Genomic DNA, 57671 nt, shown 5'->3' with positions numbered 1-57671 from the left:
AAGGGGTCGGGGATTCGAATTCCTCACCGCCCACCAGAATTTAGTAGTAGGCAGTTTTCAAGAGTTTTAAGCTGGCGCAAGCCGCAAGCGGTCATTTGAAATACAATGATCAAAAAAGTTTTACGGGCGGTTAGTTCAGCTGGTTAGAATACTTGGTCGACATCCAAGGGGTCGGGGATTCGAATTCCTCACCGCCCACCAGAATGCAGTTAGAGAGAAAGGTAAAGCCGGTTATGACACCGCGAACTACTACCAAGCTTTGGGAGTGACGCTAGTCGAACGGGTTTCCTTTGTCTCAAGAAAGTGAAAAACGCGGCTAGTCCGCGTTTTTTTGCGTCTGCGTTTTCCTTTCAGTTATTTACCCATCACATTGCAGTTTTACCTGGCGCCAGCGCCGATATGGAGATCAATATGCTTACAATCCGACTTCCCGATGGTTCCGCCCGTCAATTTGACGGTCCGGTCACCGTGGCCCAGGTTGCGGCCAATATTGGTACCGGCCTGGCCAAGGCTGCCCTGGCCGGCAAGGTCGATGGCAAGCTGGTCGATACCTCCTATCTGATCGAGCAAGACGCGGAACTGGCGATCGTCACGGACAAGGACGCCGACGGCCTGGAAGTGATCCGCCACTCGACGGCCCACTTGCTGGCGTATGCCGTCAAGGAATTGTTCCCGGAAGCGCAAGTGACCATCGGTCCCGTGATCGACAACGGCTTTTATTATGACTTCGCCTACAAGCGTCCGTTCACGCCGGAAGACCTGGTCTCGATCGAAAAGAAAATGGCGGAACTGGCCAAGAAGGATGAGCAAGTCACGCGCAAGGTTGTCGCGCGCGACGAAGCCATCGAATACTTCAAGGGCATCGGCGAAGCCTACAAGGCTGAATTGATCGGTTCGATCCCGGCCGACCAGGAAGTGTCGCTGTATTCCGAAGGCAAGTTCACGGACTTGTGCCGCGGCCCCCACGTGCCGTCGACGGGCAAGCTGAAAGTGTTCAAGCTGATGAAGCTGGCCGGCGCCTACTGGCGCGGCGACTCGAAAAACGAGATGCTGCAGCGTATCTATGGCACGGCCTGGGCCAAGAAGGAAGACCAGGAACTGTATCTGCACAATCTGGAAGAGGCGGAAAAGCGCGACCACCGCAAGCTGGGCAAGCAGCTCGATTTCTTCCATTTCCAGGAGGAAGCGCCGGGCCTGATCTTCTGGCACCCGAAAGGCTGGTCGATCTGGCAACAGGTTGAGCAATACATGCGCAATGTGTACCAGGTCAACGGTTACCAGGAAGTCAAGGCGCCGCAAATCCTTGACCGTGGCCTGTGGGAAAAAACCGGCCACTGGGATAATTATCGTGAAAACATGTTCATCACGGAATCGGAAAACCGCGCCTATGCGCTCAAGCCGATGAATTGCCCTGGCCATATCCAGATTTTCAACAATGGCATGCGCAGCTACCGCGACTTGCCATTGCGCTACGGCGAATTCGGTCAATGCCACCGCAACGAACCGTCGGGCGCCTTGCACGGCATGATGCGCGTGCGCGGCTTTACGCAGGACGATGGCCACATTTTCTGTCTGGAAGAGCAGATCGCCGGCGAAGTGACGGCGTTCCACCAGCAGGCCATGGATGTGTACACGGCGTTCGGCTTCACGAATATCGACGTGAAACTGGCCTTGCGCCCCGATAACCGCATCGGCACGGAAGAGTCGTGGGATTTCGCCGAGGAATCCCTGCGTTCGGCCCTGCGCGCCTGCGGCGTGGAGTGGACGGAATTGCCGGGCGAGGGCGCATTCTATGGTCCGAAGATCGAATACCACCTGAAAGACAGCCTGGGCCGCGCATGGCAAGTGGGCACCGTGCAGATCGATCCGTCGATGCCGGGCCGCCTGGGCGCCGAATATGTGGCCGTGGACAACACGCGCCAGGTGCCGATCATGCTGCACCGCGCGATCGTCGGTTCGCTGGAACGTTTCATCGGCATCCTGATCGAACACTATGCGGGCGCCATGCCGCTGTGGTTGTCGCCAGTGCAAGTGTCGGTGTTGAATATTTCCGACGCTCAAGCCGACTATGTACAGGAAGTTACAACAAAACTGCGCAAAGCGGGGCTGCGTGTACAGGCTGATTTGCGTAACGAGAAGATTACCTATAAAATACGTGAACATTCCGTACAAAAATTGCCTTACATCTTAGTAATTGGCGACAAAGAGCGGGATGCGAATACAGTGGCCGTGCGGGCGCGGGGCAATGTCGATCTGGGCGTCATGTCCGTCGATGCCCTGATTGAGCGACTCAAACATGAAGTCGACACCAAGGCCTGACGAGGAAACTCGCTGCACGACCGTCTTACAAGATTTTTAAAGGAAATTACAATAGCTACTGACAAGTCACATCGCATCAATGGCGAAATCACTGCCCCTGAAATGCGTTTAAGCGGGGTCGATAACGAGCCACTCGGTATCGTAAGTTTGGCTGAAGCCTTCCGCCTGGCGGAAGAGGCAAACGTCGACCTGGTGGAAATTGCGCCTACCGCGCAGCCACCGGTGTGCCGTTTGATGGACTACGGCAAATTTAAGTATTCGGAGCAAAAGAAAGCTCACGAAGCCAAATTGAAGCAAAAGATCATCCTCGTGAAGGAAGTTAAATTCCGTCCGGGGACTGATGATGGTGACTACAATATCAAGTTGCGTAATCTCATCAAGTTCCTCGAAGATGGCGATAAAACCAAGATCACCTTGCGTTTCCGCGGTCGTGAGATGGCGCATCAGGATATTGGCTTCCGCATGCTGGAACGTCTGAAAGCCGATCTGGAGCCGTACGGCCAGGTCGAGCAGTTCCCGAAGATGGAAGGCCGCCAAATGATCATGGTTCTTTCGCCTAAGAAGAAGAAGTAAGATACAATAGCGTTTTACTGTGGGTGGAAACTGCTCGCGCCGGCATTGGCGCGGTGTCAAACCCCAGGCAGAATTTGCGCGGCCCGGTCAGCAATGTCCGGGCCGCGTGAACTGTAGTGGACTCGCATCCGCTGCACAACATGTGAAAGCAGGCATCTAAGCGCAGCGTCGTGTTGCCACCTGCAATCCTGTTATAAATGGAGCTGTCCGTAAGAGGACAGATTGCTATGCCTAAAATGAAGACCAAAAGCTCCGCGAAAAAACGTTTTCGCGTGCGTCCAGGTGGAACAGTCAAGTCGGGTCACGCGTTCAAACGCCACATCCTGACCAAGAAAACCACCAAAAACAAACGTCAGTTGCGCGGTACCCGTAACATCAACGCATCGGATGTCACATCCGTCATGCGCATGATGCCGACTGCTTAATCTCACACTCAATTTAAGGAGTTACTATGCCTAGAGTAAAACGTGGGGTTACAGCTCGTGCCCGTCATAAGAAGATTCTTGTTCAAGCTAAAGGCTACCGTGGTCGCCGCAGCCGTGTATACCGTGTTGCCAAGCAAGCAGTTATGCGCGCTGGCCAATACGCTTACCGCGATCGCCGCAACAAGAAGCGCGTTTTCCGCCGCCTGTGGATCGCCCGTATCAACGCCGCTTCCCGTGAGCATGGCGTAACGTACAGCGTATTCATGAACGGCTTGAAAAAAGCAAATATCGAACTGGACCGTAAAGTCCTGGCCGATATGGCTGTGATGGACAAGCCAGCATTCGCTGCGATTGTCAACGCAGTTAAAGCAAAAATCGCTGCGTAAGCATCGGTCATTGCACAACGTCATCCGTAGGGTGACGTCATAAAGAGCGGGGCAGGGGTTTTAACACCTTATGCCCCGTTTCCGTTTTTGATTGTTGGATTTTAGATAACTGAGTCCAGAATTGATGTCCAAAACAGGAAATGCCGCATGAACTCCCTAGAAGAACTCGTCGTCTCGGCCCAGGCTGACTTTATCGCCGCCGCAGACGCTGCCGCACTTGAAAACGCCAAAGCCCGCTACCTGGGCAAGACCGGCCAGATTACCGAAATGATGAAGGGCCTGGGCAAACTGGACCCGGACGCGCGCAAGGCGCAAGGCGCCCTGATCAACGCAGTCAAAGTGCAGATCGAGGACGCGCTGACGGCGCGCCGTGATGCGCTGGCCGATGCCCAGATGCAAGGCCGTCTGAACGCCGAAGCGATCGACGTGACCCTGCCAGGCCGTGGCCGCATGCCCGGCGGCATCCATCCCGTGATGCGCACGTGGGAACGTGTCGAGGAAATCTTCCGCTCCATCGGTTTCGACGTGGCCGACGGCCCCGAAATCGAGAATGACTGGACCAACTTCACGGCGCTCAACAGCCCGGAAAACCATCCAGCCCGTTCCATGCAGGATACCTTCTACATCGACGGCAACGATACCGATGGCAAGCCCTTGCTGCTGCGCACGCACACGAGCCCGATGCAGGTGCGCTATGCGCGCACGCACACGCCGCCGATCAAGGTCATCGCGCCGGGCCGCACCTACCGCGTCGACAGCGACGCCACCCATTCGCCGATGTTCCACCAGGTCGAAGGCCTGTGGATCGCCGAAGACATCAGCTTTGCCGACCTGAAGGGCGTGTACCTGAATTTCGTCAAGGCCTTCTTCGAGACGGATGACTTGCAAGTGCGCTTCCGTCCGTCGTACTTCCCGTTTACGGAACCGTCGGCCGAGATCGACATCGCCTTCGGTTCGGGCCCGCTGAAAGGCCGCTGGCTGGAAGTGTCGGGCGCCGGCCAGGTGCATCCGGCCGTGGTGAAGAACTTCGGCCTCGATCCCGAGAAATTCATCGGTTTTGCTTTCGGCTCCGGCCTGGAACGCTTGACGATGCTGCGCTACGGCATCAACGACCTGCGTCTGTTTTACGAGGGAGATTTGCGCTTCCTCAAGCAGTTTAACTAAGGCGTTTCATTATTCCATGTCACCCGATGCGCTGGAGCGTGCCCTTGCATGCTCGCGTATCGAACATTTGAAAGCTTGATTATGCAATTTTCCGAAAACTGGCTCCGTACCATGGTCGATCCGAAGATGACTTCGGACGAACTGGCCCATCTGCTGACCATGTCCGGTCTCGAAGTCGAGGACGTCGATCCTGTCGCCCCGCCGTTCTCGAACGTGGTGGTGGGCCTGGTCCTGGAGATGGAAAAACATCCGAACGCGGACCGCCTGAACGTGTGCCAGGTCGATGTCGGCACGGGCACCATGCTCAACATCGTCTGCGGCGCGCCGAACGTGCGCCCTGGCTTGAAAGTCGTGTGCGCCATGGCCGGCGCCGTATTGCCGCCTGGCGCCGATGGCAAGCCGTTTGAAATCAAGGTAGGCCAGCTGCGCGGCGTCGAGTCGCAAGGCATGCTGTGCTCCGCGCGCGAACTGAAATTGTCGGAAGAAAACGCCGGCTTGATGGAATTGCCGGACGACGCGCCGATCGGCCAGAATTTCCGCGATTACTTTGCGCTCAACGACTTGAAATTCACCATCAAGTTGACGCCGAACAAGGCGGACTGCCTGTCCGTGCTGGGCGTGGCGCGCGAAGTGTCGGCCCTGACGGGCGTACCGCTGAATGCGCCGCAGTTCCGCACCGTGCCGGTTTCCAGCGATGAAATCCTGCCCGTGAAAGTCAGCGCGCCGGACCTGTGCGGCCGTTTCACGGGCCGCGTCATCCGCGGCTTGAACGCCCGTGCCGCCACGCCGGACTGGATGAAGCAGCGCCTCGAGCGCAGCGGCCAGCGTCCGCTGTCGGCCCTGGTCGACATTTCCAACTATGTCATGCTGGAACTGGGCCGTCCCAGCCACGTGTTTGACCTGGCAAAGATCCACGGCAGCCTCGACGTGCGTTGGGGCAAGGCGGGCGAATCCGTCAAGCTGTTGAATGGCAACACTATCGCCGTCGACGAGTGGCTCGGCGTTATTGCCGATGAGCAGGAAATTGAATCCTTGGCCGGCATCATGGGCGGCGACGCCAGCTCGGTGTCGGACGATACGGACAGCATCTACCTGGAAGCGGCCTTCTGGTGGCCGAACGCGATTCAAGGCCGCGCGCGTCGCCTGAATTTCTCGACCGATGCGGCGCACCGCTTCGAGCGCGGCGTCGATTTCGCCACCACCGTCGAGCACATCGAGCGCATCACGGCCCTGATCGTGGAAATCTGCGGCACGCCGGCCACGACTGTCGGCCCCGTCGACGACCACGTGGTGAACTTGCCGCAACGCCAGCCTGTGTCGATGCGCACGGCGCGCGCGCAAAAAGTCATCGGCGTGCCGCTCACCGATGAGCTGATCGCCGACATCTTCACGCGCCTGGCCCTGCCATTCACCCTGGCGGACGGCGTGTTTTCCGTGACCTCGCCCAGCTACCGTTTCGACATCGAGATCGAGGAAGACTTGATCGAGGAAGTGGCGCGCGTGTACGGCTTTGAAAACATCCCGACCTTGCCGCCCGTGGCCGCGAACGTGATGCAGATTGCACCAGAAAATACCCGCTCCTTGTTTGCGGTACGTCATGAGCTGGCCGACCTGGGCTTCCAGGAAGTGGTTAACATGAGCTTTGTCGATACAGCTTGGGAGCGCGACTTCTCGGGCAACACCAATCCGATCAAATTGCAGAACCCGATCGCCAGCCAGATGAGCGTGATGCGCTCCTCACTGATTGGCAGCCTGATCGCCAATGTGCGCTATAACCTGAACCGCAAGACGAACCGCGTGCGCATCTTCGAAGTGGGCGCCATCTACCAGCGCGACGACAGCGTGGAAAACGGCCCGTTGTCGGTGGCCGGCTACGCCCAGCCGAAGCGCGTGGCGGCCATGGCCTACGGCGCGGTGGCCGACGAGCAGTGGGGCCAGGCTGCGCGCACGGTCGATTTCTTCGACGTGAAGGCGGACCTGGAAGCGCTGTTCGCGCCGCTGGTCTTGCGTTTCAGCAAGGCGGAACATCCGGCCCTGCATCCGGGCCGTTCCGCCAACGTGGAGCTCGATGGCAAGGTCATCGGTTTCATCGGCGAACTGCACCCGCGCTGGATGCAAAAGTACGACTTGCCGCTGGCGCCCGTGCTGTTCGAAGTCGACGCCGCTGCCCTGACGCAAAGAGTCGTGCCCGTGTACCAGGAAATCTCGAAATTCCCTGGCGCCAGCCGCGACCTGGCCGTGGTCGTCAAGCAATCGGTGGCCGTGCAGGATCTGCTCGACAGCTTCCACGCCGCCGCCAAGTCGAGCGCGGCAGCGCGTATCGTGCAAGCCATTGTTTTATTTGATGAATATCGTGGAAAAGGGCTGGAAGCGGATGAAAAAAGCCTTGCTTTCCGGATTAGCTTGCAAGATACTCAAAACACCCTGCAAGACGATGTCGTCGATGGCCTGATGGCTGTCCTGGTCGATGCGGCCAAGCAGGGCCACGACGCGAAACTGCGTTCGTAATTACCGGACTGGCCGTCGCCTTGCGTGACGGCCTTTCCGTCGTCAACCGTAGACGAGCTTGCCATGTGGCGAGCTCGGGCGCACAGAAAAGGCAGGGCAGGAAAATTAATAACAGCGACGTTGATTCCGCCGTACTGCAGTCCGCACTGGCCGCAGATCTGCATCGGGCCATGCTGGTTGCCAAAGTGCGCCAGGAAGCGGAAAAAGATTTACCCACCTTGACCAAGGCGGAGCTGGCCGAACTGTTGTTCGAGCAAGTGGGCCTGAACAAGCGCGAAGCGAAGGATATGGTCGAGACCTTTTTCGACGAGATCCGCAATGCGCTCGAACGGGGCGAGGCTGTCAAGCTGTCCGGTTTCGGCAATTTCCAGTTGCGCGACAAGCCGCAACGGCCGGGCCGCAATCCGAAGACGGGCGAAGAGATCCCCATCACGGCGCGCCGTGTCGTGACCTTTCATGCCAGCCAGAAGTTGAAAAGCATGGTCGAAGAGACCAGTCCGCTGGCACGTGCTGCCTGAGTGAGTGGCGATGAACGAGCGCATCAGTAAAACCGAGTTGATCGCCTTGCCGCCGATTCCGGCGAAACGCTATTTCACGATCGGCGAGGTGAGCGAGTTGTGCGGCGTCAAACCGCATGTATTGCGCTACTGGGAGCAGGAGTTTTCCCAGCTCAAGCCGGTCAAACGACGTGGTAACCGCCGTTATTATCAGCACCATGAGGTGCTGTTGATACGCCGCATCCGCGAATTGCTGTACGAACAGGGCTTCACCATCAGCGGCGCGCGCAATAAGCTCGACAGTCGTGGCGCATCGCATGCCATCGCCGATGAGCTGCCAGTGCTGCCGGCCATGCCCGTCGCGCCGCAGGAAGCACCGCTGGACCGCGTGTGGATACGCAATGAATTAATTGCGATTTTAAACTTGCTAAAATAAGATTTGTACCAATATAGGTGGGGTTGTCCGGTAGCAGTTGACTAAGTTGACTATACTGCATGGGCGCTCGGCCTTGGCGCTGACGCTGCCGTACGGCGCGCCATATTTTGAATATAATGTTAATGTTGCGTTTTTGTTAGTGACGCTAAGCCGGAGCAGCGTTCAGGTTCCGGTAGTCTTTCCCAGGCCAGGAAAATTTAAGGGGAAACAATGATACGCGTTGCCATTTGTGATGATCACCAAATAGTACGAGCTGGATTCAAACAGATTTTTTCGTCGTCGAGCGATTTCAGTGTGGTGGCGGAAGCCGGTACCGGGCGCGAAGCGCTCGATATCGCCCGCCGCGAAATTTGCGATGTATTGCTGCTCGATATAGCCATGCCCGATCAGAGCGGCATCGATACCTTGCGCACGATCCGCCAGGGCCAGCCGGAATTGCCCGTGCTGATACTCAGCGGCTATCCTGCGCAGCAATACGCGTTGAACCTGTTCAAGATGGGCGCGAATGGCTATCTGAACAAGGAATGCGAAGCCGACGAGCTGATGACGGCCGTGCGCACCGTGTTCCAGGGCCGCCGCTACGTCAGTTCCACCGTCGGCGAATTGCTGGCGCAATCGTTCGACCGCGACACGAATGCCGCGCTGCACACGGAATTGTCGGACCGCGAGTTCCAGGTCTTCCTGCGCCTGGCGCGCGGCGCCACCGTGTCCGATATCGGTGTCGCCTTGTCGCTGAGCATCAAGACGGTGAGTACTTACCGTACGCGCATCATGGAAAAAATGGGCTTGCAATCCAACAGCGACTTGACCTATTACGCAATGAAAAACAATTTGCTTGACTAGCGCTGCGGTGCGATCATGGAAACATGATCGCTCAGCCAGCCAGCCGGCACGACTTGTGCAGTGCAGCAGTTTGTGGCGAGGACTATAATTGGCCGGCGCCGGCGCTTTTTCCCGCGCCGAACCTTGCTAAGGATGCACATCAGGATGTATTTCACCGCTGAACCGGCCCCGAATCACCGCCTGCCCCTCTACAAGACGATCCTGTGCGTGACTTGCGCCTTGCTGCTTGTACTCAATGGTTTCAGTCTCTATCATAATCTGCAGTCGCTGAAGGGCACGAACGCCTTGCTCAGCCAGAGCGCCCGCGTCGCGGACCGCCTGCAGTACTTGAACGTGCTCGTGCTCGATGCGGAAAGCAGCTTGCGCGGCTATTTCATTTCCGGCTCCGAAACCTATCTGGGGCCGTCGAAGACAGCGACCACCGAAATCGAAAACGAATTCAATGAGCTGCAAACCTTGCTTGCGGGCAGTCCTACCCAGTTGAAAAACCTGGGCCAGCTGAAAAGCTTAATCCGTCGCAAGATGTCGATGCTGCAACAGTCGATCGATGTCTACAAGCAGGGCGGGCTGGCCGAGATCGTCAATATTTCCCGCGTGACCGATGACCGCGCCACCATGGACGAGATCCGCCTGCAAGTGGTGATCATGACGCGCGAGCAGAATGAAGCGCTGTCGTCCGGCAGCGCCGCCTTTTACCATGAGTACCAGAAAGCCGTGCTGCTCGGCATCGGCATCAATGCCCTGGCCATCCTCGTGCTGATCATGTTTTACCAGCTGGTGCGGCGCAGCTTCCAGAACCGCGCGGCCGTCGAGTATGCACTGCAAAATGCCAACGACACCCTGGAATCGACGGTCAGCAAGCGTACGGAGCAGTTATCCGTGCTGTCGCGCCATTTGATCAGCGTCAATGAAGTGGAAAAGGCGCGCCTGGCGCGCGAATTGCACGATGAACTGGGCGCCAACCTGACCTCGATCAGCATGGACCTGGGCGCCGTCACGCAGCAACTGGCGCACACGCAGCCGGAACTGGCCGCGCAATTGCGCCGCGCCAAGGCCACCTTGCTGGAAACGGTGGAACTGAAGCGCCGCATCGTCGAAGACTTGCGCCCCAGTCTGCTGGACAACCTGGGCCTGTGCGCCGCCATCGAAAGCTATTGTGAGGATTTTGCGCGCATGAGTTCCGTGCGCTGCGAAACGGACGTGGCCATCAATATCGACAACCGCGAAGCCACCCTGACGATTGCCCTGTTCCGTATCGTGCAGGAATCGCTGACCAACATCCTCAAATATGCGCGCGCCGGCATGGTCAGCGTGACCTTGAAGCGCAATGAGCACGGCCTGGTGCTGCGCGTCATCGACGACGGCATCGGCATCACGGAAGATGCGTTGCAAAAACCCATGTCGCACGGTTTGCTGGGCATGCGCGAGCGGGCCTTGTTGCTGGGCGGTACACTCACTGTGCGCCAGGGGCCGGAAGGCAAGGGCACGTGCGTGGAAGCCGTGATTCCGCTGCCGCTGACGCCGGAGCCGGAAGACATCGATGCGGATGCCGAAGCGTAATTTTCCTTGAGACAAAAAAATGGCCGGGCATGCAGCCCGGCCATTTTTTATTTATCTTGCCTGATCAGCAGCGTGAAACGTCGCGCAGCAAACGGTCGTATTCCGTCTTGGCCACTTTATAGCACTCGCCCGCATAGCATTCCAGGCCGGCGCGGTCCAGCACCGTGATATTGCCGCGGCGGTAATGAATCAAGCCTTCTTCCTGCAGCTTGCCGGCGGCGGCCGTGATGCTTTCGCGGCGCACGCCCAGCATGATCGAGATCAACTCTTGCGTCACTTTCAATTCGTTCGATGGCGAACGGTCCAGGCGGTCCAGCAGCCAGCGGCACAGCTTTTGCTCGATCGAGCTGTGACGGCCGCCGACGGCGTTCTGCGCCATTTGCGCAAACAGGGCGTTGGTGTAGCGCATCAGCAACTGGGGCAAGGCGCCGCCTTGATTGAACGCGTCGCGCAGGCTTTGCGTCTTCAGGCGGTAGCCGTAGCCGGCGCTTTGCACGACCGCCGTGCACATGGCGCGCTCGCCTGCCAGCAGCGAAGCACCGGCCACGCCTTCATGGCCGACGACGGCGATTTCCGTCGTGGCGCCGTCTTCCATGACATACAGCAGCGAAATGATGGCGGTGGTGGGGAAGTAGCTGTATTCCAGGTTGTTACCGTAGGCATACAATTCCTTGCCGAAAGGCAGTTCCACCAGTTCCAGGTCTTCGAACAGCGATTCGAGCGCGGCGCGCGGCAGGGCGGCCAGCAATTCATTTTGTTGGGCACTGCTGAGGCTAACCCGCGACGCAAGCTTGATTTCCCGACCGGCCGCCGGCATGGCGCGCGGCAGCAACTGGTTCTTCTGGACCGGGGTGATAAGTTGAGTATGGCTCATAGTATTCCTCACAGGCTTTTTACATCGGAGTGCGACTGCCGCGTTGCTGGTCAAAAAAGTTGCCGCATCCCTTAGGGAACAGCGTTTTTTTCGACCGCGCGGTGCAGATCGCGATGTAGCTACTTTAAAAGCTTATGTAAGTGGCGAACATAAGATTAGCAGTCGCCACTTTGTAGTCTCTTTTGAGGCGAAATTGTAGTCCTTGTCCTACGTGCACACTTTTGACTAGCTAGCCTTGCGCCGTTCCGCGCGATTTTGTGATATGACGCGCGGCTTGTTGGCGCTCCACAGGCCGGCCGGACGCACGCTGGGCAAGCCGTCGCGCTTGGTCGCGGCGCTCGTCTGGCGCGTGGCAGGCGCCTCGTGTTCACCCAGGCGGAAGCGGCTGACGGCCTGCGTCAGCGCCTCGCCTTCCTGGTGCAGACGCTGGGAACCGGCGCGCGCCTCGTCGACCAGGCCCGCATTCTGGCGCGTCATGTCGTCGATTTGCGCCAGCGCACCGTTGATGCGGGCGATTTCGCCATTCTGCTCGGCGCCGGCGCTGCTGATGCGCCCGATGACGACGGACACTTGCTGCACCGCATCGACGACTTGCCGCATGGTGCTGCCGGCCGCGTTGACCAGGTCGCCGCCCGCATCCACGGTGGCCACGGAGTCGCCGATCAGGCGCTTGATTTGCTGCGCCGCCTCGCTGGAGCGCTGCGCCAGGCTGCGCACTTCGGACGCGACGACGGCAAAGCCGCGTCCCTGTTCGCCCGCGCGCGCCGCTTCGACGGCCGCGTTCAGGGCGAGGATATTCGTCTGGAAGGCGATGCCGTTGATGACGCCGATGATGTCGACGATCTTGTGCGAGCTGGCCTTGATCGAGGCCATGGTCTCGACCACGGCGCTGACGGTCTCGCCGCCGCGCAGGGCCACTTCGGCGGCTGACGCCACCAGGGTGCGTCCCTGTCCTACGTGGGCTTCGTTGCGGCCCACGGTGGCCGTCAGCTCGCGCATCGAGTCCACGGTGGCGCCCAGCGCGTCCGCTTGCGTGGCCGTGTGGCCGGACAGGGCGGCGTTGCCCTGGGCGATATCGGCGCCGGCGGCGGCGATGACGGCCGCGCCGCCGCGGATTTCCTGCACCAGCGTGGCCAGGCCCTGCGTCATGGCGCCGAAGTCGCGCACCAGGTCGCCGATTTCGTCGTGCGCCTGCGAGGTGATGCGCTGCGACAGGTCTCCTGCCGCCGCGGCGCCGACGGCCACGCGCAATTGCTGCACGTCGCGCGCGAAGGCGGCATAGAAGCCCGCGCACAGGTAGGCGGCGGCCAGCAGCACCAGCAGCATGGCCGCCAGGATCAGGGCGCGGCGCGCCTCGTCGCGCGCGATGCGCTGCGCCAGCAAGCCGTCCAGCGCGGTGGCGGAGGCGCCGGACAGCGCGTGCAGGGCGTCGATGGCTTGCATGCCGGCCGCGTGGAATTGCGCGCCCGACGTCTGGTCGTAGGAATTCGTCACTTCATTCTTCGTGCGTTCGAGGAAGGCCAGCGCGGCCGGCACGGCTTTCAGGGCCGGCTGCAGGCTGGCGCGCAATGCCGGCTTGGCCGCGATGATTTCGTCGAAGCGGGCCGGCAGGCGTTCCAGTTCGTGGCGCGCGATCAGGGCGTTGGCGTTGACGAGTTGATCTTCGTTCGCCTCGAACAGGCCCGTGTCGATGTAGGCGGCGCCGCGCCCGCCGATGTCGGACAGGCTCTCGGCCAGGTCGGGCAGGGTGGCGGTGAAGGCGGCGCTCAGGTGGTTGGCGCCCGCGTCCGGGTCCAGGCTCAGGTGCGAGCGGTCGGCCACCAGCTGGCCCAGCTTGGCCGCCTGGCGCAGCAGCGCCGTGTGCGCCGCGTAGCTGTCGCGCGCCGCGAGGCCCGCCTGGCGGCCCAGCAGGGCTTGCCACTGCTTCGTCAGCTCGGCCGCCTGGGGCAGGCCGGCGCCCGCCGGCAGGCGCGCCAGGGCGGCCAGCGCGGCCGTGATGCGCGCATTGACGGCCGTGTTGTCCATGCCCACTTTGCCGCTCAGGCGCAAGTGCTCGAGGCCGCGCCGCTGCTGCAGCAAGCGCGTGCCTTCCTGCAGCTGGCGCACATAGGCCACGCCCCGCTGCGCATCCTGCGCCTGGGCCAGCGACTTGCCCAGTTCCGAGATCAGCAGGGTGGTCGCCAGCGCCAGCGGCAGCAGGAAGACCAGGCAGACAAGCATGAATTTGGGCAGCAGGCGCAAGCGCTGCATGAGGCGGATGGCGGGGGTGAGGAGCATTTTCATCGGGTTTCCAGGGTAGGGTGACAACATTTCTGCAGTGCAATGTTGCCTGCGGATTGTGACCCCTTGATGAACTGCGCGGCTGCTTGGCCAATTCGCGCCGCCGATTTTGCCGTTCGCCAGAGTGAAGCAGTTCACACGGAAGGCCGATCCTTCTGTAAAATCGAGGGTTTTTTGCGAGGGCCATATTATGGTCACCAATATGGCCAACGAGAACGACATCAATACCCCCGATTCCAGCGACAGCGCGGACAACGCCGCAGCGCCAGTAAGCAGCAAGGCGCCGGCCGTGATCGCGCGCGAAGTGCAGCGCCGCCGCACCTTCGGCATCATTTCCCACCCGGATGCCGGTAAAACCACGCTGACGGAAAAACTGCTGCTGTTCTCGGGCGCGATCCAGATGGCCGGTACCGTCAAGGCGCGCAAATCGGGCCGCCACGCGACGTCGGACTGGATGGAGATCGAGAAGCAGCGCGGCATTTCCGTCGCTTCCTCGGTGATGCAGTTCGAATTCCGCGACCACGTCGTCAACCTGCTCGACACCCCGGGCCACCAGGACTTCTCGGAAGATACCTACCGCGTGCTGACGGCGGTCGACTCGGCGCTGATGGTGATCGATGCGGCCAAGGGCGTGGAAGCGCAGACGATCAAGCTGTTGGCCGTGTGCCGCATGCGCAATACGCCGATCGTCACCTTCATGAACAAGATGGACCGCGAGACGCGCGATCCGCTCGACCTGCTCGACGAGCTGGAATCGGTGCTGAAGATCCAGTGCGCGCCCGTCACCTGGCCTATCGGCATGGGCAAGAACTTCCGCGGCGTGTACCACCTGCTGAACGACGAAATCATGCTGTTCAAGGCCGGTGAAGAGAAGGCCGACGGCGCCTTCGAGATCATCAAGGGCATCGATAACCCGCGCCTGCAGGAGATGTTCCCGCTTGAAATGGATCAATTGCGCATGGAAGTCGAACTGGTGCACGGCGCGTCGAACCCGTTCAACCTGGAAGAATTCCTCTCCGGCGTGCAGACGCCCGTGTTCTTCGGTTCTGCCATCAACAACTTCGGCGTGCGCGAGATTCTCTCGGCGCTGGTCGACTGGGCGCCGGCGCCGCGCGAGCGCGACGCGACCGTGCGCTCGGTGGCGCCGTCCGAGCAGCCGTTTACCGGTTTCGTCTTCAAGATCCAGGCGAACATGGACCCGGCGCACCGCGACCGCATCGCCTTTTTGCGGGTGTGCTCGGGACGTTTCGAGCGCGGCATGAAGGTCAAGCACTTGCGCCTGGGGCGCGAGATCAAGGTGTCGAACGTGGTGACCTTCATGGCTTCCTCGCGCGAACAGGTGGAAGAGGCGTACGCGGGCGACATCATCGGCTTGCCGAACCATGGCAACATGCAGATCGGCGACAGCTTTTCCGAAGGCGAGATGCTGACCTTTACAGGCATCCCGTACTTCGCGCCGGACTTCTTCCGCTCGGTGCGCATCCGTAATCCCTTGAAAATCAAGCAGTTGCACAAGGGCTTGCAGCAGCTGGGCGAAGAGGGCGCGGTGCAGGTCTTCAAGCCGGTGCAGGGCGGCGAACTGGTACTGGGCGCCGTCGGCGTGCTGCAGTTCGAAGTGGTGGCCAGCCGTTTGCTCAACGAATATGGCGTGGACGCCGTGTTCGAAGGCACCAGCATCAGCAGCGCCCGCTGGGTCAGCTGCGACGACAAGCGCATCCTGCAGGATTTCGAAAACGCGCTGGGCCACAACGTGGCCTACGATGCGGCCGGCAACATGGCCTATTTGGCGACATCCGGCGTGAACCTGCGCCTGACGGAAGAGCGCTGGCCGAAGCTGACATTCCACGCCACGCGCGAGCATTCGGCCAAGCTGGCTTGATGAATATCAAGTAGGTGCCAGGGGCAGAACCAGCGGTTCTGCCCTTTTTTTACGCCGGCAGGATCGTGCGCGTACTCCAGTCGCGCCGCTCCAGCAGCAATGCCGTCAGCTGCGCCGCCGTCATCGGGCGGGCGAAGAAGAAGCCCTGCACATTGTCGCAGCCCGCTTTTCTCAGGAACTCCACCTGCTGCAGGGTTTCCACCCCTTCGGCCACCACTTTCAGGTGCAGGCTGTGCGCCATCGCGATGATGGCCGTGACGATGGCTTCGCCCTCGCCGGGCAGGTCGTGCACGAAGCTGCGGTCGATTTTCAGCTGGTCGATGGGCAGGCGTTTTAAGTACGACATCGAGGAATAGCCGGTGCCGAAATCGTCGATCGACAGGTGGATGCCCGTTTCCTGCAGGCGCCGCATCAATTCCACGTTGGCGTGGACATTGTCCATCAGGACGCCTTCCGTGATTTCCAGCTCCAGCAAGCCATGCGGCAGCTGCGTTTCGTCCAGGATGGCGCGGATATCGTCCATCAGGCCCGGATCGCGCGCCTGGCAGGCCGACAGGTTGACGGCCACGTGTTCCAGCGAATCGAGCAGGCCCGCCTTGCACCAGGCAGCCGCCTGGCGGCAGGCGCTTTGCAGCACCCAGCGTCCCAGGTCGACGATGATGCCGCTTTCCTCTGCCACGGGGATGAATTCGGCGGGGCTCAGCTGGCCCATGTCGCGGCAGTGCCAGCGTATCAGCGCTTCCACGCCGACGATGCGCCCGCTGCGCAGGTCGATCTGCGGCTGGTAGTGCAGATACAGTTCCTCGTTCTGCAGGGCGCGGCGCAGGTTCGCTTCCATGCGCAGGCGGCGCTGTGCGCGCAGCTCCATTTCAGCCTTGAACACGGCGTAGCGGTTCTTGCCCTGGTGCTTGGCGTGGTACATGGCCGTATCGGCATTGCGCGTCAGGGTGGCCACGTCTTGCGCGTCGAACGGATACAGGCTCACGCCGATGCTGGCGCTGACGTACAGCTGGTGGCCTTCGAGGGCGAACGGCGCGGCCAGCACGGCGAGGATCTTGCGCGCCACGCTGGCCATTTCCGAAGCGTCGTCGGCCGGTTCGACGATGACGACGAATTCGTCGCCGCCGATGCGGCAAATGATATCGGTGCCGCGCAGGATGGCCACCAGGCGCTCGGACACGAGCTTGAGCAGCTGGTCGCCGCAGTGGTGGCCCAGCGTATCGTTGACGATCTTGAAGTTGTCCAGGTCCAGCAGCAGCAGGCCCACGCTGCTGTCCTGGCGGTCGGCGCGCGCCAGCGCATAGGCCAGCGCATCGTTGAATTCATGGCGGTTCGGCAGCTGCGTGACGGGATCGACGTGGGCCAGGTAGTGCAAATGGTTTTCCGCATGCTGGGCGGCGGTGCGCGTGCGGCGCACCATCAGGAACGTCAGGCCGAACGCGCACAGGCAGACCAGCAGGGTGAAGGCGGCAAATTGCGCCAGGCTGGCGTACAGCGGCGCCAGGCTGGCGCGCAGGTACAGCGCGCCGCCGCCGGGCAAGGCCGTCAAAATGGCAGCGCTGCCGTCCAGGTAATCGATCTGCAGGCCTCTGCGCGGCGCCGTGGGCGCGGTATCGCTGCCGCTGCGCGCGTAGCGGGCAAACGGCGTGCCATAGGGGTTGTAGAGCAGTGCTTGCCGGATATGCGGGGCGGCGGCGAGGGAAGCGAGGAGTTGTTGCGCTGCAAGACGATTGTCCTGGCGCATGGCCTGCGTGGCGGCGGGCGCCAGCATGTCGGCCTGGATGCGCAGCGTGCGCTGGAAGGATGCCTGGAGGGAAAACAACTGGAAGAGGATCAACAGCAGGCTGGCCATGGCCAGCATGGCCGCGGCGGCCAGCAAGTTCAGCCTGGCTATGCGGTCGCCGCGCAATTGCGCCGACGGCAGCATCAATGGCGCCATCATGACGCTTTCTCCTGCCGGCCCCGCTTGCCGCCGCCCCGTGTGATCCCGCCTCGCCCTGCCATACTTTACGTTCCAGTCTGATGAAAACCGAAGTGAGCCGGAACTCTCGACGTGTTGTTAAGGCCGACATATTGTCATTTTGCAGCGTGAAAGTACAGGGCGCGCGGCAATTTTGTCTGCATGCCACAGGCCGGTGGCAGCGGGCAAGGCGACAAACCGGTCGGAAAAGGCGGGGCGTGTCTTTCTAATAATAATCCAAGCTGAATTTTAATCCTTTTTTTGCCGGCTGTTTTTTTCCTTTAAAAACATGCTGACAATAAACAAAATGCCATCAAGAATAACTTCAATGGCCCCGGCATCGCGGCGCGGATTAACTTTTTGTCTGCATAGGCCATTGCAAGTCATTGATTTTAATAAATTTTAATGAAGAATGCGAGAACGCTATGGCCTTGCTCCGCGAGTTCGTCCATAATCCGCTGATGATGGACGTCCTGATGCTGTTGGTTTTGTCTGCAGCGGCCAAGCAAGCTGCCGCCAGCAAAACCGGACGTCGCCCTAATGATCAATAGTGAGGATATCTTGGAAAAAAAACCAAAAATTATTTTGTCGTCACAAGACCTGGAACGACTGGAAGCGTTGTTGTATGCCTTGGGTAATAATCTGTCGCCGGACAAGGCTGCCTTGCTCGACGAGCTGGGCCGCGCCGAGGTGCTTGAACCGCAAGAGATTCCCCCGACCGTCGTGACGATGAATTCCACCGTGCGATTCACGGTGGAAAACAAGGAGGAATTCTGCCTGACGCTCGTGTATCCGAAGGATGTGGAAGGCCAGGCCGACCGCATTTCCGTGCTGGCGCCCGTTGGCAGCGCGCTGCTGGGCCTGTCCGTCGGCGACAGCATCGCCTGGCCCATGCCGGGCGGCGTGGTGAAGGTGAAGATCGAGGAAATCGTTTACCAGCCTGAACGGGCCGGCGAATACCACCGCTAGGCGCGGCACGCAGTGATGGCGGACGGCGCCTGCCGTTCGCCTGCCAGGCCGTGTTTCCAATAGTCAACTATTGCGTTGCACGCGCACCACCAGCCATCCCGCCACCACCGTGAACGTGACGATGATGGCGACGATGATCCAGAAGCCCTGCGGATGCTGGGCCAGCGGAATTCCCCCCACATTCATGCCCAGCATGCCGGCGATGATGTTGATCGGCAAGGCCAGCACGGTGACGATGGTCAGCACGAACAGGCTGCGGCTGTTTTCCTCGTTGACGCTGGCGGCAATCTCTTCCTGCAGCAGCTTGATGCGTTCCTGCAGCGAGGACATATCGCTGAGGACCACCGAAAATTCCTCCGTCGACTGGCGCAATTCCAGGCTGTCCAGCTCCGACACCCACGCAGGCGGGCGTTGCAGCAGGCGGAACAGGGCTGCCGGTTCCGGCGCCAGCAGGCGCTGCAGCCGCACCAGCACGCGCCGCATGGCACCCAGGTCTTCGCGTTTCGGCACCAGGCGCCCGGCCAGCAAGTGATCCTCGATATCGTCGACCCGCGCCACGGCGTCGCGCACGATATTGACCAGCACGTCCGCCTGGTCGCGCAGCAGGTGGATCAACAGTTCCACCGACGAGCGGATCGGCTCGTGGTTCTTGATGACGGCCTGGCGCAGGCGCTCGATCGACTGCAGCGGCGCGCGACGCGCCGTGATGACGAGGTTTTGCGCCACGCTGGCCCACATGGTGGAAATGTCGGACGCCTCGAACGAGAAATTGTGCACCACATCGTTGACCACGGCGATCAGGGTGTTTTCCGCCTGTTCGATGCGCGTCGAGCGCGAGCCCTGGTGCAGGGTTTCATAGAATTCGTCGGCCAGCTGCGTATGCGTCATCAGCCATTTTTCGCTGGCCGCATGCGACAAATTAAAATGCAGCCAGACGAATTCCTGCGCCGGGCGGGCCGCGCCATCGGCCAGCCAGGCCAGTGCGGCCGTCGAGTCGAGCGCCAGCGGCGGCCCATCGCGGCCAAACAGGAAGCCCCAGACCAGGCCCGAGGTGTCCGAGCCGTAGGTAAAACCGGCAGTTTCCATCGCCATCGTGAATCTTTCTCGCGCAGTGTGATTGTTCGTCGCGCGATTTTAATGGACGGATATGTCGGGAGAATGACAAGGCTGGCTTGTTGGTTCGGTGCGTTGTTTGTTTCTACTACTTACTGTACGACGCCTGACAAAACCGTAGCGAGCGGCAGCGATTTGTGGTCGAGAAGCGCAACCGTACTTTAGTACGGTGAGCATCGCCGGCCGCAAAGCGCGCCGCGTAGTAGGTTTGGTCAGGTGTTACTAGTCGCGGCGCGGATTATCGGGACGGCGGTCGTCGCGGTTCGGAATCCCGTCGCCGTCGCGGTCGTGGCGGTTGCCATTGTCGCGGTCATAGCGGTTGGGGATGCCGTCGCGGTCGCGGTCGCCGTTCGGGCCGCGTGGCGACCAGCGGCCTTGCTCCATCTGCCAGCGGCCGTCGCGCTGGTTCCAGGCGGGCGGCGCATACACGTAGCCGGGGCGTTCGGCGATCCACACACCTGGCGTCCAGGCGTAGCGCTGGCTGCGCCATTCCCAGTGGCCGGGTGCCCAGATGTAGCCGTGGCGGGCGCGCGGGATGGCTTCGCGGCGCGGCGGCGGCGGGGCGATGCGGATCTCGTCGTAGCGCACGGGCTGCACTTGCGCGGCGACCCAGCCGCCACGATCCAGGCGCCAGCGGTTGTTTTCCTGTATCCAGGCGGCGCGGCGGTACTGGTTGCCGCCCCGTTCGCGCAGCCATTCGCCATTGTTCCAGACATGGCGCTGGCCGTCCCAGTTCCAGTAGCCGGGCGCCCAGACATAGCCGGCGCGCGGTGCCGGCACGCTTTCAAACCGTGGCGGAGGCGGGGCGTTGCCGACAACAATGCTGACGCCGAGCTGATTTTGCGCCATGGCCTGCGCGGGCAGGAAGGCCGCGGTGCTGATGGCAAGCATGGCTGCTGCGTAGAGTGCGATGGGTTTCATGATGTGCTCCATTTCGGTGATTGCGTGAAATGGACTATAGGCGCTTGCCGGCGATTTTTCGCCTTTGATTCAACTTATTACAATTGACACAATGCTGTGTGTCCGTGTATCCGTGGCGGATACAAATCAGATGCCTATGGCGGCCTGGCGCGGCGACTATCCGCAGTGCGCCAGGCGGCGTGGTGTCAGCATAGTTGGCTCACAGGGTGCTGGCGCTGGCGTTGCCCAGCAAGGCTTGCCGCTCCTCGATCAGCGAGATTTTCTTTTCCTGTTCCGTCAGGCGCTTGGCGCTGACGACGACGACGGGGATGGCGCCCGCTTGCGCCACATCGGCGGCCTTGGCGGCCGATGGCTGCATGAAGCTGGCATAGCTGGCGCCGCAGGCGATGGCGACGGCGACGGTGAAGATGGCTTCCATGTTTTTCAAGGTTTTCATGATGGTTCCTTTCGGGTGGCGGGTGGGTATGCATGCACTGTAGCCGGGCGCGGGCCGCCGCGCCATGCGGATGCGACCAGCCGTGGTTTTGGCGGGATGGCCTGCAAAAAAACGGCGCTGAAATGCCGGCGCACGGGCCTGGCAAGCCGACCGCTTGAATTGAGGCCTAAATTGCCCTGTATCCGGGCATATGAATGTAATTGCCGCGTGGCATTATTTGACGCTGCACACTGCCGCGCGCGGCAAGTGCAGGGCCAGCTGTCCTGCTAGAATCGGCATGGCGGCCCCGTCGCGTGGATAAAAATATCATCAGGAGTCACACATGTTCCAATTGTTTGGTTTTGGCGGCGCCCGCTGCCCGCGCTGCGAGCACAAGAACGGCGCTGCCGCCGGCTATTGCGCGCAATGCGGCTTGTCGCTGGGGGCACCCGACAGCGACGCGGTGCTGCATGCCAATCAATGGCATCTTGCTGATGGGCAACTTGCCCTGTTCTTCGGCGTGCGCGAACTGTCCTCGCTGTTCGGCAGCGCGGCGCGCCGCCTGCAGGTACCGGCCGAGTCGCGCGCCTGGATCGTGCAATCGGACGCTTTCACCTCGATACCGGCCGGCGACTACGACAGCGCCGCCTTCTTCGCCCGCCTGCCCGCGCTGCTGCCGGCGCGTCCGGCCGAAGTGCTGATCGCGCGCGCCGACGCCGTCAGCCTGGAATTCGACCTGCCCGGCCTGGCCAGCACGGAACTGCTGAACGTCGCCGCGTCCCTGCGCGTGGATATCGCCCTGGGCCAGCCCGACGCGTTCGCGCGCCAGTTCATGCGCGCGCCGGGCGCCGTCACGCGCGCTCACCTGCACGCCTTGCTGCTGCCATCCGTGCGCCAGATCGCGCTGGAATTCATCGGCAGCCGCGCGCTGCGCGAGATGGATGCGAATGCGGATCTGCGCCCGGAACTGAACGAACGCCTGCAATCGGCCCTGACGCAGCGCCTGGCGCCGTCCGGCCTGGCCGTGGCGCGCGTGGAAACGCTGAGTTTGCGCCACGACAAACGCGACGGCAACGGCGATGCCGCCATCGGCACCCTGTGGCTGGGCGGCTTGCCGGCGCAGGAACTCGAGCAGCACAGCCTGGAGCGCATGAAGCAGCTCGACCAGTTGTATGACGAGGAAGAGTGGCAGCGCATCCGCCGCGAGGAACTGGCGGCGCGCCATGCGCACCGCCGCGCCGAACTGACGCAGGATGCGACGCTGGAAAAGGCGGAGCTGAACCACCAGGAAGCGGAGCGCCTGCAGGCGCTGCGCGGACGCCAGATCGACCTGTATGGCCGCATCCTGGAAGCGAAATCGCGGCGCCAGGCGCTCGACCATGGCGCCGCGCTGGCGCTGGGCGAGCTGGAACAGGAACTGGCGCAAAAGGGCGCGCAGCGCGCCGATGAAGCGGCCAACTGGGAACACGTGCGGGCGCTGGCCGCCATCAAGATGCGCAGCGAGCTGGAATTGTCGCAGCTGCACGGGCGCGAACAGATCCAGCTGGCGCAGCAGCGCTTTACGCACCAGGTGCACTTGCAGTCGATCGCGCAGCAGGTGGAAAGCGCGCTGCTGATCGACGACGAGACGGGACGCCGCACCCAGCTGGCGCGCCTGCGCCAGGCGGAGGCGGATGCTGCCCAGCGCGAGGCGCAGCTGGAGGCGGAGCAGCACCAGGCGGCCTGGCAGGGCCTGATGCTGGCGAATGCGGCGCGCAAGCGCGAGGCCGAGCGGGTGCAGGAGTGGGAAGACCAGATGCAGCTGGCGCGCCAGCGCGAATTGCTGCGCGCCGAGGCGCACAAGGATGAAGCGGCGCAGGTGCAGGCGGCGGAAATCGCGGAAAAGGTCGCGGCGCTGCGGCGCGGCGGCGCTCGCGAGGACGCCATCGCGCAGCAGGAAAAGCTGCTGCGCACCATCGAGGCCGACGGCGTGCATGCGCGCCAGCTGCAGCAGCAAACGCAGCTGGCGCAGCTCGACGCGCTGGCCATCGAGGAACAGCGCCAGCAGCTGCGCCAGCTGGAACAGGAAGCGCAATGGCAGCGCGACTTGCTGGCCATGGCGCAGCAGCGCGAAAGCGATTACGCGCGCTGGAAGGGAGAATATGAAGCCTTGCTGGCGCAGCAGGCGCATGCGGCCGAACTGGCGCGCATCGACATCGACCGCATCGAGAAAATCGGCTCCCTGAGCGACACGGGCAAGGTGGCCATGGCCGCCGGGCAGAACGCGGCCGCGCTGGCGCAAGTGCTGAAAGTGCAGCTGCAGGCGGGCATGAGCGCCGAGCAGATCCACGCGCTGGCGGCGCTGGCGGCGGCCGAGAACAGCGTCGCGCCGCTGGACGCGCTGCGCATGGCGCAGGACAGCGTGGCGCAGGAACGCAGCTACCTGGAAGGCCAGGCGGAGCGCGAACGGCGCCAGCAGCTGGACTTGATCAATCTGCAGAACGCGGCGCACGCGCACGGCCTGTCGGCGCAGGCGCAGCTGGGCGTGGCCGTGGCGCAGGCGCTGCAGCCAGGCGCTGCTGCCGCGCCGGCTCGCTGCAAGAACGGCCATGCGCAGCGCGCGGGCCATCCGGAAGATAAATTCTGCGCCGCCTGCGGCGTCGCCTTGCAGCCTTGATGGAAGCGTTTCACCCCAGATGATGCAAAAAGCACGAGACAAACTGCGGGAACTGCGCGCCCTCCACGACGACGGGCTGCTCAGCGAGCAGGAATTTGAACGCCGCAAGAACGCCATCCTCGACGCCGAGTACGCGCCGCCCGGCGCCGCACCTGTGGCCGCGCCGTTGCCCGTGCGGCAGGGCACGGAGCTGGGCTTCATGACGGGCCAGGAAATCGGCCCGCAAAACCGCCGCTACCGGCTCGAACGCCTGATCGGCACGGGCGGCATGGGGCAGGTGTGGCAAGCCACCGACCTGGCCACGCACGCGGAGCTGGGCAGCAGCGAAATGGTGGCGCTGAAGATCTTGCCGCCGCAGCTGACGCAAAGCGCCACGCACGCGAAACTGCTGATCGAGGAAGCGACCCAGGCGAGAAAACTCGCGCATGAAAACATCGTGCGCGTCTACGAGTGGGCGCAGGACCCGGCCACGGCCAGTTATTTCATCATCATGGAATGCCTCGATGGCGAAGACCTCGAACATTACCTGGGCCGCCAGGGCGCGTTGCCCCTGTCGACCGTGCAGGAACTGCTGCAGCCGGTGGCTGACGCGCTGTCGTATGCGTGGGAAAAGCACAAGCTGGTGCACCGCGATATCAAGCCGGGCAATGTCTTCCTGACGGCGAAGGGCGATGTCAAACTGCTCGACTACGGCATCGCGTCGCGCGTGCGCAATGCGGACAGCAGCCTGGCGCTGGAGATGCCGAATGCGGGCACGCACGGCTACCGGGCGCCCGAGGCCGGTGCCAACCAGCGCCAGCCCAGCCCGCGCCTGGACGTGTATGCCGTGGCCGTGATGATTTACCAGATGCTGGAAGGGCGCATGCCGTTCGACGACACGCGCAGCGCCAGCCACCTGCCGTCCGCGCCGCAGGCGCTTAACGCGCAGCAGTGGCAAGTGCTGCAGAACGGTTTTTCGCTGACGGCGGAATTGCGGCCGCTATCCGTGCAAGCCTTGCTCGAAGGGCTGGAGCGGGCCGCCGGGCCGTCGCCCGAAGAGCTGGCGGAACAGGCGCGCCAGCAGCAGGCGCGCCTGGCAGAGCAACAGCGGCAGGCGGCGCTGGCCGCGGAACAGGCCCGCGAGGAAGAGATCAAGCGGGCCCGGATACGCCAGGAAGAGCTGGATCAGCGCCGCAAGGCGGAAATCCAGGCGGCGGCGCTGGAAAAGCAGCGGCAGGATAAACTGCGCCGCGAGCAGGAGGCACAGCGCCATTTCGAAGCGGAAGAGGCGCGCAAGCTGCGCAAGGAAGCGCTGCGCGGCCAGCTGCGCGCGCGCCGCGAAGCCGATGCCGCCACGGCCTTGCAGGAACACCAGGAATTGCAGCGCAAGGCCATCGTCGCCAAGGCGGAGGCGGCCTATCGGGCCGAGCAGGAACGCGCGCGCCGCGAAGAGGCCAGCCGCGCCGCCGCTGTCCCCGCGCCGGCATCCGCGCCGGCGCCGGCGCCGGAACTGGAACCGGAACACGCGGAACCGGTGGCCAATGCGGAAGGCATCCTGCGCGATGATTGGCTCGATGGCTCTGGGCAGGGGCCGGAACTGGTGCTCATTCCCAGCGGCCGTTTCCAGATGGGCGCGCACGAGACGGAGCACAAGGCGGCCATCCAGGCCGGTTCGCAGCAGTCATGGCTGGACCGCGAAACGCCGCAGCACTGGGTTGGCATCGAGCGTCCGTTCGCGCTCGCCCGGCACCCCGTCAGCGTGGGCGAATGGCGTGCCTTCGTCAAGGCGACCGGCTGGGCGGGCGGGTCGGAAACGGACTGGGATAACCCCGGCTTCGTGCAGAACGACCAGCACCCGGTGGTCGGCGTGAGCTGGAATGACGCGCAGCTGTACCTGGCGTGGCTGTGCGAGCGCACGGGCCGGCAGTACCGCCTGCCCAGCGAGGCGGAATGGGAATACGCGTGCCGCGCCGGCACGCGCACGGCCTTCAACGTGGGCGACACCATCAGCACCGAGCAAGCCAATTACGACGGCTTGTACGTGTACAACGGCGGCCCGCGCGGCGTGTACCGTGGCGGCACCACGCCGCTGGGCACGTTCGCGCCGAATTCCTGGGGCCTGTTCGACATGCACGGCAATGTGTGGGAATGGGTGCAGGACGTGGTGCACGACAATTACGAGGGCGCGCCCGTCGACGGCAGCGCATGGGAAGAGGGCAGCGACAGCAGCCGGCGCATCCTGCGCGGCGGCTCCTGGCTGTACCACCCGCGCTATTTGCGCTCGGCCCTGCGCAACGGCTTTTCCACCGTGCTGTCGAACGATATCGTCGGTTTCAGGGTGGCGCGCACGCTCGATTAGGCAGGTACGGCGCCACGCGTCGTCACGCCGGAGCCAGGAAAAATGGCGCTGGCGACCGACGCCGTCTTCCGTATCAAATGACCAGGTAGCAGGGGCGCAGGCTGCGCAAAGCGGGCAAACGGTGTAAATTGTGGCTTTCCAAACGCACCAAGGAACGCCATGACCATCAAAGCCATCCGCGACCAGTCGCAACCCATGCGTCACATCGTGCACGTGCGCGACCACATCATTTCTGCCGACGCTTCGGTGGCGGAAGGGGGCGGCGATGCCGGCCCGTCGCCGCACGACCTGTACGACGCGGCCCTGTCGGCCTGCAAGGCGCTCACCGTCGTCTGGTACGCCAAACACAAGGGCATCCCGCTGGAACACGTGGAAGTGTCGACCGAGCGCGATGCCAGCGAGGAGCGCAAGGGCGTGTACCGCCTGGCCGCCACCCTGCACCTGACGGGCGAGCTGACGGATGCGCAGCGCGAGGAATTACTGGCCGCGGCCGGCAAATGCCCGCTGCATAAATTGATGACGGCGGTGACCACCGAAGTGACGACGGTGCTGGCATGAGCGCGGCCATCCTGAAAAGCCACGAAAAGGACCTGGGCGGCGGCTTTGTCGTGCGGCGCTTGCTGCCTTCGGCCGTCAAACAGGCCGTCGGCCCCTTCATTTTCTTTGACCATTTCGGTCCCATCGACGTGGCGCCCGACGCCAACCACGACGTGCGCCCCCATCCGCATATCGGCCTGGCCACCGTCACCTATCTGTTCGAGGGCGCGATCGACCACCGCGACAGCATCGGTTCGTACCAGCGCATCGAACCGGGCGCCATCAACTGGATGACGGCCGGGCGCGGCATCGTGCATTCCGAGCGCACGCCGCACGACCTGGCGGGCCAGCCGCACCGCACGCACGGCTTGCAGCTGTGGGCCGCGCTGCCCAAGGCGCACGAAGAAGACGAGCCGAGTTTCACGCACACGCCGCAGGCCGACATTCCCGTCGTGCCGCTCGATGGCGCCGTGGTCAAGGTCTTGATCGGCACGGCCTTTGGCCAGACCTCGCCCGTGCGCACCTACATGCAGACGCTGTACCTGGACGTCGCGCTGGAGGCAGGCAAGGAGCTGCGGCTGGACGGCTTGCCGGCGGAAGCGGCGATTTACCCGATCAGCGGGGAAGTGCTGGTCGATGGCGTGGCGCTGGTGCCGCACACCATGGCCTTGCTGGAAGCGGGCGCCGTGCAAGCGGGCGCCGTGCCTGTCGTGACGGCAGGCAGCGGCCCGGTGCAGTTCGTCGTCATCGGCGGCGAGCCGCTGGACGGTCGCCGCTATCTGTTCTGGAATTTCGTCTCGTCGAGCAAGGAGCGCCTGTCGCAGGCGGCCGACGACTGGAGCGCCCAGCGCATGGGACAGGTGCCGGGCGAAACGGAATTCATCCCGTTGCCGAAGGCGCCCCTGCGCCCGGCGACCTGAGTCTCCCTTAGAAACGCGCGCGCAAGGTCAGTTGCGCCTTGCGCGGCTCGCCATAGAAATTGCCCCACGCAGGCGCGCTTACCGTCTGGTAGTAGCGCTTGTCGAGCAAATTCGTCACGGACAGCGACGCCGTCCAGTTACGGTCGATCTGCCAGGCGGCGCGCGCGCTCCACAAGGCGTACGCACCTTGCGCCACCTTCACGTCGCGCGTGGTGCGCGAGCTCTCCGTCTGGAAGTTCACGCCGCCGCCCACGCTCCACTTTTGCAGCGCGCCCGGCAGGCGATAGTCGCTCCACGCGCGCAGCATGTGGCGCGGCGAGTAGGTACTGGCGAACATCACGCCCACAATCGACGTCTGCTCCAGATATTTAAAATTGTTCAGGGTATAGCCGGCGAACAGCTGCCAGCCCGGCGCCACTTCGCCGCTGATTTCCGCATCGACGCCTTCGCTGCGCACCTTGCCCGTCGAGAAATAACACTCGGTGCCGCTAGTACAGATATTGACCAGGTCGGCCTCGGCGCGGTTGCGCTGCTCGATGCGGAACAGCGACAGCGAGGTATTCACCTTGCCGTCGAACAGTTCACCCTTGACGCCCACTTCCAGGTTGCGCCCCTTGAGCGGGTCGAGCAGGGCGCCTTCGGCCGTGCGCTGGTTTTGCGGCTGGAAGATGTCGGAGACGCTGGCGTAGCCGGACCAGCGCGGGTCGAACGCGTAGATCACGCCGCCATACGGCGTGACGACGCCGTTTTCCCGGTACGGATCGATATACACCTCGCCCGTGTCGCGGTACACGCTGCTCGATTTGTAGTTCGACACGCGCGCGCCCGCCACCACGGTGAGCGGATCGCTGACGCTGAAACGGGCCACGCCATACGCGCCCGTCTGCGTCATGGTTGTCAGGCTGTGGGCGCCGCCATACTTTTCCTTGCGTATCCAGGCATCGCTCGGCTCCGCCACGCCGTGATTCGGTTGCAGCGCGCTATTGGGCAGCTTCATCATGGCCAGGCTGTAATCGCTGTCGCTTTCCAGCCGGTTCGTGCTGACGCCGGCGCTGAAGCCGTGGCGGCGACCGAAGGCGTTGAATTTGCCATCGAGCGACAGGTCGACACCCTTGTTGGTGCTGCCGTAGTCGAACACGCCGGCGTACATCATCATGCCGGCCAGGGTGGCGGGATGGAGCGCGCCCAGGTTGAACATGTATTTCACGTCATGCTGTTCGCGCGTGTAGTTGGCGCTGGCCTTGAGCGACCAGTCGGCATCGAAGCGGTGTTCGAATTCGGCAAAGGCAGCCGTCTGGCGGCTGTCCCAGCGGTTCCAGTCCGCGCCGAGGTAGGTCGAGCGGGGCAGTTTCGGGTCGCTGCCATCGAGGTAGCGGGGCATGCCCGAGAAAAACGGCGTCGACTTCAGTTTTTCGTAGCTGGCACCGGTCGTCAGCTTGCTGCCCGGCGCCAGGTCGAATTCCAGCACGCCGTACAGCACGTCCGTGCGGCTGTCGGCCACGTCATAGAAATAATCGCGCTGCTCCATGGAGGCCACGGCGCGGCCGCGGATGCTGCCCGATTCGTTCAGGGGGCCGGTGACGTCGACTTCGCCGCGCACGTCGTTCCAGCGGCCCGCGCCGAGTGCCAGCTGCACCTGCTTTTCCGCCAGCGGGCGCTTGCGCACCATGTTGATGGCGGCGCCCGGCGAGCCCGTGCCTTGCAGCAGGCCCGTAGCGCCGCGCACGATTTCCACGCGATCGAGCATGGCCGTATTGCTGGTAAAGCTGTTCGCCTGCGGGTAAAACATGGCGCGGTTGACGCCATCGAACTGGTACGTTTCGACCATGAAGCCGCGCGAATACACATAGCGTCCGCCCATGGGGCTGTCGTACATGGTGATGCCGGTGGTATTGGCCAGCACGGCGTCGATGGTGTTGAGGTTCTGGTCGTCCATCTTTTGCCGCGTGACGACGCTGACGGATTGCGGGATTTCGCGCAGGGTCTGCACGCCCTTGCCGACGGTGACGGCGCGCGCCGCGTACGAGTTGCTGTGTTCACTGACCGGGTCGCGCTCCATGCTGGCGCTGACCGTCACGGGCGCCATGGTCTTTTCCGTACCGGCCGCCGGGGCGGACGCTGGCGCCGCCAGGCGCAGCACCCAGGCGCCGTTCGGCAGCTGCACGGCTTCCAGGCCGCTGCCGGCCAGTACCTGGGCAAAGCCCTGCGTGACGTTGAAGCTGCCGCGCACGCCGGGCGAGCGCAGGCCCCGCGTCTGCGCGGGATCGGTCGACAGGCTGACGCCGGCGGCGACGGCAAAGTCGTTCAGGGCAGTGGCCAGCGGGCCGGCCGGCACGGCGTAGGCTTGCGGCGCTGTGGCGGCGGCCTGGCCTTGCGCCAGGGCGGGCGCGGCGAGGAAGGCGGCGGGGGCGGCGCACGCCATGGCGATGACGGCCAGGCGGATGGCGCGCGCGGCAGGATGGAGGACGGGGGTGGTCAGCTGCATGCTCGGTCTTTCTGCTCAGAGGGATAAGAAAATGGCCAATGAATCGGCTTCTTACTTGTCAAGCCGAAGCAGCCGGGCAAAACACCAACCCCTGGCGCAAAAAAAACTGAAAATAATTACGTTGAACGGGCCGCCACCGTGGCCCAGTAGCGCGTGAAGTACGTCACTTGCAGCCCGTGCGAGGCGCACAGGCTTTCCAGCACGGCGTCGATATCGTCGAGGCGGTAGGTGCCCGTGACGGGGCGCCGCGCCACGCCGGCGTCGCAGACGAGACGACCGCGCCGGTAGCGCGCCAGTTCCGCTACCAGCTGTTGCAGTGGCCAGTCGGCCGCCACCAGCATGCCGCGCAGCCAGCTGTCCTGGTGCGCTTGCGTGGCCTGCACACTATCCGCGCCAGTTGCGCTGAAACGCAGCTGCTGGCCTGCTTCCAGGCGCCGCACGGCGTCCGGGCGCGCCGCGCAGCGTACTTCCACGGCGTGCTCGAAGACGCTGACGGTGCTGCCATCGTCGGCGCAGCGTATGCCGAAGCGCGTGCCCAGCGCGCGGATCACGCCGTGCGGCGTGTCGACGAGGAAGGGGCGCGGGTCGGGCGCCGTCGTGATCATGATTTCGCCACGGTGCAGGCGGATGCGGCGATGGCTGGCGCCGTAATCGACATCGGCCGCCGTATCCGTGTTCATCTCCATGCCTCCGCCATCGGCCAGCGCCACATGGCGGCGCTGGCCCGGCGCCGTGCGCAAGGACGCCGTCAGGGCTTGCCATGGGCCCGATTGCAAGCCCTCCCGGCCCAGCGCGATGCCGCCGCCGGCCGCCACCAGCAGGGCGAGTATCTTGGCGGCCGCGCGCCGGCGCTGTTGCGCCGCCTGCAGCGCCGGCATCGCCAGCGCTGCCGGTATCGCGCCCAGCTGGCCGTCCATGCGCCGCAGCAGATCCCAGGCCCGTTCATGCTCGGTGCTGGCGTCGCGCCATGCCTGCAGGGCAGCCGGGTCGGCGCTGCCGCACTGGAGCTCCACATGCCAGTGGGCGGCGGCGGCCAGCACCTTGCGGGGGATGGGGGCGGAAGGTGAGGTTGCGGCGCCGAACATCAGGCGGCCGCCAGCATCAGGCATTCCGTGTAGGCGCGCACCAGGTGCTTTTTCACGGTCGGCAGGGAGACGCCGAGGCGCCGGCTGATGTCCACGTAACTCAGCTCTTCGATTTGTGCCAGCAGGAAGATGGTCCGCGTGCGCGCGCCCAGGCGGTCGAGCAGGCGGTCGACGGCGAGCAGGGTTTCGATGATGATGGCATGCGTTTCGGCGCTGATCGTCGTTTGCTCGGCTTGCTGCGCCAGCGCTTCCAGGTAGGCCTGCTCCAGCGCCTGGCGCCGGTAGCGGTCGATCAGCAAGCCGCGCGCAATCGTCGCCAGGTAGCCGCGCGGCTCGCGCAGGGGCGCCAGCGGTGTCACCTCGCGCTTGCCCAGCAGGCGCAAAAAGGTGTCCTGCGCCAGGTCGGCCGCTTCGGCGCGGTTGCCCAGCTTGCCGCGCAGCCAGCCATACAGCCAGCCGTGGTGCTCGCTGTACAGGGTCTTCAGGTGGCAGGCATGGACAGGACTGACGGTGCTCACTGCGTTCTCCAGGCAAAGGAAGGGCTGGGCTGACGGAACGCGGGGTGCCGGCTGGCTGGGCTGTTTGAGAATGATACTCATTATCACATTGCCATGCGGGCGGCGTCAATTACTGTCCGCCGCCCAGGCGCCAGCGCTCCTGCCACTGTTGCAGATCCGCCCAGGCTTGCTGCAGGGCCGTGGCGGACCAGTGCAGCAGGCTGTCCAGCGCCAGCACGCTGCGCTGCCAGTGGATGCCGTCGAAAAACACGTGGTCGGCCACGATGGTGGCGGCCAGCCAGGCGGCGATGATGACGATGATGTCGTGGCGGCCGCTTTTCCACCAGCGCAGCGAGTGGCGGCGGAAGATCCATGGCACGCCCAGCGGATTGGGCCAGTCGGCCAGCAGATGCATGATGCCGCCGGCGGCAAAGCCGAACAGGGGCGGCGCCCACAGGTGGTGCGGCAATTGCATCCACGTGTAGACGAGCAGGGCGATCCAGGCCAGGCCCCAGTGCGTCCACGTGCGGTGCGTGATCCACAGCCGGTGCGTGCGCGCCCACCAGGCCACTTCCAGCCAGTCCGGCGCCGTGCCGCCCAGCGCGCCCATGACAAAGGCGAGCATGCTCAGCACTTGATAGGGGCCGCCGGCGCCAGCGTGCGCGACCAGGGCCGCGGCGATCACGCCGGCAGCCCAACCGGTCGCATGATGCGCTTTGTTGGAAGCCATAGGAAATGTAAAACGCCCTCTGGGCGCTTTGTGAAATGTCATGGATATTAACTGGATGAATATACAGTACGCAAGGGCGTCGCTGTGGGCTATTTGCGGAATATCTGTCGATAATTTGTTAAATTATGTGTCGGGATGGACGGGATGGCGAACTCGGCGCCTGATGCCGGCCGGTCAAGTGTGTTGTGCGGCTGATAATGTAATCGGCGCAGGGCGCGCTATGCTGAAAGCAGTCCTGCGTTTTGAAGAGGTGTCGCCATGAAAATCCCGCGCGAATTGCAGATTCCCGCCATCGTGTTTACGCTGGAAGCGGTGTTTATACTCGGCCTGTCGATGATTTTTCTCGTACTGGTACCACGCTAGAGCCTTGCGGATAACTGCAGACTTACAACAGTGTTACTACGCAGTTTGCATGGTGCTATCGCAAAGGGCAGCGCCCTCGGTGCGGATGATCCAGCATTCCGGATACGGTTCGCTGGCGAAGCGGTTGTGCCGCGCGAAGCCGCTGAGCTTGTCGAGCGCGGTGGCGGGTGCCAGCGCGGTTTCCTTGCCGCTGGCCGTGTCCAGGTGCCAGAAACCGCCATTGCGGTGAAACAGCACGGGCAGGCAGCTGGCTTGCGGCGTGGCAAGGTGGCTGGCCGGCGCAGGCTGGGCTTCCGGCAGCAGCAGGTAAAAACACTCGGCGCGGGCGCCGTGGTCGATGCGGTGCAGGATCACGCCGTGCGCAAGCAGGGCCGTGACGCTGAGCACGACGATGCCCTTGATGCTGGCAGACAATTCGATGCGCATGCCCAGGCGCAGGGCGACGGGCTTGTGCTTGCCTGGCCACACGCCATCGAGCAGCACGCCGTAGCGCGACACATCCTCGATTTCAAAGCCTTGCTGGCCGCGCCGGATGATGGCGTGGCGGCCCGACAGGCGGCGAGTCAAGCCATTGTTGTCCTGGCCGTCGGGGCTGAAATGGCTGAGCAGCACGTCGGCTTCCGGGTCCACCAGCTCAAAACGCCCCAGCATGCATTCTTCCAGCGCGAACAGGCGGATCTGGCGCTGTTCGCCCGCTTCCGGCGCCGCATTGACGAGGCAGGCGGCCTGGCTCGGGTGCGGATGACAGTGGCTGGCGGCGGGCAGGTCGACTTCGATCAATTCCTCGTCCCAGGCGATGGTGGTAAACCCCATGTCGATCTTGCCCTGCGGCGCAGACAGATCGACGTGGGCGATGCCGGCATTGCGCGCCGTCACGTCGAGGTTGCAGCCATCGCCGCCCGTCACGCGGGCGATCGAGGCGTCGTCGGCCATCACGCGCACGTTTTTATGCGTGCTGAGGAAGATCTGGTGGATTTCCGTCAAGGTGGCGTCGCGGCGCGGCACGAGGATGACAAAGGTGCACACCCATTTCTGCGCCACGGCGCCATCGACGTGGCTGTGCACTTCGACGTCGATCTGGTATTGCCCGTGTTCTTTGTTGCGTGAGGAAAACTCGACAAACACGGGACGCCAGTCGCCGCGCGTGGCGCGCACGAAATCATGCTGCACGGCGCCGCGGGGGATCAGGTCCGAGCGCAGGCGCAAGGTCAGCTGCGGCGCGCAGGCGGCGCTCATGCCGCGCAATTCCATTTTCAGGGTTTGCCGTCCGCCTGCCGCGCGGGGATCGAAGCCGCTGATGTGCAGGTGGGCTTGCACGGGCTGGTAGGCGGGGTGGGCGGCTGTGGCAACCGTGGCAACGACGGCAGGCGAAGCTGCTGGCGTGGAGGCCGGCAGCGCCGCGGGAATGCGGGTGGGCAGCGCGGGCGCGACTGCGCCCATCAGCGGTGCGGTAACAGCGTCAGCAGCAGGGGCGTGCGCATTCTCCGTTGCCGATGGCTCGGAACGGGCGCTGCGCAGTGCGGTCAACAGGTCGTAGCTGCTGGGGGCAGTCGTCGCTTGCGGGTGGTTGCCCGCGCAGACTGTTTCCCCAGGCAAGACCCAGAACGTACAGTGCGGGTGCTCCGGGTTGCTGCATTTTTTCATGACATTCTGACTCGAATCGAGCGGGGACATTTTGCCCTCTGTTATACATGAGAGCTTACGCGCTTTTGCGCCCGCTTGGCAACTTTCACGGCAGCGGAATGCGCTCTTTTTGCCCAAATTCATGTCCCTGGTCACACCTTGCAATACATGTCATGGAAACTATTGCTCAAAAACACATTTTATATCTTTCTGGATATGTTATTTTGATATGGATATTCAATTTCACCGTTTGCCGATGATGACTTCCAGATATTCGCCCGGCACCACCAGCGAGTGGGCGCCCGCCGTATTCAGGCGTTCCAGCATGGCGAGCAGTTCCTGTTCCAGCGCTGCGGCGCCAGCCGCGTCCAGCGCGGCAAAGGCCTTGTGGACGGGGCCGTAATAATCGCGGAAGACTTGCAGCCAGTGGCGGGCGGAAGCGTAACGGAAATTGAAGACTTTGTTTTGGCCGTGCACCTGCCTGGCTTCCTGGCCGAACAGGTCGCGCACATACGCTTCTTCGCCCCAGCGGGCGGGCGACGCCACGCCTGCCGGGGGCGGCACATACTTGCCGATGGTCTTGAAAAGCTGTCCGATAAAGCCGTCCGGCGTCCAGTTGGCCATGCCGATGCGCCCGCCGGGACGCAGCACGCGCAGCATTTCGCTGGCCGCGCGCCGGTGGTCGGGCGCGAACATGGCGCCAAAGGTGGACAGGGCCGCGTCGAAACTGGCGTCCGCGAAGGGCAGGGCTTCGGCGTCGGCCACGCGGAAGGTCACGGCCAGTCCTTCCGCCTCGGCGCGCGCGCGGCCCTTGTCCAGCAGCGCCGGCACATAATCGGTGGAGACGACACGGGCAAAGCGGCGCGCCGCCGCCAGGGTGGCGTTGCCGTTGCCGGCGGCGATGTCGATGACGTCTTCCAGGGCGCGGATATCGGCGGCCTCGGCCAGTGATTCGCCGACCGGCTGCAGGGTCACGCCGATGACGGCGAAGTCGCCGCTGGCCCAGCCTGCCTGCTGGCGTTGCTTGATGGCGGCGTAGTCAGGCGCGCCGGCGGGGCCGGCCTGCGGTGTAGCGATGCTGTTGCTCATGGCGTGCTCCTGGTGACGTTGGAGAGATCCTTTCGTCAGACCGCGCGCCATGGGCATGGTTCAATTTATACAGGCTGTCGTGAGCATGGCGGCGTTTTGCATTATGCTGGCGCAACTGTTTCTCAACGCCGCCTGACGCCGAAAGACGACCATGCCTGTCCAACGTCCGTTCCAGCTTGCCATAGCCTATGGCGCCACCTTGTGCGTATTCCTGGCCATCGATGCCCTGTGGCTGGCGGTGCTGATGAAACCGGTGTACGGCGCGGCGCTGGGGCCTCTGCTGGCGGAGTCTCCCCGCTGGGCGCCGGCCGTGCTGTTTTATCTGCTGTACGTGGCGGGATTGCTGATTTTCGCCATTTTGCCAGGCTTGCGCGCGCGCCGCGGGCGCACGGCGGCAGTGCTGGGCGCGCTGCTGGGACTGCTTGCCTACGGTACCTATGATTTGAGCAACTATGCGACCTTGCGCGACTGGCCGCTGGCCTTGACGGCGATCGACATGGCCTGGGGCGCCGTGCTGTCGTCCGTGTCGGCGACGGCCGGCTACCTGGCCGCTAAGTAAGCTCCAATAAATTCTTGTGATCTCTGACTTCCGTAACCGGCGCTCTACAAGGTGGCCGACGAGGCTTGCCAACTGCTAGCAGTGCTCGCACTGCGTCGCAGTCGGCGCCTTGTATAGCATCCGGTTCTGTTTGTCATAAATTCACAATAATTTCCTGACGATTACTTAGCCGCCTGGGACGGTGAATGCCGCATCGAAGCGCAGCGCCAGCACGGTAATGTTGTCGCTATGCAAGCCTTTGGGCGGATGCGAGAGGAAATCGTCGAACAGGGCGCTGACGGCCTGTGCCGCAGTCTTGCCGGCGCACAGGGCGGGCCAGCGGGCCGTGAGGGCCAGCGGGTCCTCGCAGGCCCAGAAACCGTCGCTGGCCAGCAGATAGTGGGCGCCGGGGCGCACGCGCAGCACGCGGCGGTCGCCCAGGTGCGCGAGGAACGGCGGCAAGGTGGCCGCATCGAGGCCGCGCAAGGGCTTGTCGAGCTGCAAGCTGTCGCTGATGGCGTTGCCTAAAATGAATGCCTGCGAGATTTGCGGATGGTGTTCGCCGTGCACGGCGGCCCGCCAGCGCGTCTCGTCGAGCGCGCCGCGCATGGCGTACACGGTGGCCGGCACGTGGTCGACGGTGAGGATGCTGGCTGTCCCGTCGGCAATTTCATACAGGCGCGAATCGCCCACGTGATACAGCAGCGGCGCTTCGCCGGCCGGCACTTCCAGCAAGGTCAGGGTGGTGCCGGGCGGACGCGCCTGGGCTGGCGCGGCCTCGGCGAAACTGTCCTGCAGCCGCGTGTGCAAGGCGTCGAGCCTGGCCGCCAGGCTGGCCGTGTCAAGGCAGGCGGGTATGGCCAGCAAGCCTTGCACGGCCGCTTCCGCCGCTTCACGCCCCAGGCCGTGGCCGCCCATGCCGTCGAGCACGGCGGCGCGCACGTGGCCGCGCGGCCAGCCCGGCACCTGGCAATGAAACGGCGCCTGCCGCGACAGGCAGACGGCGTGGCCGCTGGCATCGATCAGCAGGAAGTTATCCTGGTTTTCGCGCCGCGCCAGGGGGCCGGCGCCCACGCTGGTGCCGGCGGCGGCATCGAGCCAGGGGCCGAAGTCGAGCTCGTCTTTGATTAAATGCATCGGTTGGTGCGGTCCAGGCGGCCAGCAATGTTGATCATAGGACACAGCTTAGCCGATATTGTGCAGGGGCGATACCTTGCCTTTCACGCAAAAAAACCTGCGGCAGCAGGCTGGCGCAGGTTTTTCATGGTGCAGGTGCAGGGTGCTGCTTAACGGCGATGGCCCCAGCCGTGGCCGCGGCCATGGTCATAGTAGTCGCGGCGGCCATGGTCGCGGTAGTAGCCGCGGCCCGGTTGCACGTAGACGACAGCCGGCGGGCCGTAGTAGCGCGGTGGCGGCGCGTAATACACGGGCTGCGGGGCAGGGGCGTAGTACACCGGCTGCGGCGCAGGCGCATAGTAGGTTTCGCGGTAGCCGCCGCGATAGCCGCCACGGTCGTAATAACGGTCATTCGTGCTGATGCTGTTGCCGACGGCGGCGCCCAGCACACCACCGACGATCGCGCCATTGCGTCCGCCGGTGCTGTTGCCAATGGCCGCCCCGACAACGGCGCCTGCAACGGTATTGAAGTCGCGGTCACCGGCGACTGCGGCCGAAGACACAGCCACTGCCGCTACCATTACCGCACCCAGGAGTTTCTTGTTCAACATGGCATTTCCTTCCATTCCGGCGAGATCACAATGATCTGCATGGACTGGACTATATCTGCTGCCGCAACCTTGTTCCACGTCTAATACAACTTATTACAATCGGGGCGCTGCGGTAACAAGTCAGCGCAGGCGCGCCTGCCATTCGGGACGCAGCAGGCTGTACATTTTGACATCGCGCATGATGCCGTTGATAAAGAAGGCCTGGCGCAGCAAGCCTTCCTGGGTAAAGCCGTTCTTTTGCGCGATGCGCTCGGAACCGATGTTTTGCGGGTCCATCAGCAGCTCCAGCCGGTGATACGGATAGGCATTGAACAGGTAGTCGACCAGCAGGCGCGTCGCTTCGCTGATGTAGCCGCGTCCGTCCCGCTGCCGGTCGAACAGGCGGTAGCCGATCTCGCGCGAGGCTGGCGTGCGGCTCTTGAAGTGCGTGATCGTGCCGATGATGTGCTGGGCGTGATCTTCGATGAGGAACAATTCGCTGTCCTCGGTCACGAAGCCCGATTGCAGGAAGTCGCGCCGCATGGCCTCGGGCGACTTGAATTGCATCGAGAAAAACTCGCCGCGCGAGGGCAGGTCGTTGACGAGGGAAATATAGGTATTCAGGTCGGCGGCCTGCAAATGCCGGACGGTACAGAGTGTTCCCTTGAGCATGGCGGTTTCCGGTAGCGATCACGATTCTGATGGTAATCGACTCTGGGGGGCGAGGCAATCGATCCCGTAAAAGTTGCTGCAATGACAGAATAAATACGCTATCGTAGAAAAAGTCGCGCCTTGCCCATGGCCACGGCGTACCCGCTTCGACCTCGTTGACTGGATTTGAACACATGCATAGCATCCTGACTGGCGCGCCACTGCGCCGTTCCGCTGTATCCCTTGCCCTTGGCTGCATCGTCAGCGCCGGCGCCTTTGCCGCCGCGCCAGGCAATGCGCCGCAAGCGCTGGCGCAGGTGCGCGACACCGCGCTGCAAAGCGACTGGGCGTACGCCCGCCTGGCCGACATGACGGATCTGATCGGCCCGCGCCTGTCCGGTTCTGCCGGCGCGGCCGCCGCCGTGCAGCAGGTGGCCGACACCATGCGCCGGCTGGGCGCCACCGTCACCTTGCAGCCCGTGAAAGTGCCGCACTGGGTGCGCGGCGTGGAAACGGCGGAAATCGTCGATTACGCGGGCCGTCCGCAGGGCGTGTCGCAGCGCGTGGTGCTCACCGCCCTGGGCGGCTCCGGCGCCACGCCGGCCGCCGGCCTGACGGCGCCCTTGATCATCGTCAAGAGCCTGGATGAACTCAAGGCGCGCGCGTCGGAAGTGAAGGGCGCCATCGTGCTGATCGACACGCCATTCGACCAGGAGATGGCCGAGCGGGGCCTGGCCGGCGTCACCTACGGCCAGGGTTCGCGCGCGCGCTTCCTCGGTCCGAAGGCGGCGGCGGAACTGGGCGCGGCCGCCGCGCTCGTGCGTTCGGTCGGCGGCGCCGATTTCCGCATTCCGCATGCGGGCGCCACGGGCCTGGATGAGAATAAACGCATTCCCGCCGCCGCCGTCACCGTGGAAGACGCCTTGCTGATGGGCCGCCTGGCCGCGCGCGGGCCGCTGAAAATGCACCTGACCCTGACGCCGCAAAATCTGCCGGAAGCGGACAGCTACAACGTCATCGCCGACTGGCCGGGCACGGACAAGGCGGACGAAGTGGTGGTGGTCTCGGGCCATCTCGATTCCTGGGACCTGGCGACGGGCGCGCACGACGACGGCGCCGGCGTGGTGGCAGCCATGGGCGTGGTGGAAACCCTGAAAAAGCTCGACTACCGGCCGCGCCGCACCATCCGCGTGATCGCCTGGATGAACGAGGAAAACGGCGGGCGTGGCGGCCAGGCCTATTTCGAGGCCCACAAGCAGGCGCTCGGCAAACAATATGCGGCCATCGAGATGGACAGCGGCGCCGGCCGCCCGTTCGGCATCCTCGCCAGCGTGGGGCCGAAGTCGGAAAAACTGTTCGCTCCCCTGCGCGCGGCCCTTTTGCCGATGGGCGCGCACGCCTTCACGCGCCGCGACGCGCTGGGCACGGGCGACCTGCACCGCCTGGAAACGGGCGGCGTACCGAGTTTCGAGCCGCTGGTCGACAGCCACAGTTACTTCCACTACCACCACACGCCCGCCGACACGCTGGACAAGGTCGACCCGGATAACCTGAAGCGCAACGTGGCGCTGATGTCGTCGCTGGCCTGGTTCCTGGCCAATATCGACGGCGAGATCGGGCGCGCGCCGGAGCAGGCCGAGTAAGCGCCATCGCGCGGGCCGCCGCCCGGGCGGCGCGCGCCAGTGGTGGCGCCGGCAACCCGGCGTCAGCAATGCATGCCAAGGTAAACACCATGTCGCTACCCGATCTGAACCTGTTGATCACCCTCGATGTCCTGCTGGCCGAAGGCAGCGTCACGCGCGCGGCGCGGCGCTTGCGTCTGAGTCCATCGGCCATGAGCCGCGCCCTGGCGCGCCTGCGCGAGACGACGGGCGATCCGCTGCTGGTGCGCGCCGGCCGTGAACTGGTGCCCACGCCGCGCGCGCTGGAGCTGCGCGCAAGAGTCGCCCCCCTGCTGGGCGAAGTGCTGGCCGTGCTGCGTCCGGAGCAAGCGCTCGATCCGCGCCAGCTGGCGCAAACATTCACGCTGCGTGCGAGCGACGGCTTCGTGGAAAATTTCGGCCCGGCGCTGCTCGCGCATATCGGCGCGCAAGCGCCAGGCGTGCGTCTGCGTTTCGTGCAAAAGCTCGACCGCGAAAGCGTGCAGCTGCGCGAGGGCAGCATCGACCTGGAAACGGGCGTGATCGGCAGCCTCACCAGCCCGGAAGTGCGCACGCGCAGGCTGTTCGGCGACCGTTTTGTCGGCGTGGTGCGCAGCGGCCATCCGCTGGCGCAGGGCGACATCAGCGCCGAGCGCTATGCGGCCGGCCGGCATGTGCTGGTGGCGCGGCGCGATCAGGAGACGGGACCGATGGACGACGCGCTGGCCGCGCTGGGGTTGCAGCGCACGATCGCCAGCATCGTCGGCGGCTTTACGGCGGCGCTGGCGCTGGCTGCCGGCTCCGACCTGATCGCCACCGTGCCGGAACGGCATACGGGAAATCTGCGCGCCGGCATGTTCAGCTTTGCGCTGCCGCTGCGCATGCCCGACCTGACCGTGTCGCTGATGTGGCATCCGCGCATGGATGCCGACCCCGCCCACCGCTGGCTGCGCGGCTGCGTGGTCGACGCTTGCGCGGCCCGGATCAACGCCGGCTGACGCCGCCGGCGCGGCAGCTCAGGGCCAGCAGCAGCCGGACAGGGTGGCGCCGCAGGTCAGGGCCAGCAGCAACAGCGGTAGTCGTAGCGAAACCGGCAGGAGCGCGATTGCGCGGGCGCGCATCATGCGGGCTCTCCAGACCTGCGCAGGGCGCGGCCGAGCGCGAAAATGGCCAGCGCGGCGAGTATCAGCGCGCTGGCGACGGCAAAGGTGGCGTGCATGCCGCCGATCATGGCGGCTGGCCGGGCGCCGGCGATATCGCCAGTGCCGGCAGCGAAGACGGCACCCATCACGGAGGCGCCCGTGACGAGGCCCAGATTGCGCGACAGATTGAGCATGCCGGAGATGACGCCGCGCTGGTCGGCAGCGATGTCGCCCATGACGGCCGTATTGTTGGCCGCCTGGAACAGCGCGTAGCTGGCCGTGAGCAGCATGATGGGCACGATGTAGCCGGGAATGCCCAGGCTGGCGGGCAGCAGGGCCAGCGCCAGGCAGGCGCCGGCCGCGCCGCACAGGCCCGCGCCGCCCACGCGCTGCGCGCCGTAGCGGTCCACCAGCCAGCCGGACGGCACGCCGCAGAACGCCGCCACCAGCGGCCCCGCCGCCAGCACCATGCCGGTAACGGCCGTGCCCAGGCCCAGGCCGCGCGCCAGGTAGAAGGGGCCGACCACCAGCGTGGACATCATCACCGTCGCAACCAGCATGCTGGTCGCCAGGCCGGCGCCGAGCACGGGCGCGCGCAGCATGGCCAGGCGTATCAGCGGCGCCGGCGCCTTCAGTTCGACCCGGACGAACAGGATGGCGCCGACGCAGGCGGCCAGCAGCAGCGCCGCGTTGCGCACGCCAAAATGGCCGCGGCCCAGGGTCATGGCCAGCGCATACGCGCCCAGAGTCAGCGCCAGCAGCACGGTGCCGCGGTGGTCGAACAGCGGCCGTCTGGCGTGCGCGCCGCGCTGGTCCGCCGGCAGGCAGCGCCAGGCCAGCAGCAGCGCCACGCCGGCCAGCGGCACGTTGACGAGGAAAATGGCTTGCCAGCCGAAGCGCGCGATCAGCAGGCCGCCCAGCGCGGGGCCCAGCGTGGTGCCGACGGCGGACATGGTGCCGAGCAGGCCCATGGCGCTGCCCGTCCTGGCCTTGGGGACGGTGCTGCCGACAAGAGCCATGGTCAGCGCCATCATGACGGACGCGCCCAGGCCTTGCAGGGCGCGCGCGGCAACCAGCAGCCACAAGGTGGGCGCAAGCGCGCACAGGATGGAAGCTATGGCAAACAGCGCGATGCCGGCCAGCAGCAGGCGGCGCCGGCCGACCATGTCGCCGAGGCGTCCCACGCTGACGATCAGGGCGGTGATGGCCAGCAGATAGGCGAGCACGATCCATTGCACATCCTGGAACGGTGCCTGCAGGGCCCTGGCCATGTCGGGCAGGCCGACGTTGGCGATGCTGGTGCCCAGCGCGGGCAGCAGCATCGCCAGGGACAGGCTGGCAAGCGCGCCGCGCACGGGCATCGTGGCGCTGCCGGCCTGGGACGCCAGCTGGCTGGGTGGAGCGGGTTTTGACGGTGAATGCATGGCGTGGCTGATCCTCGAATGGGGTCATTACATGGTATCGAGGGATATGGCATGGCGGAAGGCGCATCATTTGCATTGTATTGTTGCGTTTGACGCCATGTGTGCGGCGCGGCCGGGCCGCCTGGAAGCTCGCTGCGAGCCGATGGCCAGTACTTCGGACTTTATTTCGAGTAACCCTGCAAATTGTCCGCCGTGTCATGCCGGATGCCCCACCACGGCAAATACGCATTGTTTTCGCCGCGCGCGCGGAACCACGGCTTGTCGTGGGCGATGGGCCGCACCATGGCGGGCGGCAAGACCAGCACGCCCGTGACGCCGTCAGGATCGCTGGTGCCCGCCACCAGCACGGGCTTGCCGACGTGGTTTGCATGGGCGATACCCAGCGCGACATTGGTCAGCGCCGTGCCGGCGCCCATTTCGCCCAGCAGGGCCGGCGTATTGAAGGTCTGCGGCAGGAAGTCGAATCCCGGTACTTCCAGGATCAGCGCTTGCGCCAGCTGGCCCAGACGGTCGGATGAGGAGGGCAGGTTCTGGCTGGCGTCGTGGATGACGTAGCCGATGTCTTCTTCCGTCTTGCCGCCATGGCGCGCCGCCTCGGCAAATACGGCCTGCCACGCCTGCACGGCGCGCGGCGGCTTGTCCTTGCCCGTTTCAAAATCGGCTACCTTGCGCGTGGCCGGATAGCCTATCCACGCCAGCGCCGCGCGTTCCGTCTTGTAATCGGGGCCTGCCAGCACCAGCAGCACCAGGTTTTCATTGATCTGCATGGGCTTCGGCCGGCTCGGCGCATCCCAGTTCATGACCCACACGGTTTCCTTCGGATGCGCTTCCAGGTAGGCCAGCGCCGCTTGCAGGGAGACGAAGCCTGCATTGTTGCCGCCCAGGGTGATGCGCACGTCGGGCGGGGTGGCGCGGGTCCAGAGGGTGGGGAAATTGACGTTGCCTATGCTGAAGGTGTCGGTGATGCGTTCGCGTATAGTGTTTCTTGCCTCCTCTGGATCTAATTTGCCCGCAGGCAGCGCATATTCCACGTGGATGCCTGCCAGTTCGCGCCAGTTCTGTTTTTGATCCTTGGGATAGACCCGATAAAAGTAGGTGGGGCTGGAGTAGTAAATGTCATGAAATAGGCTGGTTAATTTCCGCACATATTTATAGTGATAGCCCTTGAACGTTTCCGTGCCATCGAGATCGTGGGCAATGGGGGCCACGGCCTGCAGGGTGCTGAAACTTCGGGGATCCGTCCTGACCATATCGTCATTCTTGTTGGGTTTGGCTAGCCCGAGCGTCCAGAGCAGCTGCCACTCGGTCGGATAGTCGAGCCGCTGCAGCGGATTGAGCCACTGCAGGCCCACCACTTGTGCCCGGAAAGGAACGTGGGCTGTGATTGTTGGAAGCTCCTCTTCTTTCGGAGCAGGTTGCACGGCGCAGGCCGTCAATAGCGCAAATAGGGAGAAAGCGGTGCCGGCGGCTAATGTGCGCAGCTCGCGCTGACTTATTACGTAAGCCATCAATCCACCTCACTGCGAGTAGCCCTGCATAGCGTCCGCCGCGTCGTGGCGGATGCCCCACCAGGGCAGATACGCATGGTTTTCGCCGCGCGCGCGGAACCACGGCTGGTCGTGATTGATGGGGCGCACGATGGCCGGCGGCAAGACCAGCACGCCCGTGACGCTGTCAGGATCGCTGGTGCCCGCCACCAGCACGGGCTGGCCGACGTGGTTCGCATGGGCGATGCCCAGGGCGACATTGGTCAGCGCCGTGCCGGCGCCCATTTCGCCCAGCAGGGCCGGCGTATTGAAGGTCTGCGGCAGGAAGTCGAATCCCGGTACTTCCAGGGTCAGCGCTTGCGCCAGCTGGCCCAGACGGTCGGATGAGGAGGGCAGGTTCTGGCTGGCGTCGTGGATGACGTAGCCGATATCTTCTTCCGTCTTGCCGCCATGGCGCGCCGCCTCGGCAAATACGGCCTGCCACGCCTGCACGGCGCGCGGCGGCTTGTCCTTGCCCGTTTCAAAATCGGCTACCTTGCGCGTGGCCGGATAGCCTATCCACGCCAGCGCCGCGCGTTCCGTCTTGTAATCGGGGCCTGCCAGCACCAGCAGCACCAGGTTTTCATTGATCTGCATGGGCTTCGGCCGGCTCGGCGCATCCCAGTTCATGACCCACACGGTTTCCTTCGGATGCGCTTCCAGGTAGGCCAGCGCCGCTTGCAGGGAGACGAAGCCTGCATTGTTGCCGCCCAGGGTGATGCGCACGTCGGGCGGGGTGGCGCGGGTCCAGAGAGTGGGGAAGTGGGGGTTGCCGATGCTGAAGGTATCGGCGATGGTTTGCTGCGTGAATTGGTGTACTTCTACCAGATCGAATTTCCCTTCAGGCAGGGCATATTCCACGCGGATGCCTGCCAGTTCACGCCAGTTCTGTTTTTGATTCTTGGGATAGACATGGTAGAAGTAGGTGGGGCTGGAATAGTAAATGTCGTGGAAATTGGTCATTAGCTCGCGCAGATACTTATGGTGATAGCCCTTGAACGTTTCTCTGCCATTGATATCGTGGGCAATGGGGGCGACGGCCTGCAAGGTGCTGAAACCCCTGGGATCCGTCCTGACCATATCGTCATTCTTGTTGGGTTTGGCCAAGCCGAGCGTCCATAGCAGCTGCCACTCGGTGGGATAGTCGAGCCGCTGCAGCGGGTTGAGCCACTGCAGGCCCACGACCTGTGCCCGGAAGGACACTTGGGCCGCGGTTTTTGGGAGGCCGTCTTCTTTCTGTGCAGGTTTCACGGCGCAGGCTGTCAATAGCGCAAACATGGAGCTGGCGGCGAGCATGGGCAGCGCGAGGAACTGTTTCATGATGTCTCCAGGTGAGTGGACATATCGATGGTCACCATAGCCCGGCCAGATGGACCAAAGTGCCAGGAAAATGACGAAGAGAAATGTGGCGAGGGCCCAGGCCAGTCGCTGGCGCGGCGTGGCAATGAACTTACGCACCGTCAGTCCTCAGCGCAAAGTTGGTGGACGGGTCGGCAGGCCTGGCATTCTGGCGCTCGTCAACGATGCCTTTCGGTTTTCTGGCAGGGCTGTCTTTGTCATTTGCCCATGTAAATAAAGATACATTTTTAAATGTGCCATTGTCGTAGTATTCAAAGAACTCTCCAGACTCGAAAGATGCGCCTTTCAACAGGCTCCAATCCGCCGCAACCCTTAATTCCCGCAAGTCCTCCCGCCCGATCGTGCACACCCCCACCGCCACGTCATACGCCAGCGCCTTTTCCGCATGCTCGGGATTGGTCATGATGGTCGAGTGATCGGTGGCGTGGGTGTCGATATTGGCGGCCAGGTAGTTCCGGATTTCCTGCTTGCGCCAGGCCTTGAATTCCCTGGAAGCCTCTTCCGGCTGGTCCACCGCCGTCACTGGCTTGCCCTTTTCGGCCCAGCCGTCGCGCCTGGCCTGCATGCGCAGCATGCCGTTCTGTTCGTAGCGCAACGCCGCCTCGGTGTGCGCATCGCCCTTGCCCTGGGAACGGTAAGGCGCATACGCGTCATCGGCGTCGGCGGCGCGTTCCTTGTGCAGGGAGTCGGCCGGGGCATCGCAGCCTTCGTCAAATGCTTCGCCGATGTCGGTAAAGCGCTTTGAATGCGGCAGAAATGGCAAGGGCAGCTTGGGCGCCTTCATCGGCAGCCGCCAGGACTTGGGCGGCAGGGCGTTGATGCGCGTGCCGGCAGTCTTGGCGAGAATGATGACGATGGGCGCGAACAGAAAGGTCAGTATCTTGCGGCCGATGCCTTTGCTGGCCCGCATGCCCTTTTCGATCGAGTACTCGGCGACCAGCGAACGCGGGTGCCAGAAATCGAGGCTGTCCGGCGTCAAGGGCTGGCCATTGCGCTGCCAGATATCGTAGTCTTGTTCATTTTCCTGGCCGACAAGGTGGTTTTGCGCAAACACGCGCTGGGTGAAGACGCCTGCGCCGCCCGTATCGGCAATTTCCTGTGCCGACATGCCGCGCCAGCCTATGCCCTGCACGGGCGTGGCGGAAATCACCTGGTCGTGCGGATTGAAATACAGGGTAACCCTGCCGTAGGTGGAACCATGCAAGCCGTAGTCTGCGCGGTCGAACGCGGCCGTATAGCTGTCCTTGCGTTCAGGCTTGCGATTGGCGCTGAATTCGTCGACCAAGGCGGCATCCTGCTGCATTGCCGTGCGGGTGCGCAGGATGTTGAAAAACGCTTTCAAGGTTTGCGTGCGCGCCGCGTACTTTTGCCGGCCCGTATTGCCATGCTCATCCTTCAGATGGCCGCTGACCCAGTTTTCCGTGAAATTGCTGTCGAGCAAGCTGTAGGGCGGGTTGCACAGCACGTAGCAGTCGGCCACGGCGGAAGCGCCCAGCGTTTCACCGAGAAAGGCGGCCGCCATGGCCACCATATTGCCCTGGCTATGGCAGACGATGGTGACGGGCGCGTCGTGCTGGCAAGCGCGTATCGACTGTACGAGACGCGCCAGGCGCCACGCGGCGAACACGAAATACGGGCGCGGCGGACAGGCATACACTTGCCGGTCATTCGTCGGGTTCATGTGCTGGATATGCATCCACAGGAACAGTTCCTCCGACAAACCCTGGTTCCACAGATCGGGCAGGGCGCTGCAGCCGTTGGCGAACGGTCCGCCGCCCCAGTAATTCTTTTCGTTCAGATAGATGCCGTCGCCAAACGCCTGCAACTCCTTGCCATTGGCCTTGTAGCCCCAGCGAAAGCGGATCACGGGAGAGTTGGCGTCGTCCGCCAGCAGGAAGGTGGTGGCGTTGCGCTTGGGATTGAGGAAGCCGTCATCCGTCAGTTCGCGCGCGTAGGTGGCGGCCCGCATCTGTCCGGCGGCCGGGCCGGGGATCGCCAGGTCTTCGTCGCGGCGTTTCAGGCGCGTATTCAGGCCTTCGCACAGGCCATGTTCGGCCTGCTCATACCATTCGCCGTCGGAATTGACGCCGTGCACGAAGATGACGATGCCGGGACGCGGCAGGCGCGTGACGGCCTGGAGCAGCGCATGGCTGAACAAGGTCGTGCCTTCGGCTTCGGCGAGCAGGATGCAATTCGTATCGAGCGTAGGGTCGGGCGACATGCGGGCGCTCCGTCAGCGTTAAGCAGGATAAAGCGGCGCCAAAGTGAACTCAGGCAATCTGCACTGTATGCGGATTGCCTGAGCTTGGACTTGCGTGGTGTCAAGAAAGGAGGCGCGGCGGGCAAGGAATGCCGGGGGGAATCAGATCGCGTTCAGCGGTATTTTGAGGTAGCGCACGCCGTTGTCTTCCGGCTCGGGCAGCTTGCCCGCGTTGATGTTGACCTGGATGGCGGGCAAGATCAATGTCGGCATGTCGAGGGTGGCGTCGCGGCTGGTGCGCATGGCCACGAATTGTTCTTCCGTGATGCCGTCGCGCAAGTGGATGTTGCCGGCGCGCTGTTCGGCCACCGTCACTTCCCAGCGCGGCGCGCGGCCGTTGGGCGGATAGTCGTGGCACATGAACAGCCGCGTTTGCGGCGGCAGCGCCAGCAGGCGCTGCACGGAGCGGTACAGCAGCGCAGCGGAGCCGCCGGGAAAGTCGCAGCGGGCCGAGCCCACGTCCGGCATGAACAGGGTGTCGCCCACGAAGACGGCGTCGCCGATCTGGTACGCCAGGTCGGCCGGCGTGTGGCCGGGCACGTGCAGCGCGCGCACTTCCAATGCGCCGATATGGAACACCTGGTCGGGCGCGAACAGCTGGTCGAACTGCGAACCGTCAGCCCTGGCGTCATCCTGGTGGTAGACGGCGGCGAACGCCTGCTGCACCGTCTGGATGGCGGCGCCGATGGCCACGTCGCCGCCCAGCTGCTGCTGCAGGTAGGGCGCGGCGGAAAGATGATCGGCATGCGCGTGGGTTTCCAGCAGCCAGCGGCACTGCAAGCCGTGTTCGCGCACGAAGGCGATCACCTTGTCGGCCGAGGCGGTCGAGGTGCGTCCCGCCTTGGGATCGTAGTCGAGCACGGAATCGATGATGGCGCAGTCCCGCCCGTCGGCCTCATACACAATATAGGTGACGGTGGCGGTGGCGGGGTCGAAGAAAGCTTGGATTTGTGGAGTCATCGCGGCGGCAAAGGGCGGGCAAGGGAGGGACAGGGAATGGCATTATATCGCCAGAGTTCGCTAAAAAAATGCTGTAAATTCACATTTAACATGCGAAAAACAGATAAGGGGGCAGGCATGCGGCCGTCACAGCCGTGCGCACCCCGGCGCTTGCAGCATGGTAACCTCATTCTTCCAAGGAGGAATTCATGAACGATATCACTGCACGCAGCGAACAGTACCGCGGTTTTACGATTTCCGTGACCCCGCAAAAGGATAACGACGATTTATGGGATTTTACCTACCGGCTGCAGCGCGAAGGCGAGCCGGAAGCGCAGGCGATCACGCGCAGCCGCACCCTGGGCGGCTACGCGGCGCCCGAGACGGCTTGTACGGCGGGCCTGGAAGTGGCCAGGACGGAAGTCGATAATCTGCTGCGCCCTTGAGCCAGCGTAAATCGTTTAGCCCGAAAGTGCGCCTGGCTCCGGCTGGCGCGTGAAACACGTCGCTGCCAGCCGCGCTTCATGCTACGATTTCCACTATTGAGTCAGTCACGAAGGAGGCACCCATGGATAGCAGTTCTAAAATTCACTATAAAGGCTGGGAAATCGTTCCCTTGGCCGTGCCCACCACCGACGGCAAATGGTCGGCCAGTTGCGACATCGAGCGCGCCACGGCCGAAGGCCTGGAAGTATTCGAAGGCTCGACCATGCAATTCGTGCGCGACGACGAGGAGGGCGCGATTGCCGCCGCCTGCGAGGAAGCCGTGCGCCAGATCGACAACATCATCGCCAACCCGCTGGTGCGGCTGGCCTAGTTTTTTGTTTCTTCAACAATAGTGTTCCTGCAGCCGGCGCCCGCCGGCTGTTTTTTTATGTTCTGCCGGTAGCAGTCTGACCTGTTTCATGTTTCAATGTTTCAAATGGAATGATTGAAACATATTTGAAACATCGTTGACATGAATCGTGACATCGCTGTTCTCTTGCGTGACGGCGCGTGCAGCGCCGCTGCGTGGCCATTTCCCCTTGTTTTCACTGTGCCGTGGCGCATTTTTCGCGCGGACGCATGGTGCTGGCACGGCATTTGCAATACCAATGCTCATAGCCACTCCGTGAAACATTCGGGACCATCCGAAACCCATAAGGTGAACACATGACTCAATACTCCGCAGGTGCCGCATTCCGCAAGGCCGTCCAGGAAGAATCCCCGTTGCAAGTCGTCGGCGCCATCAACGCCAACCACGCCTTGCTGGCCAAGCGCGCCGGCTATAAAGCCATCTACCTGTCCGGCGGCGGCGTCGCGGCCGGTTCGCTGGGCTTGCCAGACCTGGGCATTTCCAGCCTGGACGACGTGCTGACCGACATCCGCCGCATCACCGACGTGTGCGACCTGCCGCTGCTGGTCGACGCCGACACGGGCTTCGGTTCGTCCGCCTTCAACGTGGCGCGCACGGTGAAATCGATGATCAAGTTCGGCGCGGCCGGCCTGCACATCGAAGACCAGGTGGGCGCCAAGCGCTGCGGCCACCGTCCGGGCAAGGAAATCGTCAGCAAGGAAGAGATGGTCGACCGCATCAAGGCCGCCGTCGATGCGCGCACGGACCCGAACTTCGTCATCATGGCGCGCACCGATGCGCTGGCCGTCGATGGCCTGGAAGCGGCGCTGGAACGCGCCGTCGCCTGCGTCGAAGCGGGCGCCGACATGATCTTCCCGGAAGCCATCACTGACCTGGACATGTACGCCACGTTTGCCAAAGCCGTCAACGTGCCGATTTTGGCCAACATCACGGAATTCGGTTCCACGCCGCTGTTCACCCTGGACGAACTGCGCAGCGCCCATGTGGGCCTGGCCCTGTATCCGCTGTCCGCCTTCCGCGCCATGAACAAGGCGGCGGAAAACGTGTATCAGGCGCTGCGTCGCGACGGCACGCAAAAGAACGTCGTCGACACCATGCAGACGCGCATGGAACTGTATGAATCGATCAACTATCATGATTTTGAGCAGAAACTGGACGCGCTGTTCGCCGCGCAAAAGAAATAAGCAGAAATAAGTAAAGAAGCAGGGACCGCATGCCGGTCCCGCAGTGACGCAACCGAGACTATTCAATCTGGAGAACACAATGACCGCACCGCAAGCCGCCACTTTCAAGCCTAAAAAATCCGTCGCCCTGTCCGGCGTCACCGCCGGCAATACGGCGCTGTGCTCGGTCGGCAAGACCGGCAACGATTTGCACTACCGCGGCTATGACATCCTGGACGTGGCCGACAGCTGCGAGTTCGAGGAAATCGCCTACCTGCTGGTGCACGGAAAGCTGCCGACCGCCGCTGAACTGAAAGGCTACAAGGCCAAGCTGAAATCCCTGCGCGGCTTGCCGTCGGCAGTGAAACTGGCGCTGGAAGCGCTGCCGGCCGCCGCCCACCCGATGGACGTGATGCGCACGGGCGTGTCCGTGCTGGGCTGCACCCTGCCGGAGAAGGACGACCATAACGCGCCGGGCGCGCGCGACATCGCCGACCGCCTGATGGCGTCGTTCGGCTCCATGCTGCTGTACTGGTACCACTACAGCCATAACGGCAAGCGCATCGAAGTGGAAACGGACGACGACTCGATCGGCGGCCACTTCCTGCACCTGCTGCATGGCGAAAAACCGTCGGCGTCGTGGGAAAAAGCCATGCATACGTCGCTGATCCTGTACGCTGAGCACGAATTCAACGCCTCGACCTTCACCAGCCGCGTCATCGCCGGCACGGGTTCGGACATCCATTCCGCCATCACGGGCGCCATCGGCGCGCTGCGCGGCCCGAAACACGGCGGCGCCAACGAAGTGGCGCTGGATATCCAGAAACGCTACGACAACGCCGATGAAGCGGAAGCGGACATCCGCGAACGCGTCGCCAACAAGGAAGTGGTGATCGGCTTCGGCCACCCCGTCTACACGATTTCCGATCCGCGCAATAAAGTCATCAAGGAAGTGGCCCGTTCGCTGTCGCAGGAAGCCGGTTCCACGAAAATGTTCGACATCGCCGAGCGCCTGGAATCGGTCATGTGGGAAATCAAGAACATGTTCCCGAACCTGGACTGGTTCTCGGCCGTGTCGTATCACATGATGGGCGTGCCGACGGCGATGTTTACGCCGCTGTTCGTCATCTCGCGCACGTCGGGCTGGGCCGCCCACATCATCGAGCAGCGCATTGACAACAAGATTATCCGCCCGAGCGCCAATTACGTCGGCCCGGAAGACCTGGAATTCGTGCCGATCAAGGACCGCAAATAATGAGCACCGCCATGAATACCTTGCACCGAAAATCCTTGCCGGGCACCCAGCTAGACTACTTCGACACGCGCGCCGCCGTCGATGCGATCCAGCCAGGCGCCTATGCCACCTTGCCCTACACCTCGCGCGTGCTGGCCGAAAACCTCGTGCGCCGCTGCGACCCGGCTACCCTGAACGCTTCGCTGAGCCAGTTCATTGAACGCCGCCGCGACCTCGATTTCCCGTGGTTTCCCGCGCGCGTCGTCTGCCATGACATCCTGGGCCAGACTGCCCTGGTCGACCTGGCCGGCCTGCGCGACGCCATCGCGGCCCAGGGCGGCGACCCGGCCCTGGTCAATCCCGTCGTGCCGACGCAGCTGGTGGTCGACCACTCGCTGGCCGTCGAATGCGGCGGTTTCGACCCCGATGCCTTCGCCAAGAACCGCGCCATCGAAGACCGCCGCAACGAAGACCGTTTCGACTTCATCGACTGGACCAAGAAGGCCTTTAAAAATGTCGACGTGATTCCGCCGGGCAACGGCATTTTGCACCAGATCAATCTTGAGCGCATGTCGCCCGTGATCCAGGTGCAAAATGGTGTAGCCTATCCCGATACGTTGGTGGGCACGGATTCGCACACGCCGATGGTCGATGCGCTGGGCGTGATCGCCATCGGCGTGGGCGGCCTGGAAGCGGAAAGCGTGATGCTGGGCCGCGCCTCGTGGATGCGTTTGCCGGACATCATCGGCGTCAAGCTGACGGGTAAGCCGCAGCCGGGCATCACGGCGACCGACACCGTGCTGGCGCTGACGGAATTTTTGCGCAAGCAGAAGGTCGTCTCGTCCTACCTGGAATTCTTTGGCGAGGGCGCTGCGCACCTGACCCTGGGCGACCGCGCCACGATTTCCAACATGGCGCCGGAATTCGGCGCCACGGCCGCCATGTTCTACATCGACGCGCAAACCATCAAGTACCTGAAATTGACGGGCCGCGACGACGAACTGGTGAAACTGGTGGAGCTGTACGCCAAAGAGACGGGCTTGTGGGCCGACAGCCTGGTCGACGCGCAGTACGAGCGCGTCTTGAGCTTCGACCTGTCGTCCGTCGTGCGCAATATCGCCGGGCCGTCGAATCCGCACAACCGCGTGCCGACGTCGGAGCTGGCCGCGCGCGGGATTTCCGGCGTGGTGGAAAACGAACCGGGCAAGATGCCGGACGGCGCCGTCATCATCGCGGCCATCACCAGCTGCACCAACACGAACAACCCGCGCAACATGATCGCCGCCGGTTTGATCGCGCGCAATGCGAACCGCCTCGGTTTGACCCGCAAGCCGTGGGTGAAATCCTCGCTGGCACCTGGCTCGAAAACCGTGGAGCTGTACCTGCAGGAAGCGGGCTTGCTGCCGGAGCTTGAAACATTGGGCTTTGGCGTCGTGGCTTTCGCCTGCACCTCGTGCAACGGCATGTCGGGCGCGCTCGACCCCGTGATCCAGGATGAAGTGGTGTCGCGCGACCTGTACGCCACGGCCGTCCTGTCGGGTAACCGTAACTTCGACGGCCGCATCCACCCGTACGCGAAACAGGCTTTCCTTGCTTCGCCGCCGCTGGTGGTGGCTTACGCGATCGCCGGCACCATCCGCTTCGATATCGAGAAGGATGTGCTGGGGATTGACGCGGACGGCAAACCGATTCTGTTGAAAGATATCTGGCCGTCCGACGAGGAAATCGACGCCATCGTCGCTTCCAGCGTCAAGCCGGAGCAGTTCCGCAAGGTGTACATCCCGATGTTTGCCGCGCAGGCGGACGACGGCATCAAGGTCAGCCCCCTGTACGACTGGCGTCCGCAGACGACGTACATCCGCCGTCCGCCGTACTGGGAAGGCGCGCTGGCTGGCGCGCGCCCCTTGAAAGGCATGCGTCCGCTGGCCGTCCTGGGCGACAACATCACCACCGACCACCTGTCGCCGTCGAACGCCATCATGCTCGACAGCGCGGCCGGCGAATACCTGGCCAAGATGGGTTTGCCCGAGGAAGACTTCAATTCCTACGCCACGCACCGGGGCGACCATCTGACGGCGCAGCGCGCCACGTTTGCCAACCCGACCCTGAAGAACGAGATGGTCATCGAGGACGGCAAAGTGAAAGCCGGTTCGCTCACGCGCATCGAGCCGGAAGGCAAAATCTCGCGCATGTGGGAAGCCATCGAGGTGTACATGGAGCGCAAGCAGCCATTGATCATCATCGCCGGCGCCGACTATGGCCAGGGCTCCTCGCGCGACTGGGCCGCCAAGGGCGTGCGCCTGGCCGGCGTGGAAGCCATCGTGGCCGAAGGTTTCGAACGCATCCACCGCACCAACCTGGTGGGCATGGGCGTCTTGCCGCTGGAATTTTTGGCTGGCGTGAACCGCAAGACCCTGGGCCTGGACGGCAGCGAAACCTACGACGTCGTCGGCGAGCGCACGCCGCGTTCCACCTTGACCTTGCTGATCCATCGCAAGAACGGCGAAACGGTCGAAGTGCCCGTCACCTGCCGCCTTGATACGGCGGAAGAGGTGTCGATCTATGAGGCCGGCGGCGTCTTGCAGCGCTTTGCCCAGGACTTTTTGGAGTCGGTGAAAGCAGCGTAAACCAGGGGTCAGACCCGCCGGGTCTGACCCCAGCTTTGTGCTGCGGGGAGGCTGTCACCTTCGCAGCGCAAGCAAAGAACTTCTGCGGAAATATACAATGACACCTCAACCTCAAATCAAAATCTCCGCCACCTACATGCGCGGCGGCACCAGCAAGGGCGTGTTCTTCCGCCTGCAGGATTTGCCCGCCAGCGCGCAAGTGCCGGGCGCCGCGCGCGATGCCTTGCTGCTGCGCGTGATCGGCAGCCCCGACCCCTACGGCAAGCAGATCGACGGCATGGGCGGCGCCACGTCGAGCACCAGCAAGACGGTGATCCTGGCGAAAAGTAGCAAGCCGGAGCACGACGTCGACTACCTGTTCGGCCAGGTCTCCATCGACAAGCCATTCGTCGACTGGAGCGGCAATTGCGGCAACCTGTCGGCCGCCGTCGGCTCGTTCGCCATTGCCAGCGGCCTGGTGGACGCCGCCCGCGTGCCTGCCAACGGCATCGCCACGGTGCGCATCTGGCAAGCCAATATCGGCAAGACCATCATCGCCCACGTGCCCATGACGCATGGCGAAGTGCAGGAAACGGGCGACTTCGAACTCGATGGCGTGACTTTCCCGGCCGCCGAAGTGAAACTGGAATTTCTCGATCCGGCGGCAGACGAGGAGGGCGGCGATGGCGCCAGCTCGGCCATGTTCCCTACCGGCAACCTTGTCGATGACCTGGACGTACCCGGCATCGGTGTTTTAAAGGTCACGATGATCAACGCCGGCATCCCGACGATTTTTGTCGATGCGGATGCCATCGGTTACACGGGCACGGAACTGCAGGACGCCATCAATGGCGATCCGGTGGCGCTGGCCCGCTTCGAAACCATCCGCGCGCATGGCGCCTTGCGCATGGGTTTGATTTCCAGCCTGGATGAAGCGGCGAAACGCCAGCACACGCCGAAAGTGGCGTTTGTCGCCAGGCCGGCCGGCTATGTTTCGTCCAGCGGCAAGCAGGTGGCAGCGGGCGAGATCGACTTGCTGGTGCGCGCCATGTCGATGGGTAAATTACATCACGCCATGATGGGCACGGCCGCTGTCGCCATCGGCACGGCGGCAGCCATTCCCGGCACCCTGGTCAACCTGGCGGCCGGTGGCGGTCCCCGCAACTCGGTGCGCTTCGGCCACCCGTCCGGCACCCTGATGGTGGGCGCGGAAGCGGCGCAGGCAGATGGCGTGTGGAGCGTCACCAAGGCCATCATGAGCCGCAGCGCGCGCGTGCTGATGGAAGGGGCCGTGCGCGTTCCCGGCGACGCGTTCTAGTCCGCGCAGCACGCACCTGGAATCGGCCTGACCGTGCACCTGCCCATAGATTGATACTTTTGCTGGTAAAAAAACTGAGCGGCAAGGAAAATGGCAGGGCGCCAGCCGCGATGCGCGTTAGCGTGTCGCGGGTGTTGGCGGCCTCCCATGCTTCCTGACCGGTGAACAGATGCTATTTAACTCCTACGTCTTCCTTTTTGCTTTTCTACCCATCACGGTGGCGGGATTTTTCATCCTGGGCAGACGCAGCCAACTGTGGGCCGCCGCGTGGCTGGCGGGAGCATCGCTGTTCTTCTACGGCTATTGGGATTACCACTACCTGCCGCTGCTGCTGGGCTCCATCCTCTTCAACTACGGTTGTGCGGCTTTGCTCGGCACCAGCCCGCCATCGCGCCGAAAATGGCTCGTCACCGCCGCCATCGGCGCCAATCTGGGCTTGCTCGCCTATTACAAGTACGCGGGATTCTTTGTCGCCAGCCTGGCGGAATTGACGGCGCAACCGATGCCCGTCCTGCACGTGGTGCTGCCGATCGGGATATCGTTTTTCACGTTTACCCAGATCGCCTTTCTGGTCGACACCTATCAGGGCAAGGCGCAGGAAAACCGCTTTGTCCACTATCTGCTGTTCGTCACGTATTTCCCGCACCTGATCGCCGGCCCCGTATTGCACCACAAGGAGATGATGCCGCAGTTTGCGGACAAGCGCATCTTCCGTTTCTCGGCCAGGAACGTCGCTATCGGCTCGACGATTTTCTTTATCGGGCTGGCAAAGAAAGTGCTGATCGCCGACAGCATCGCCCCGTATGCGGCGCCGCTGTTCGACAATCCGGCTGCGCCATCGCTGTTGATCGCCTGGGGCGGGGTATTGGCGTATGCCTTTCAGCTGTACTTCGATTTTTCCGGCTATTCCGACATGGCCATTGGCTTGTCGCGCCTGTTCGGCGTGCGCTTTCCCCTGAATTTCGACTCGCCCTATAAATCGCGCAATATCGCGCAATTCTGGCGCCGCTGGCACATGACGCTATCGCGCTTCCTGCGCGATTACCTGTATATCCCGCTGGGCGGCAACCGCTGCGGGCCCGCGCGGCGCTACCTGAACCTGATGATCACGATGGTGTTGGGCGGCTTGTGGCATGGCGCTGGCTGGAACTTCATCGTCTGGGGTTTTTTGCACGGCGCCTACCTGGCCATCCACAAGGCCTGGAGCGTGGTGGCGCAGCGCTTGCGCCTGCCGCTCGATAGCCGCGTCTGGAAAGTCGTGGCCACCCTCGTCACTTTTGCCGCCGTCTGCGTTGCCTGGGTTTTTTTCCGCGCGCCGGACATGGCAAGGTCGTGGCAGATCCTGCAGGGCATGGCGGGCGCCCATGGCGTCTCGGCACCCGACGTGCTGGCCAGCCGTGTGCCGCCGCTGCAGCACCTGCTGGAGGCGACGGGAGTGACGTTTTATCTGGGCGGCGGACGCTTGTTCGTCGAAACCTGGACGTGGATCGCCATCGCGGCGCTGCTGGCTTTTGCTTTCCCGAATACGCAGCAGATCATGCGCCGCTGCGGGCCGGCGCTGTACTTCCAGCGTGCCCACCCTGCAGGAATATCAGGCCCTGGCATGGCAAGGCTGCTGACCTGGCGCGCTTCGCCGGCGTGGGCTGCCGCCATCGCGCTGCTGGCACTGGCGAGCATCCTGGCCCTGAACCGGCCCGCCGAATTCTTGTATTTTCAGTTCTAGTGGAGAAGGAAAATGACAAGACCATTCTATAGGCACTATCTGTCCACCCTGGTGCTGGTACTGCTTTCCTGCGCATGCCTGGTCTGCGTCTTCGTGTACATTGTCGACCCCTACAATCTGTATGGGGCGGTCAGGCGCGAA

The 57671-nt window shown here is 63.4% G+C and carries 48 protein-coding genes and 2 tRNA genes (2 of these 50 running past the window's edge); 29 read left to right on the top strand and 21 right to left on the bottom strand.

The features are described from left to right. The 12 genes from BZG29_RS18840 to BZG29_RS18785 form a co-directional block, all read left to right on the top strand. Positions 1 to 36, top strand: a tRNA-Val gene (locus BZG29_RS18840) (it extends 41 nt beyond the left edge of the window). 88 nt (positions 37 to 124) lie between these two features. After that, positions 125 to 201 (top strand) — tRNA-Val (locus BZG29_RS18835). Between the two features lie 210 nt (positions 202 to 411). Next, the gene (gene thrS, locus BZG29_RS18830; RefSeq protein WP_077406217.1) at positions 412 to 2319 is read left to right on the top strand and encodes a threonine--tRNA ligase; all 1908 of its coding nucleotides are present in this window, start codon (positions 412 to 414) and stop codon (positions 2317 to 2319) included. A gap of 102 nt (positions 2320 to 2421) precedes the next feature. After that, positions 2422 to 2892 (top strand): translation initiation factor IF-3, encoded by a 471-nt coding sequence (infC, locus tag BZG29_RS18825; protein ID WP_034751918.1) that lies wholly within the window; start codon positions 2422 to 2424, stop codon positions 2890 to 2892. Positions 2893 to 3119: 227 nt separating this feature from the next. Further along, a complete protein-coding gene (rpmI, locus tag BZG29_RS18820) occupies positions 3120 to 3317 on the top strand; it encodes a 50S ribosomal protein L35 (protein WP_038493025.1) in 198 nt (65 codons plus the stop codon). Between the two features lie 26 nt (positions 3318 to 3343). Then, complete coding sequence (rplT, locus tag BZG29_RS18815; RefSeq protein ID WP_010399214.1) at positions 3344 to 3703, top strand: 50S ribosomal protein L20; 360 nt, start codon at positions 3344 to 3346, stop codon at positions 3701 to 3703. Positions 3704 to 3850: 147 nt separating this feature from the next. Next, a complete protein-coding gene (gene pheS, locus BZG29_RS18810) occupies positions 3851 to 4867 on the top strand; it encodes a phenylalanine--tRNA ligase subunit alpha (protein WP_077406214.1) in 1017 nt (338 codons plus the stop codon). A gap of 81 nt (positions 4868 to 4948) precedes the next feature. After that, positions 4949 to 7375, top strand: a complete 2427-nt coding sequence (gene pheT, locus BZG29_RS18805) for a phenylalanine--tRNA ligase subunit beta (RefSeq protein WP_077406211.1) — start codon at positions 4949 to 4951, stop codon at positions 7373 to 7375. A gap of 170 nt (positions 7376 to 7545) precedes the next feature. Next, a complete protein-coding gene (locus tag BZG29_RS18800; protein ID WP_010399205.1) occupies positions 7546 to 7893 on the top strand; it encodes an integration host factor subunit alpha in 348 nt (115 codons plus the stop codon). Between the two features lie 10 nt (positions 7894 to 7903). Further along, the gene (locus BZG29_RS18795) at positions 7904 to 8308 is read left to right on the top strand and encodes a MerR family transcriptional regulator (RefSeq protein WP_077406208.1); all 405 of its coding nucleotides are present in this window, start codon (positions 7904 to 7906) and stop codon (positions 8306 to 8308) included. A 210-nt stretch (positions 8309 to 8518) separates the two neighbouring features. After that, positions 8519 to 9151 (top strand): response regulator transcription factor, encoded by a 633-nt coding sequence (locus tag BZG29_RS18790; RefSeq protein ID WP_034783185.1) that lies wholly within the window; start codon positions 8519 to 8521, stop codon positions 9149 to 9151. 144 nt (positions 9152 to 9295) lie between these two features. Continuing rightward, the gene (locus BZG29_RS18785; RefSeq protein WP_077406205.1) at positions 9296 to 10711 is read left to right on the top strand and encodes a CHASE3 domain-containing protein; all 1416 of its coding nucleotides are present in this window, start codon (positions 9296 to 9298) and stop codon (positions 10709 to 10711) included. A gap of 64 nt (positions 10712 to 10775) precedes the next feature. Here the strand turns inward: BZG29_RS18785 and BZG29_RS18780 are convergent, their stop codons facing one another. Then, positions 10776 to 11585: a Crp/Fnr family transcriptional regulator gene (locus BZG29_RS18780; RefSeq protein ID WP_077406202.1), complete on the bottom strand. Its 810-nt coding sequence runs from the start codon at positions 11583 to 11585 to the stop codon at positions 10776 to 10778. A gap of 225 nt (positions 11586 to 11810) precedes the next feature. Beyond that, complete coding sequence (locus tag BZG29_RS18775; RefSeq protein WP_077406199.1) at positions 11811 to 13868, bottom strand: methyl-accepting chemotaxis protein; 2058 nt, start codon at positions 13866 to 13868, stop codon at positions 11811 to 11813. A 199-nt stretch (positions 13869 to 14067) separates the two neighbouring features. Here BZG29_RS18775 and BZG29_RS18770 point away from each other — a divergent pair, with 199 nt between their 5' ends. Continuing rightward, positions 14068 to 15744 carry a peptide chain release factor 3 gene (locus BZG29_RS18770; protein ID WP_077409182.1) on the top strand — a complete coding sequence of 559 codons (1677 nt, stop codon included), beginning with the start codon at positions 14068 to 14070 and terminating at the stop codon, positions 15742 to 15744. 49 nt (positions 15745 to 15793) lie between these two features. Here BZG29_RS18770 and BZG29_RS18765 read toward each other — a convergent pair whose 3' ends face one another. Further along, positions 15794 to 17686 carry an EAL domain-containing protein gene (locus BZG29_RS18765; protein ID WP_077406196.1) on the bottom strand — a complete coding sequence of 631 codons (1893 nt, stop codon included), beginning with the start codon at positions 17684 to 17686 and terminating at the stop codon, positions 15794 to 15796. Positions 17687 to 18265: 579 nt separating this feature from the next. Between BZG29_RS18765 and rnk the strand changes: the two genes are divergently transcribed. Beyond that, the gene (gene rnk / locus BZG29_RS18760; RefSeq protein ID WP_162835757.1) at positions 18266 to 18673 is read left to right on the top strand and encodes a nucleoside diphosphate kinase regulator; all 408 of its coding nucleotides are present in this window, start codon (positions 18266 to 18268) and stop codon (positions 18671 to 18673) included. Positions 18674 to 18736: 63 nt separating this feature from the next. On the opposite strand, the gene BZG29_RS18755 is transcribed toward rnk, so the two are convergent. The 3 genes from BZG29_RS18755 to BZG29_RS18745 form a co-directional block, all read right to left on the bottom strand. Then, on the bottom strand, positions 18737 to 19765 hold the full coding sequence (locus tag BZG29_RS18755) for a transporter (RefSeq protein ID WP_170846295.1): 1029 nt from the start codon (positions 19763 to 19765) through the stop codon (positions 18737 to 18739). 243 nt (positions 19766 to 20008) lie between these two features. Beyond that, a complete protein-coding gene (locus tag BZG29_RS28560) occupies positions 20009 to 20707 on the bottom strand; it encodes a YXWGXW repeat-containing protein (RefSeq protein WP_253192643.1) in 699 nt (232 codons plus the stop codon). A gap of 199 nt (positions 20708 to 20906) precedes the next feature. Beyond that, the gene (locus tag BZG29_RS18745; protein WP_077406194.1) at positions 20907 to 21143 is read right to left on the bottom strand and encodes a hypothetical protein; all 237 of its coding nucleotides are present in this window, start codon (positions 21141 to 21143) and stop codon (positions 20907 to 20909) included. Positions 21144 to 21465: 322 nt separating this feature from the next. On the opposite strand from BZG29_RS18745, the gene BZG29_RS18740 reads away from it, so the two are divergent. The 4 genes from BZG29_RS18740 (at position 21466) to BZG29_RS18725 (ending at position 27573) form a co-directional block, all read left to right on the top strand. Further along, on the top strand, positions 21466 to 23778 hold the full coding sequence (locus BZG29_RS18740; protein ID WP_077406191.1) for a hypothetical protein: 2313 nt from the start codon (positions 21466 to 21468) through the stop codon (positions 23776 to 23778). A 19-nt stretch (positions 23779 to 23797) separates the two neighbouring features. Continuing rightward, the gene (locus BZG29_RS18735; RefSeq protein ID WP_171985055.1) at positions 23798 to 26116 is read left to right on the top strand and encodes an SUMF1/EgtB/PvdO family nonheme iron enzyme; all 2319 of its coding nucleotides are present in this window, start codon (positions 23798 to 23800) and stop codon (positions 26114 to 26116) included. Between the two features lie 159 nt (positions 26117 to 26275). Continuing rightward, on the top strand, positions 26276 to 26674 hold the full coding sequence (locus BZG29_RS18730) for an OsmC family protein (RefSeq protein WP_034783198.1): 399 nt from the start codon (positions 26276 to 26278) through the stop codon (positions 26672 to 26674). Beyond that, positions 26671 to 27573, top strand: coding sequence for a pirin family protein (locus BZG29_RS18725; protein WP_077406185.1), 903 nt, complete (start codon positions 26671 to 26673; stop codon positions 27571 to 27573). The genes BZG29_RS18730 and BZG29_RS18725 overlap by 4 nt, the downstream gene beginning before the upstream one ends. A 7-nt stretch (positions 27574 to 27580) precedes the next feature. Here BZG29_RS18725 and BZG29_RS18720 read toward each other — a convergent pair whose 3' ends face one another. From BZG29_RS18720 to BZG29_RS18695, 6 genes are all read right to left on the bottom strand, one after another. Further along, positions 27581 to 30058 (bottom strand): TonB-dependent receptor, encoded by a 2478-nt coding sequence (locus tag BZG29_RS18720; protein WP_077406182.1) that lies wholly within the window; start codon positions 30056 to 30058, stop codon positions 27581 to 27583. A 116-nt stretch (positions 30059 to 30174) separates the two neighbouring features. Next, entirely contained in the window at positions 30175 to 31143 is a 969-nt protein-coding gene (locus tag BZG29_RS18715; protein ID WP_171985054.1) for a FecR domain-containing protein, read from the bottom strand. Then, entirely contained in the window at positions 31143 to 31661 is a 519-nt protein-coding gene (locus BZG29_RS18710; protein ID WP_253192642.1) for a sigma-70 family RNA polymerase sigma factor, read from the bottom strand. Before BZG29_RS18710 ends, BZG29_RS18715 begins: the two co-directional genes overlap by 1 nt. Positions 31662 to 31770: 109 nt before the next feature. Further along, the gene (locus BZG29_RS18705) at positions 31771 to 32370 is read right to left on the bottom strand and encodes a metal-dependent hydrolase (RefSeq protein ID WP_077406174.1); all 600 of its coding nucleotides are present in this window, start codon (positions 32368 to 32370) and stop codon (positions 31771 to 31773) included. 399 nt (positions 32371 to 32769) lie between these two features. Continuing rightward, positions 32770 to 34377: an FHA domain-containing protein gene (locus tag BZG29_RS18700; RefSeq protein WP_253192641.1), complete on the bottom strand. Its 1608-nt coding sequence runs from the start codon at positions 34375 to 34377 to the stop codon at positions 32770 to 32772. 222 nt (positions 34378 to 34599) lie between these two features. Continuing rightward, entirely contained in the window at positions 34600 to 35445 is an 846-nt protein-coding gene (locus BZG29_RS18695) for a class I SAM-dependent methyltransferase (RefSeq protein ID WP_077406171.1), read from the bottom strand. Positions 35446 to 35596: 151 nt separating this feature from the next. Between BZG29_RS18695 and BZG29_RS18690 the strand changes: the two genes are divergently transcribed. Beyond that, complete coding sequence (locus BZG29_RS18690; protein WP_077406168.1) at positions 35597 to 36004, top strand: DUF2177 family protein; 408 nt, start codon at positions 35597 to 35599, stop codon at positions 36002 to 36004. A gap of 165 nt (positions 36005 to 36169) precedes the next feature. On the opposite strand, the gene BZG29_RS18685 is transcribed toward BZG29_RS18690, so the two are convergent. From BZG29_RS18685 to BZG29_RS18675, 3 genes are all read right to left on the bottom strand, one after another. Continuing rightward, positions 36170 to 37120 carry a protein phosphatase 2C domain-containing protein gene (locus BZG29_RS18685; RefSeq protein ID WP_077406165.1) on the bottom strand — a complete coding sequence of 317 codons (951 nt, stop codon included), beginning with the start codon at positions 37118 to 37120 and terminating at the stop codon, positions 36170 to 36172. A gap of 149 nt (positions 37121 to 37269) precedes the next feature. Further along, entirely contained in the window at positions 37270 to 37710 is a 441-nt protein-coding gene (locus tag BZG29_RS18680; RefSeq protein ID WP_077406162.1) for a glycine zipper domain-containing protein, read from the bottom strand. 120 nt (positions 37711 to 37830) lie between these two features. Then, on the bottom strand, positions 37831 to 38361 hold the full coding sequence (locus BZG29_RS18675) for a GNAT family protein (RefSeq protein ID WP_077406159.1): 531 nt from the start codon (positions 38359 to 38361) through the stop codon (positions 37831 to 37833). Between the two features lie 173 nt (positions 38362 to 38534). Between BZG29_RS18675 and BZG29_RS18670 the strand changes: the two genes are divergently transcribed. Together BZG29_RS18670 and BZG29_RS18665 are read left to right on the top strand one after the other, a co-directional pair. Further along, on the top strand, positions 38535 to 39983 hold the full coding sequence (locus BZG29_RS18670) for a M20/M25/M40 family metallo-hydrolase (protein WP_077406156.1): 1449 nt from the start codon (positions 38535 to 38537) through the stop codon (positions 39981 to 39983). A gap of 89 nt (positions 39984 to 40072) precedes the next feature. Further along, positions 40073 to 40978: a LysR family transcriptional regulator gene (locus tag BZG29_RS18665; protein WP_077409179.1), complete on the top strand. Its 906-nt coding sequence runs from the start codon at positions 40073 to 40075 to the stop codon at positions 40976 to 40978. Between the two features lie 122 nt (positions 40979 to 41100). Here BZG29_RS18665 and BZG29_RS18660 read toward each other — a convergent pair whose 3' ends face one another. From BZG29_RS18660 to BZG29_RS18640, 5 genes are all read right to left on the bottom strand, one after another. After that, positions 41101 to 42546 carry an MFS transporter gene (locus BZG29_RS18660; protein ID WP_077406153.1) on the bottom strand — a complete coding sequence of 482 codons (1446 nt, stop codon included), beginning with the start codon at positions 42544 to 42546 and terminating at the stop codon, positions 41101 to 41103. 161 nt (positions 42547 to 42707) lie between these two features. Further along, a complete protein-coding gene (locus tag BZG29_RS18655) occupies positions 42708 to 43901 on the bottom strand; it encodes a hypothetical protein (protein ID WP_253192640.1) in 1194 nt (397 codons plus the stop codon). Between the two features lie 162 nt (positions 43902 to 44063). Continuing rightward, positions 44064 to 45392, bottom strand: coding sequence for a hypothetical protein (locus BZG29_RS18650; protein ID WP_077406150.1), 1329 nt, complete (start codon positions 45390 to 45392; stop codon positions 44064 to 44066). Between the two features lie 130 nt (positions 45393 to 45522). After that, positions 45523 to 47652: a DUF3274 domain-containing protein gene (locus BZG29_RS18645; RefSeq protein ID WP_077406147.1), complete on the bottom strand. Its 2130-nt coding sequence runs from the start codon at positions 47650 to 47652 to the stop codon at positions 45523 to 45525. A 141-nt stretch (positions 47653 to 47793) separates the two neighbouring features. Next, a complete protein-coding gene (locus BZG29_RS18640; RefSeq protein ID WP_077406144.1) occupies positions 47794 to 48651 on the bottom strand; it encodes an MBL fold metallo-hydrolase in 858 nt (285 codons plus the stop codon). A 188-nt stretch (positions 48652 to 48839) separates the two neighbouring features. Between BZG29_RS18640 and BZG29_RS18635 the strand changes: the two genes are divergently transcribed. Together BZG29_RS18635 and BZG29_RS18630 are read left to right on the top strand one after the other, a co-directional pair. Further along, the gene (locus BZG29_RS18635; RefSeq protein ID WP_070257673.1) at positions 48840 to 49076 is read left to right on the top strand and encodes a hypothetical protein; all 237 of its coding nucleotides are present in this window, start codon (positions 48840 to 48842) and stop codon (positions 49074 to 49076) included. A gap of 122 nt (positions 49077 to 49198) precedes the next feature. Further along, positions 49199 to 49447 carry a hypothetical protein gene (locus BZG29_RS18630; RefSeq protein WP_034783948.1) on the top strand — a complete coding sequence of 83 codons (249 nt, stop codon included), beginning with the start codon at positions 49199 to 49201 and terminating at the stop codon, positions 49445 to 49447. 93 nt (positions 49448 to 49540) lie between these two features. Here the strand turns inward: BZG29_RS18630 and BZG29_RS27895 are convergent, their stop codons facing one another. Continuing rightward, the gene (locus tag BZG29_RS27895; RefSeq protein ID WP_150130998.1) at positions 49541 to 49732 is read right to left on the bottom strand and encodes a hypothetical protein; all 192 of its coding nucleotides are present in this window, start codon (positions 49730 to 49732) and stop codon (positions 49541 to 49543) included. 50 nt (positions 49733 to 49782) lie between these two features. On the opposite strand from BZG29_RS27895, the gene prpB reads away from it, so the two are divergent. The 6 genes from prpB to BZG29_RS18600 all read left to right on the top strand — a co-directional run. Beyond that, positions 49783 to 50670, top strand: coding sequence for a methylisocitrate lyase (gene prpB / locus BZG29_RS18625; RefSeq protein WP_034783951.1), 888 nt, complete (start codon positions 49783 to 49785; stop codon positions 50668 to 50670). A 79-nt stretch (positions 50671 to 50749) separates the two neighbouring features. Continuing rightward, complete coding sequence (prpC, locus tag BZG29_RS18620) at positions 50750 to 51904, top strand: 2-methylcitrate synthase (RefSeq protein ID WP_077406142.1); 1155 nt, start codon at positions 50750 to 50752, stop codon at positions 51902 to 51904. An 11-nt stretch (positions 51905 to 51915) separates the two neighbouring features. After that, positions 51916 to 54510 carry a Fe/S-dependent 2-methylisocitrate dehydratase AcnD gene (gene acnD / locus BZG29_RS18615; RefSeq protein WP_077409177.1) on the top strand — a complete coding sequence of 865 codons (2595 nt, stop codon included), beginning with the start codon at positions 51916 to 51918 and terminating at the stop codon, positions 54508 to 54510. Positions 54511 to 54607: 97 nt separating this feature from the next. Next, on the top strand, positions 54608 to 55807 hold the full coding sequence (gene prpF, locus BZG29_RS18610) for a 2-methylaconitate cis-trans isomerase PrpF (protein WP_077406139.1): 1200 nt from the start codon (positions 54608 to 54610) through the stop codon (positions 55805 to 55807). Positions 55808 to 55976: 169 nt separating this feature from the next. Continuing rightward, complete coding sequence (locus tag BZG29_RS18605; RefSeq protein WP_077406136.1) at positions 55977 to 57530, top strand: MBOAT family protein; 1554 nt, start codon at positions 55977 to 55979, stop codon at positions 57528 to 57530. Positions 57531 to 57542: 12 nt separating this feature from the next. After that, on the top strand, positions 57543 to 57671 hold the start of the coding sequence (locus BZG29_RS18600) for a hypothetical protein (RefSeq protein WP_150130997.1). 1098 nt of this gene lie beyond the right edge of the window; the window shows 129 of its 1227 coding nt (coding positions 1-129); it begins with the start codon at positions 57543 to 57545; its stop codon lies off the right edge, out of view.

The sequence above is a fragment of the Janthinobacterium sp. LM6 genome (genome assembly GCF_002002885.1).
Classification (GTDB): Bacteria; Pseudomonadota; Gammaproteobacteria; order Burkholderiales; family Burkholderiaceae_D; genus Janthinobacterium; species Janthinobacterium kumbetense.
Note: the sequence above shows the minus strand (reverse complement) of the source record. Positions and strands in the feature narration are given on the sequence as shown.

Bases quoted from the DNA above. Each gene is read 5' to 3' on its own strand.
- BZG29_RS18605 (WP_077406136.1), top strand. From the start codon at position 55,977: ATGCTATTTAACTCCTACGTCTTCCTTTTTGCTTTTCTACCCATCACG.
- BZG29_RS18645 (WP_077406147.1), bottom strand. From the start codon at position 47,652: ATGTCGCCCGACCCTACGCTCGATACGAATTGCATCCTGCTCGCCGAA.
- BZG29_RS18675 (WP_077406159.1), bottom strand. From the start codon at position 38,361: ATGCTCAAGGGAACACTCTGTACCGTCCGGCATTTGCAGGCCGCCGAC.
- BZG29_RS18715 (WP_171985054.1), bottom strand. From the start codon at position 31,143: ATGTTCGGCGCCGCAACCTCACCTTCCGCCCCCATCCCCCGCAAGGTG.
- BZG29_RS18720 (WP_077406182.1), bottom strand. From the start codon at position 30,058: ATGCAGCTGACCACCCCCGTCCTCCATCCTGCCGCGCGCGCCATCCGC.
- pheT (WP_077406211.1), top strand. From the start codon at position 4,949: ATGCAATTTTCCGAAAACTGGCTCCGTACCATGGTCGATCCGAAGATG.
- BZG29_RS18690 (WP_077406168.1), top strand. From the start codon at position 35,597: ATGCCTGTCCAACGTCCGTTCCAGCTTGCCATAGCCTATGGCGCCACC.
- prpC (WP_077406142.1), top strand. From the start codon at position 50,750: ATGACCGCACCGCAAGCCGCCACTTTCAAGCCTAAAAAATCCGTCGCC.
- BZG29_RS18670 (WP_077406156.1), top strand. From the start codon at position 38,535: ATGCATAGCATCCTGACTGGCGCGCCACTGCGCCGTTCCGCTGTATCC.
- BZG29_RS18770 (WP_077409182.1), top strand. From the start codon at position 14,068: ATGGCCAACGAGAACGACATCAATACCCCCGATTCCAGCGACAGCGCG.
- BZG29_RS28560 (WP_253192643.1), bottom strand. From the start codon at position 20,707: ATGAAACCCATCGCACTCTACGCAGCAGCCATGCTTGCCATCAGCACC.
- acnD (WP_077409177.1), top strand. From the start codon at position 51,916: ATGAATACCTTGCACCGAAAATCCTTGCCGGGCACCCAGCTAGACTAC.
- BZG29_RS18725 (WP_077406185.1), top strand. From the start codon at position 26,671: ATGAGCGCGGCCATCCTGAAAAGCCACGAAAAGGACCTGGGCGGCGGC.
- BZG29_RS18730 (WP_034783198.1), top strand. From the start codon at position 26,276: ATGACCATCAAAGCCATCCGCGACCAGTCGCAACCCATGCGTCACATC.
- BZG29_RS18685 (WP_077406165.1), bottom strand. From the start codon at position 37,120: ATGCATTTAATCAAAGACGAGCTCGACTTCGGCCCCTGGCTCGATGCC.
- BZG29_RS27895 (WP_150130998.1), bottom strand. From the start codon at position 49,732: ATGAGCATTGGTATTGCAAATGCCGTGCCAGCACCATGCGTCCGCGCG.
- rplT (WP_010399214.1), top strand. From the start codon at position 3,344: ATGCCTAGAGTAAAACGTGGGGTTACAGCTCGTGCCCGTCATAAGAAG.
- BZG29_RS18695 (WP_077406171.1), bottom strand. From the start codon at position 35,445: ATGAGCAACAGCATCGCTACACCGCAGGCCGGCCCCGCCGGCGCGCCT.
- BZG29_RS18765 (WP_077406196.1), bottom strand. From the start codon at position 17,686: ATGATGGCGCCATTGATGCTGCCGTCGGCGCAATTGCGCGGCGACCGC.
- BZG29_RS18705 (WP_077406174.1), bottom strand. From the start codon at position 32,370: ATGGCTTCCAACAAAGCGCATCATGCGACCGGTTGGGCTGCCGGCGTG.
- BZG29_RS18700 (WP_253192641.1), bottom strand. From the start codon at position 34,377: ATGAAAAAATGCAGCAACCCGGAGCACCCGCACTGTACGTTCTGGGTC.
- rpmI (WP_038493025.1), top strand. From the start codon at position 3,120: ATGCCTAAAATGAAGACCAAAAGCTCCGCGAAAAAACGTTTTCGCGTG.
- BZG29_RS18800 (WP_010399205.1), top strand. From the start codon at position 7,546: ATGCTGGTTGCCAAAGTGCGCCAGGAAGCGGAAAAAGATTTACCCACC.
- BZG29_RS18630 (WP_034783948.1), top strand. From the start codon at position 49,199: ATGGATAGCAGTTCTAAAATTCACTATAAAGGCTGGGAAATCGTTCCC.
- prpF (WP_077406139.1), top strand. From the start codon at position 54,608: ATGACACCTCAACCTCAAATCAAAATCTCCGCCACCTACATGCGCGGC.
- BZG29_RS18740 (WP_077406191.1), top strand. From the start codon at position 21,466: ATGTTCCAATTGTTTGGTTTTGGCGGCGCCCGCTGCCCGCGCTGCGAG.
- pheS (WP_077406214.1), top strand. From the start codon at position 3,851: ATGAACTCCCTAGAAGAACTCGTCGTCTCGGCCCAGGCTGACTTTATC.
- infC (WP_034751918.1), top strand. From the start codon at position 2,422: ATGCGTTTAAGCGGGGTCGATAACGAGCCACTCGGTATCGTAAGTTTG.
- BZG29_RS18755 (WP_170846295.1), bottom strand. From the start codon at position 19,765: ATGGCGATGGAAACTGCCGGTTTTACCTACGGCTCGGACACCTCGGGC.
- BZG29_RS18795 (WP_077406208.1), top strand. From the start codon at position 7,904: ATGAACGAGCGCATCAGTAAAACCGAGTTGATCGCCTTGCCGCCGATT.
- BZG29_RS18745 (WP_077406194.1), bottom strand. From the start codon at position 21,143: ATGAAAACCTTGAAAAACATGGAAGCCATCTTCACCGTCGCCGTCGCC.
- prpB (WP_034783951.1), top strand. From the start codon at position 49,783: ATGACTCAATACTCCGCAGGTGCCGCATTCCGCAAGGCCGTCCAGGAA.
- BZG29_RS18785 (WP_077406205.1), top strand. From the start codon at position 9,296: ATGTATTTCACCGCTGAACCGGCCCCGAATCACCGCCTGCCCCTCTAC.
- BZG29_RS18635 (WP_070257673.1), top strand. From the start codon at position 48,840: ATGAACGATATCACTGCACGCAGCGAACAGTACCGCGGTTTTACGATT.
- BZG29_RS18735 (WP_171985055.1), top strand. From the start codon at position 23,798: ATGATGCAAAAAGCACGAGACAAACTGCGGGAACTGCGCGCCCTCCAC.
- BZG29_RS18660 (WP_077406153.1), bottom strand. From the start codon at position 42,546: ATGCATTCACCGTCAAAACCCGCTCCACCCAGCCAGCTGGCGTCCCAG.
- BZG29_RS18680 (WP_077406162.1), bottom strand. From the start codon at position 37,710: ATGTTGAACAAGAAACTCCTGGGTGCGGTAATGGTAGCGGCAGTGGCT.
- BZG29_RS18650 (WP_077406150.1), bottom strand. From the start codon at position 45,392: ATGAAACAGTTCCTCGCGCTGCCCATGCTCGCCGCCAGCTCCATGTTT.
- BZG29_RS18790 (WP_034783185.1), top strand. From the start codon at position 8,519: ATGATACGCGTTGCCATTTGTGATGATCACCAAATAGTACGAGCTGGA.
- BZG29_RS18640 (WP_077406144.1), bottom strand. From the start codon at position 48,651: ATGACTCCACAAATCCAAGCTTTCTTCGACCCCGCCACCGCCACCGTC.
- BZG29_RS18665 (WP_077409179.1), top strand. From the start codon at position 40,073: ATGTCGCTACCCGATCTGAACCTGTTGATCACCCTCGATGTCCTGCTG.
- BZG29_RS18780 (WP_077406202.1), bottom strand. From the start codon at position 11,585: ATGAGCCATACTCAACTTATCACCCCGGTCCAGAAGAACCAGTTGCTG.
- thrS (WP_077406217.1), top strand. From the start codon at position 412: ATGCTTACAATCCGACTTCCCGATGGTTCCGCCCGTCAATTTGACGGT.
- BZG29_RS18775 (WP_077406199.1), bottom strand. From the start codon at position 13,868: ATGAAAATGCTCCTCACCCCCGCCATCCGCCTCATGCAGCGCTTGCGC.